The 47,120-nt window shown below is 64.1% G+C and carries 37 protein-coding genes (1 of these 37 running past the window's edge); 11 read left to right on the top strand and 26 right to left on the bottom strand.

Going from position 1 to position 47,120, the window contains the following annotated elements:
* The 9 genes from HWX76_RS33650 to HWX76_RS33610 form a co-directional block, all read right to left on the bottom strand.
* A partial coding sequence (locus HWX76_RS33650) for a DUF3683 domain-containing protein (protein WP_244138061.1) occupies positions 1-1,898 on the bottom strand: 1,898 nt, incomplete at its 3' end.
* 81 nt (positions 1,899-1,979) lie between these two features.
* Positions 1,980-2,228: a hypothetical protein gene (locus tag HWX76_RS33645; protein WP_050018218.1), complete on the bottom strand. Its 249-nt coding sequence runs from the start codon at positions 2,226-2,228 to the stop codon at positions 1,980-1,982.
* Positions 2,229-2,240: 12 nt separating this feature from the next.
* Positions 2,241-3,017 (bottom strand): LuxR C-terminal-related transcriptional regulator, encoded by a 777-nt coding sequence (locus tag HWX76_RS33640; RefSeq protein WP_235356336.1) that lies wholly within the window; start codon positions 3,015-3,017, stop codon positions 2,241-2,243.
* A gap of 1,030 nt (positions 3,018-4,047) precedes the next feature.
* Positions 4,048-5,379 carry an MATE family efflux transporter gene (locus tag HWX76_RS33635; protein WP_244138060.1) on the bottom strand — a complete coding sequence of 444 codons (1,332 nt, stop codon included), beginning with the start codon at positions 5,377-5,379 and terminating at the stop codon, positions 4,048-4,050.
* Positions 5,380-5,420: 41 nt separating this feature from the next.
* Positions 5,421-6,443: a cysteine synthase family protein gene (locus HWX76_RS33630; RefSeq protein WP_124655195.1), complete on the bottom strand. Its 1,023-nt coding sequence runs from the start codon at positions 6,441-6,443 to the stop codon at positions 5,421-5,423.
* An 18-nt stretch (positions 6,444-6,461) separates the two neighbouring features.
* Entirely contained in the window at positions 6,462-7,769 is a 1,308-nt protein-coding gene (locus HWX76_RS33625; RefSeq protein WP_235356334.1) for an alanine racemase, read from the bottom strand.
* Between the two features lie 68 nt (positions 7,770-7,837).
* Entirely contained in the window at positions 7,838-8,794 is a 957-nt protein-coding gene (locus HWX76_RS33620) for an ornithine cyclodeaminase family protein (RefSeq protein WP_244138059.1), read from the bottom strand.
* A 1,162-nt stretch (positions 8,795-9,956) separates the two neighbouring features.
* A complete protein-coding gene (locus tag HWX76_RS33615) occupies positions 9,957-10,499 on the bottom strand; it encodes a hypothetical protein (protein WP_124557703.1) in 543 nt (180 codons plus the stop codon).
* 373 nt (positions 10,500-10,872) lie between these two features.
* On the bottom strand, positions 10,873-12,858 hold the full coding sequence (locus HWX76_RS33610) for a gamma-glutamyltransferase family protein (RefSeq protein WP_124640363.1): 1,986 nt from the start codon (positions 12,856-12,858) through the stop codon (positions 10,873-10,875).
* Between the two features lie 632 nt (positions 12,859-13,490).
* On the opposite strand from HWX76_RS33610, the gene HWX76_RS33605 reads away from it, so the two are divergent.
* Entirely contained in the window at positions 13,491-14,423 is a 933-nt protein-coding gene (locus HWX76_RS33605) for a tyrosine-type recombinase/integrase (RefSeq protein WP_124632002.1), read from the top strand.
* A 38-nt stretch (positions 14,424-14,461) separates the two neighbouring features.
* On the opposite strand, the gene HWX76_RS33600 is transcribed toward HWX76_RS33605, so the two are convergent.
* The 3 genes from HWX76_RS33600 to HWX76_RS33590 form a co-directional block, all read right to left on the bottom strand.
* Positions 14,462-14,941 (bottom strand): RES family NAD+ phosphorylase, encoded by a 480-nt coding sequence (locus HWX76_RS33600; RefSeq protein WP_124557706.1) that lies wholly within the window; start codon positions 14,939-14,941, stop codon positions 14,462-14,464.
* Positions 14,938-15,393, bottom strand: a complete 456-nt coding sequence (locus HWX76_RS33595; RefSeq protein ID WP_050018210.1) for an antitoxin Xre/MbcA/ParS toxin-binding domain-containing protein — start codon at positions 15,391-15,393, stop codon at positions 14,938-14,940. Before HWX76_RS33595 ends, HWX76_RS33600 begins: the two co-directional genes overlap by 4 nt.
* Before the next feature lie 299 nt (positions 15,394-15,692).
* Positions 15,693-16,334, bottom strand: a complete 642-nt coding sequence (locus tag HWX76_RS33590) for an HD domain-containing protein (RefSeq protein WP_089490167.1) — start codon at positions 16,332-16,334, stop codon at positions 15,693-15,695.
* Between the two features lie 173 nt (positions 16,335-16,507).
* Here HWX76_RS33590 and HWX76_RS33585 point away from each other — a divergent pair, with 173 nt between their 5' ends.
* From HWX76_RS33585 to HWX76_RS33575, 3 genes are all read left to right on the top strand, one after another.
* Complete coding sequence (locus HWX76_RS33585; RefSeq protein WP_124632004.1) at positions 16,508-17,473, top strand: GlxA family transcriptional regulator; 966 nt, start codon at positions 16,508-16,510, stop codon at positions 17,471-17,473.
* A 292-nt stretch (positions 17,474-17,765) separates the two neighbouring features.
* On the top strand, positions 17,766-18,077 hold the full coding sequence (locus HWX76_RS33580; RefSeq protein ID WP_050018207.1) for a DUF4148 domain-containing protein: 312 nt from the start codon (positions 17,766-17,768) through the stop codon (positions 18,075-18,077).
* Between the two features lie 278 nt (positions 18,078-18,355).
* On the top strand, positions 18,356-19,069 hold the full coding sequence (locus HWX76_RS33575) for a dienelactone hydrolase family protein (RefSeq protein WP_124557709.1): 714 nt from the start codon (positions 18,356-18,358) through the stop codon (positions 19,067-19,069).
* Between the two features lie 131 nt (positions 19,070-19,200).
* Here HWX76_RS33575 and HWX76_RS33570 read toward each other — a convergent pair whose 3' ends face one another.
* From HWX76_RS33570 to HWX76_RS33555, 4 genes are all read right to left on the bottom strand, one after another.
* Positions 19,201-20,703, bottom strand: a complete 1,503-nt coding sequence (locus tag HWX76_RS33570; RefSeq protein WP_176016959.1) for an efflux transporter outer membrane subunit — start codon at positions 20,701-20,703, stop codon at positions 19,201-19,203.
* A gap of 2 nt (positions 20,704-20,705) precedes the next feature.
* Positions 20,706-23,897 carry an efflux RND transporter permease subunit gene (locus HWX76_RS33565; RefSeq protein WP_124632017.1) on the bottom strand — a complete coding sequence of 1,064 codons (3,192 nt, stop codon included), beginning with the start codon at positions 23,895-23,897 and terminating at the stop codon, positions 20,706-20,708.
* A 15-nt stretch (positions 23,898-23,912) separates the two neighbouring features.
* Positions 23,913-25,163, bottom strand: coding sequence for an efflux RND transporter periplasmic adaptor subunit (locus HWX76_RS33560; protein ID WP_176016958.1), 1,251 nt, complete (start codon positions 25,161-25,163; stop codon positions 23,913-23,915).
* Between the two features lie 224 nt (positions 25,164-25,387).
* Complete coding sequence (locus HWX76_RS33555) at positions 25,388-26,269, bottom strand: LysR family transcriptional regulator (protein ID WP_050015694.1); 882 nt, start codon at positions 26,267-26,269, stop codon at positions 25,388-25,390.
* Positions 26,270-26,990: 721 nt separating this feature from the next.
* Here HWX76_RS33555 and HWX76_RS33550 point away from each other — a divergent pair.
* The gene (locus tag HWX76_RS33550; RefSeq protein WP_244138058.1) at positions 26,991-27,845 is read left to right on the top strand and encodes an AraC family transcriptional regulator; all 855 of its coding nucleotides are present in this window, start codon (positions 26,991-26,993) and stop codon (positions 27,843-27,845) included.
* A gap of 169 nt (positions 27,846-28,014) precedes the next feature.
* Here HWX76_RS33550 and HWX76_RS33545 read toward each other — a convergent pair whose 3' ends face one another.
* A complete protein-coding gene (locus tag HWX76_RS33545; protein WP_124637404.1) occupies positions 28,015-28,965 on the bottom strand; it encodes a LysR family transcriptional regulator in 951 nt (316 codons plus the stop codon).
* 298 nt (positions 28,966-29,263) lie between these two features.
* Positions 29,264-30,562: an adenylosuccinate synthase gene (locus tag HWX76_RS33540; protein WP_050015689.1), complete on the bottom strand. Its 1,299-nt coding sequence runs from the start codon at positions 30,560-30,562 to the stop codon at positions 29,264-29,266.
* A 140-nt stretch (positions 30,563-30,702) separates the two neighbouring features.
* Between HWX76_RS33540 and gcvA the strand changes: the two genes are divergently transcribed.
* On the top strand, positions 30,703-31,608 hold the full coding sequence (gene gcvA / locus HWX76_RS33535) for a transcriptional regulator GcvA (RefSeq protein ID WP_089490163.1): 906 nt from the start codon (positions 30,703-30,705) through the stop codon (positions 31,606-31,608).
* Positions 31,609-31,762: 154 nt separating this feature from the next.
* Here gcvA and HWX76_RS33530 read toward each other — a convergent pair whose 3' ends face one another.
* A complete protein-coding gene (locus HWX76_RS33530) occupies positions 31,763-32,071 on the bottom strand; it encodes a hypothetical protein (RefSeq protein ID WP_050015708.1) in 309 nt (102 codons plus the stop codon).
* A gap of 2,345 nt (positions 32,072-34,416) precedes the next feature.
* Here HWX76_RS33530 and HWX76_RS33525 point away from each other — a divergent pair.
* Complete coding sequence (locus HWX76_RS33525; protein WP_050015685.1) at positions 34,417-35,733, top strand: replication initiation protein; 1,317 nt, start codon at positions 34,417-34,419, stop codon at positions 35,731-35,733.
* A gap of 95 nt (positions 35,734-35,828) precedes the next feature.
* Here the strand turns inward: HWX76_RS33525 and HWX76_RS33520 are convergent, their stop codons facing one another.
* From HWX76_RS33520 to HWX76_RS33505, 4 genes are all read right to left on the bottom strand, one after another.
* Positions 35,829-36,860, bottom strand: a complete 1,032-nt coding sequence (locus HWX76_RS33520; RefSeq protein WP_050015683.1) for a ParB/RepB/Spo0J family partition protein — start codon at positions 36,858-36,860, stop codon at positions 35,829-35,831.
* Positions 36,853-37,548, bottom strand: coding sequence for a ParA family protein (locus HWX76_RS33515; protein ID WP_006497839.1), 696 nt, complete (start codon positions 37,546-37,548; stop codon positions 36,853-36,855). Before HWX76_RS33515 ends, HWX76_RS33520 begins: the two co-directional genes overlap by 8 nt.
* Before the next feature lie 1,633 nt (positions 37,549-39,181).
* Entirely contained in the window at positions 39,182-40,198 is a 1,017-nt protein-coding gene (locus HWX76_RS33510) for an AraC family transcriptional regulator (RefSeq protein ID WP_050015681.1), read from the bottom strand.
* A 127-nt stretch (positions 40,199-40,325) separates the two neighbouring features.
* On the bottom strand, positions 40,326-41,450 hold the full coding sequence (locus HWX76_RS33505; protein WP_176016956.1) for an MBL fold metallo-hydrolase: 1,125 nt from the start codon (positions 41,448-41,450) through the stop codon (positions 40,326-40,328).
* 84 nt (positions 41,451-41,534) lie between these two features.
* Between HWX76_RS33505 and HWX76_RS33500 the strand changes: the two genes are divergently transcribed.
* Positions 41,535-42,188, top strand: coding sequence for a TetR/AcrR family transcriptional regulator (locus HWX76_RS33500; protein ID WP_089490161.1), 654 nt, complete (start codon positions 41,535-41,537; stop codon positions 42,186-42,188).
* A 174-nt stretch (positions 42,189-42,362) separates the two neighbouring features.
* Entirely contained in the window at positions 42,363-42,854 is a 492-nt protein-coding gene (locus tag HWX76_RS33495) for an NAD(P)H-dependent oxidoreductase (RefSeq protein WP_124651827.1), read from the top strand.
* A 107-nt stretch (positions 42,855-42,961) separates the two neighbouring features.
* Here HWX76_RS33495 and HWX76_RS33490 read toward each other — a convergent pair whose 3' ends face one another.
* A complete protein-coding gene (locus HWX76_RS33490; RefSeq protein WP_050015673.1) occupies positions 42,962-43,546 on the bottom strand; it encodes a DUF2889 domain-containing protein in 585 nt (194 codons plus the stop codon).
* Between the two features lie 649 nt (positions 43,547-44,195).
* On the opposite strand from HWX76_RS33490, the gene HWX76_RS33485 reads away from it, so the two are divergent.
* Both HWX76_RS33485 and HWX76_RS33480 read left to right on the top strand, forming a co-directional pair.
* Complete coding sequence (locus HWX76_RS33485; protein ID WP_176016955.1) at positions 44,196-44,870, top strand: ProQ/FinO family protein; 675 nt, start codon at positions 44,196-44,198, stop codon at positions 44,868-44,870.
* Positions 44,871-45,340: 470 nt separating this feature from the next.
* Positions 45,341-46,402, top strand: coding sequence for a DMT family transporter (locus HWX76_RS33480; RefSeq protein WP_089490158.1), 1,062 nt, complete (start codon positions 45,341-45,343; stop codon positions 46,400-46,402).
* 118 nt (positions 46,403-46,520) lie between these two features.
* On the opposite strand, the gene HWX76_RS33475 is transcribed toward HWX76_RS33480, so the two are convergent.
* Together HWX76_RS33475 and HWX76_RS33470 are read right to left on the bottom strand one after the other, a co-directional pair.
* Positions 46,521-46,946, bottom strand: coding sequence for a TOBE domain-containing protein (locus HWX76_RS33475; protein WP_050015667.1), 426 nt, complete (start codon positions 46,944-46,946; stop codon positions 46,521-46,523).
* Between the two features lie 167 nt (positions 46,947-47,113).
* Positions 47,114-47,120, bottom strand: partial view of an efflux transporter outer membrane subunit gene (locus HWX76_RS33470; RefSeq protein WP_176016954.1) — the final stretch only. The gene runs 1,490 nt beyond the window's last position; the window shows 7 of its 1,497 coding nt (coding positions 1,491-1,497); its start codon lies off the right edge, out of view; it ends in the stop codon at positions 47,114-47,116.

Here is a 47,120-nt window from a genome sequence, read left to right as displayed (position 1 = left end):
CGCACGCGCTTGAGCAGCTCCAGCGCCTGCTGCACGCGGTCTTCCAGCAGCTCGGCGCTCGGGATCTCGTTCGCGTCGTCGGTCTTGCCGAGCGGCAGGTTGCCGCCCTTGAAGAACGCCTCGAGCGCGTCGACCAGCTGCAGCTTGTTCTTCAGCGACAGCTCGATGTTGATCCGCTCGATGCCGTCGGTGTACTCGCCCATCCGGTTCAGCGGGATCACGACGTCCTCGTTGATCTTGAACGCGTTCGTGTGCTTCGCGATCGCGGCCGTGCGGCTGCGGTCGAGCCAGAAGCGCTTGCGCGCCTCCGCGCTGACCGCGACGAAGCCTTCGCCGCTCTTGCCGTTCGCCATCCGGATCACTTCGGACGTCGCCTGCGCGACCGCATCGGCGTCGTCGCCGACGATGTCGCCGATCAGCACCATCTTCGGGAACGCGTTGCGCTTGCTCTTGGTCGCGTAGCCGACCGCGCGCAGGTAGCGCTCGTCGAGGTGCTCGAGGCCCGCGAGGATCGCGCCGCCCTGCTTCGACGTCTCGAACAGGTAGTCCTTGATCTCGACGATGCTCGGGATCGCCTCGCGCGCCTGGCCGAAGAATTCGAGGCAGACGGTGCGCGTATGCGCGGGCATCTTGTGCAGCACCCAGCGCGCGGACGTGATGAGCCCGTCGCAGCCTTCCTTCTGCACGCCCGGCAGGCCGGCGAGGAACTTGTCGGTCACGTCCTTGCCGAGCCCTTCCTTGCGNCCCTCGATCTCGAGCATCTCGGTCTTGAGCAGCTTCTCGCCGGGCGCGTATGCGCCGTCGAACCACTTCAGCTCGAAGCGCGCGACCGCGATGTCGTGGATCTTGCCCTGGTTGTGCTCGTGGCGCGTGACTTCGAGCCAGTTGCCGTCCGGGTCGACCATTCGCCACCACGCGAGGTTGTCCAGCGCGGTGCCCCACAGCACGGCCTTCTTGCCGCCCGCGTTCATCGCGACGTTGCCGCCGATGCACGACGCGTCGAGCGAGGTCGGATCGACCGCGAACACGTAGCCGGCCGCTTCGGCCGCCTCGGTCACGCGGCGCGTGACGACGCCCGCGCCGGAGAAGATCGTCGGCACCTTGTGCGCGACGCCCGGCAGCTCGGTCAGTTCGACCGCGCCGAGCTGTTCGAGCTTCTCGGTGTTGATCACCGCGGAGAACGGCGTGAGCGGCACCGCGCCGCCCGTGTAGCCGGTGCCGCCGCCGCGCGGGATCACGGTCAGGCCGAGCTCGAAGCACGCCTTGATCAGCGCGGCGATCTCGGCTTCGGTGTCCGGCGTCAGCACGACGAACGGGTATTCGACGCGCCAGTCGGTCGCGTCCGTCACGTGCGACACGCGCGACAGCCCGTCGAAGCGGATGTTGTCCTTCTGCGTGCAGCGGCCGAGCGCCTTGGTCGCGCGGCGGCGCAGCTCGGCCATCTTGTCGAATTCGTCGGCGAATTCGTCGACCGCGCGCTGCGCGGCGGTTTCGAGCATCTCGACGCGCGACGCGCGTTCGCGGCCGGCGTCGTCGTACCATCCGCTCACACTCACCCGACGGCGCCTTGCAATTTCGGACAGCCGATCATGCATCGTGGCGATCAGGAACCGGCGACGCCTTCGGTTATCGAGCAGGTCGTCCTGCAGGTACGGGTTGCGGCGCACGATCCAGAGGTCGCCGAGCACTTCGCAGAGCATCCGTGCCGAGCGGCCCGTGCGGCGCTCGGCGCGCAGTTCGTCGAGCACCGCCCACGCGTCCTCGCCGAGCAGGCGGATCACGATCTCGCGATCGGAAAACGACGTGTAGTTATACGGAATATTGCGCGACGGTTCATGCAATCCTGCTATTGCCCGAATACGCTCCAGCAATTGTACGGTTGGCAGTCGGGCATTCATTGGCGTCTATGAAATGAATGATGAAGCGATCGAGAACCACGCTCGGAAAAGCGGAATCGTATTCGGCAATCAGCAGGGAAACTAAACGGAAATGACGGTCCGGATCAAATCGAATGCGCCTTTCAGCATCATCGCCGTGGCGATACCGACCAACGGAGGCGCAAGCACGCCGGTCACGCACAGCAAGACACGGCCCGGGATCGGCAAGCCCGGTCGCTTCCATGCGATATAAAGTGCTGCCGGCGGCAGAAAGAGAATCGACAAAATATAGGCTTTGTACGTCAACCCGTGACGCGCGACAAATGCCTTGACCTTTTCCTTGAAAGACATTCCCGAACTCTCCTAGATCAATCCCAGACGGCTAACCTTCGCCACCGCTTGCGCTCTATTCGACACACGCAGCTTCTCATAGACGTTCGTCAGATGAAACTTGACCGTTCTTTCAGACATCGAAAGGATCCGGCCGATTTCCCACGCAGTCTTGCCTTCGACGACCCATTTGATTACATCGGATTCCTTTCTCGTGAACTGAATCCTGTTCGCGCTTTCGCAAGCATCCGGCTCGAGACCCGCTGCACACGGTTGCGCGCCTTCCCGGTTCTGCCTCGCAATCTTCTGGGTCAACGCTGCGTGCAAATGCATGGCGATGAGACTGACGAGCAACGCCGAATGCAACGTCGTGTCTTCGCACTTCAGCTGCAAAACGGTCCGAATGGCCGTCGAATCACCGGGTGGAGCGCCGATGCAAGCGACCACACCCCGCCCGCGCATGTATGACGCGACATCGTTGACCTGCGCATCGCGTTGCGGCGCTTCCCCGTCGAGATCGCGCCAGCGAAACGTATGATCCTGACGATCGGACAACGCGAAGCAACTCAGATATCGATCGATATCGATCCCGGGACCAAACAAAGTCACGCCTCGCCGGGTTCCGGCGTCGCTCGCGGCCCCATAGCGATATATCAGCCCGTGAGAAGCCGTATCGCCGCTTCCGCCGTGCAAAATCAAACACTTGTCGAACGGAATCACGCGTCCGATTTTTTCCGCGAGTTGATCGATCCCCTCGGTCAAACCGTTGGGACGAAGAATCTCGCCAATGATGCGAGAAAAGGTCTCCAATTTTCTGGGCCCTTATTGAAAAGACAAGATTCGTATTCGTTGACATGCTCCGGCAGCCGAATATCTGCCAAGGCTTCAAGGCCGTACCGGACGGGCAATCCAACGCCGCTTGCTTTCTACGCGCCAGCACTGCGACAGTATCCGATGGCAACGTCTAGGCCGCCATCGTTCGCGAACCATGTTTTGATAACCAGTACTCACGAGGAATACAAACCAATTACGCAAGACCATTAACATCTGAATTATTTACTTTGCCAATGGCTGAAACAGTTCACTGTACGGGCCACCTGTCTAGATTCCGCGCTCTAAACTTGAAGCTGCGCAAGTATATCGGAGGACAGAAGACAGAAACATTACTTTCCGAAAAAAATATGTAATGAACCTTTCTTTTGTATTACGCGAAAAAATGGCGGTTTTATTGCATAAAAACGATTTTATATCGCATAATATTTCAACAATCCGGCGAAGTGCGGCATTTTGTCACAATTCCGACCCGAGGACGCCAGAAAACTTTACAAATCAGCCGACATCAATTTCACCCCCTCGTATAATGCGAGGCATTATTCACATCCCCCGAATCCACCGCAATCAATTACCGTTTCGATAATTCAAGAAATCCGGCCGATCAAATCATGTCTTTCAAATGCCGTTATATTTGTCGCGCTCTTGCGGCCATCGATCGGCCGAATTAGAAAAATTGGCAGACTACGCAAACTTTCCACCGACGCATCTCGTCGGCATACGATTAGCGCAATCATGAGCAGTGACCGTCACCGCTTGTGCGTCCCCAAAGCGGAATACGCCGTATGAGGCCGGTTACGACGACCATGCCGCGCACCGGGTACGGTTGCGGACAAAGATACGTCGACGTCCATCAACGACAACACCTGCGGGCAGTCGGGGATTCGGCCGGCATTCCGCCGCTGGCGAGACGAGCGGACGTGGCGCGTTCGATGCAATGCCGGCCGGTATTTCAGGAAATTCCGGTGCCCGATGTGCACCGGTGTGCGCATTGGAAGCTTCGTCGCGTTCACGAACGTCCGTCTTGCGTCCGCTTCGTCATCGCGCGAAGGCGGCCCTCGAACTTGTGCAGCAGCATCGATGCCGTGGCCGCAAGCCCGATGGCGAGTCCGCTCCAGATGCCGTAGATGCCGTATCCCAGCATCACACCGGCCGCCCAGGCGATCGGCAGACCAATCAACCAGTATCCGACGATCGATATCCGAAACGAACTCGTTACGTCACCGAGGCCCCGCAAAATGCCGACGCCGATGTTCTGGCTGCAATCGAAGATCTGCAGCAGCGCCGCGATCGTCAGCAGCCCACCGGCGAGGCGCAGGACTTCGGCACTCGCGGCCACGCCGTTATCGAGAAATGGCGCGAGCACGCGGGTGGGCACAACGAGATACGGCAGCGCAACGATCAACATGGTCACGACGCCCAGCGCGAGCCCCGTATAGCCGAGTCGACGCGCACCGCGATAGTCGTGCCGCGCACACGCATGGCTGATGCTGATCGACGAAGCGTGAGACAAACCGACCGAAATCATGAACACGATGTAGATCACCTGATTCACGATCGTCTGGGCAGCCAGCGCATCGGCGCCGAGCGTCCCGATCACGAGCGTGAGGACGGTGAAGAACGCAGCTTCCGATCCATAGGTTGCCGCAATCGGCAAACCCATCCGCCACGTCCGCGCCAACGTATCGGCATCGGCGCGCCAGACGGCAAGCGACAAGTGTTCGGACAGTTCCGGCCGGCGCCTGGCGATCGTCAGAAACGCGATGAAGGAAAGCAGGTACACGCTGCTGGTTGCGCACGCAATACCGATCAGGCCGAGCTTCGGAAAGCCGAACCGGCCGAACATCAACGCGTAGTCGAGCGCCGCATTGACGACGATCGATACGATCGTGATCGCCAATAGCGGCCCGGGCTTGCGCAGTCCGACGGTATATTGTCGAAGCACCTGAAACCACAGACACGGCAATATGCCCGGTGCGGCCGCCGCAAGATAGAACGAGGCTTGCCGCGCAACGTCCGGATCCTGCCCGAGCCAGACAAGCGGCATTTCGATACACAGCATCATCAATGCAAACGCCAGTGCCGCGAGCGTCGACAGCGCAAAGCCGGAGCGCACCAGCCGCATGATGTCGGCATGCGCGTGTTGACCGTTCGCGAACGCGACGAGGTTGCCGGTTCCCGTCACCAGTCCGGTTCCCATCGTCCGGAACTGGTTGAAGATCGTCAGCGCGAGCCCCCCAGCGGCGATCTCGCGCGGGCCAAGCATCCCCATCATGACGATGTCGGTGGTCGTCAGCGCCACCTGGGCGAGCTGCGTAAGGATCAGAGGAGCGGCCAGCACGCCGATTTGCGCGGCATCGAGCCAGACTTGTCGATGAACTTTCATGCGGCGCGGGAAAATATCGATTCGAGTTCCTGATCAATCGACTCGTCGAGCAGATTTCGCGCTCGCATCCAGTCGTCGTCGAACACCGTGTCGAGGTATTTTTCGCCGCCGTCACAGACCAGGGCCACGAGCGTAGCACCCGCCGGCAGCGAATCGAACATCTTCAACGCGTGCCAGATGACGCTGCCCGCCGAGCCGCCGACGAGCAGCGACTTCTTGCGTGCGATATAGCGTGCCGTATTGAAGGCGGCCGCGTCCGTCACTTTGTGGCCTTCGTCGAGCAACGCATAGTCGACCAACGCGCCGATCTCGGCGCCGGGCGGCGTCCCGGTGCCGGACTGATAATACGATCCGCCTTCGCCGCCGAACACGATCGACCCGACGGGCTCGACACCAATGACGCGCGGCGCCGGGCCCGTCGCGAGCAGTTCTCGTGCAGTGCCGAACAGCGAGCCTCCGGTGCCAACCGACCCGACCAGAAAGTCGATTCGGTCGCCGAGGACGTCGCGCAGTTCATGTGCCAGCCCGCGGTAACCGTTACCGTTCGCGGGATTGTTGTGCTGCTCCGTCCAGATGCTGTCCGGATCGTCGGCTGCCATGCGCTTGGCAAGCGCGTCGCGGTCCGCCGTCGCGATCGTGTCGCCGTCGCTCACGCAAACGAGCTTTGCGCCGAATGCTTGCATCGCGCGCAGCTTGTCTTTCGACGCGTGACTGTCCACGATCGCGGTAAACCGATAGCCGCGCTCGGCCGACAACAGCGCCAGCCCCATGCCCGTATTGCCGGACGTCGATTCGATCACGTGTCCGGCCGGCCGCAGACTGCCGTCCTGTTCCGCTTCGTCGAGCATCTGCCTCGCCATCCGGATCTTGGCGCTGCCGGTCGGATTCGTCGATTCGAGTTTAAGCAGGATGCGCGCGCCGTTGGCGCCGCGAATCAATTCGAACAACGGCGTGCGGCCGACAAGATCCGATACCTTCGACACGATCGCAGGGACGGTGATCGTGGCTTGCTCACCCATAAAACGCACATTCATTGGTCAGGCTCCCGGAAGCTGGAAGAGGCGATCGACGCGCCAGCGTGGCCGCGCGCCGTCAAGTGTCAAGACAAGCTTGGGGGGAAGCGGCAGCTCGTGAAATGAAGATTCGTTCGAATCCATCTGATAGCCGGCCGTGTTCGGGTAGATCAGCAGATCGCCGGGTTCCGGGCGCTGCCCGAATGCGATCTTGCGCCAGGTCAGCATGTCCGAATCGAGGCAGCTCGCCCCGCCGACACAGGCGCGATAAGGCATGCCCGTGCGCGGCGATCGCGAAGGCTCGCGCACGACGCTTAGCAGTTCCGGATCGGGCAGGAATTCGCTGGCAAACCATTGCTCCGACACGCTGAAGCTCGTGCCGTTGACGGTCGCGATGCCATAGTCGCCGCAGTCCTTCACGCCTTGCACGGCAAACGCCGTGAACCCTGCCTGATCCAGCAGCGCCCGCCCCGGCTCCAGCATGATCGTCAGGCCGTGCTCGCGAAGCAGTTCGGCGAGCGATGCGGATTCCCCACCAGGCGTACCAGCCAGGATCGCATCGAGCATCTGCGCGCCGCTGCAGGCCGAGTGATATGGATAGAATCCGTCGAATACCTTGTTGGCGTGGTAATCGTCCGCCCGGTGCGCACGCTGGAATGCGTGCCAGTCGCGCTCGCTCGCGTACGACATCGCGAAGCCGCCACCGATGTTGATCGTGTGCGGCGCAAGACCGAGTTCGCGCGCAGCCAAGCACGCACGCATCGCGATCGCGGCCTGATTGCAGCGCTCCGTCGCGCTGTAACCGGACAGATGGAACGAGAACCCTTCAAGGACGAGCGACGCCCGCGTCGCGGCACAGGTCGATAGCGCAACGCGAAGTGCGTCGGCACTCAAACCGAATCGGCTATCGTTGCGTGCCGCCGGCGCCATCCGCAACAGAATGCGTGCAACCCGCTTCGCCTGTTCCGAGATCGCGATCAGCCGATTCAGTTCTTCGTCGCTGTCGATGGCGATCAACGCATCGTGCAAAACCGCGAGCCGCAGCAGCGCACGCGACTTCGACGGGCCGGATACACCGATATCGGCTCCGCACACCCCCGCAGCCAACGCTTCCGAGAACTCGCCCGTGCTTGCGACGTCGACGCCGATCCCGGATGCTGCCGCCGCATGCGCAAAGCATCGCGCCTTGTTCGCCTTCTTCGCGTAGTAAATGCGCCCGGACACCTGGCGATCGTCCAGTACGCGCCGAAATTCGGCGACATTGTGCGCGAAACGTTCGGGAAACAGGAAATGAACGGGCGCGTCGAAGCCATGGACAAGATCGTGGATCATCGCCTGATGCTCGTCCACGAAATCCCGCAGTAGCGGATCCCACAACGCCGGCAGTCGCGGAATATCCGTCACCATAGCTCGACTTCCCGGCCGAGCCCTTTCGTCAGCGCGGCGTCGGCCAGCACGCGCCCCAGCGCGATGTCGGTCACGATCATGCCGCTGTTGAACGCGTAAACGATATCGGCATCGTTGCGCCGCGCAGGCTTGCGGCCAAGCAGTATGTCCGGAAGCTCCGCATCGACGGCAGGCAGTTTTCCGGCTTCGTCCGCGAGATCGGCACCGGTCACCTGCATTTGGGCCTCGCTCGTCGCGATGCGGTAATCGGCGCCATGCAGCGCGTCGGCGTGAATGCCGTATCCGACCAGAAGCGCGAGCGCACCCGGCTTCAACGCCGCGTGCCGCACGCTCTCCGATACGCCGACGCCGGCCACCCCGAGCACGATGTCCGCTGCGTTCGCGGAGGCGGCGAGATCCTTCGATACTTCGATGTCACGGCCCGGATGAAAGCGCTTCAACGTCTTGCGGACAGCATCGATTCCCGACTCATAGTGGCCGTGTACGATCACGCGCTCGATGTCCGGCAATGCGGTCAGCAGGAACGGCGCCGCCATCCGCCCCTGCGTCCCCGTGCCGACGACGAGCGCCGTTCGAGCCCGCGGCGCGGCCGCACGCGCGATCAGGGCGGACACCGCCGGCGTGCGCAGCGATCCGACAAGGCTGCCGTCCATCAATGCGACAGGCATGCCGGTTTCGTCGTCGAACAGCAACAACGTCGTGTAGTACTTCTGCAGTTCGCGGTTGTGTTCCGGATCGAACTTATACGACGTCTTGAAACCGACCGTTCTGCGTCCACCGTCTCGACCCAGCATCGAGTACGCGACAGAATGCTTGTCCGCGGGCTGGCTCATCAGCTTGCGCGGATTGTCGGATTCGCCGGTACCGAGGCCAAGGTATGCCCGTTCGACGGCATCGAGCACCATCGACGGGTCGTAGTCGAGCTCGTCGATCGTGCGCTTGCCAAGCACAAGGAGTCTCGAGGGTTGCGTTGCGAGCCGCGGTCGAACGTCCGCGTCGGGTTCAGCGCCATCAGCCATCGTGGATATCATCGTATTCACTTGTGTCTCACCGGATTTCACGTATCGAACGGGCCTGCCGCGCACGTCGTGCAGGTTGACTTGAAGATTGACGTGCCGCGACCGGCACCGACGCGCCAGATCGCACATGCTTGTTCGGCTGCGTTGCCGCTGCGAATCGCGCGCTCGACATGAGGGCGGATGCGCCGGGAGGCTGGCGGCACGTTCAATTACTGCGGGTGCTTCATGCCTGCAGCGTATTGATCATGGAATCTTTCCTTCCGAAATGCAGATCACGGAGCAAAATATTGGATCGGCAATCATTTCGTTTTTCATTACATACAATTCCATCATTATGCAATCCGAATCAAATTGATTAAAAAAGCCACATTAATATCATCGAGAACCACAATATGGCTCGCGATTGACGTCGATCAGATAATCAGCATTTCGATAACGAAAATGCCGTGTGCCGCCTGATATTCACCAGGCGCGGGCTGACGAGTTCAGCAATTTCGACGGGATTCCCTCACGTCGGCATAGCTGCCTGGCAGGCGCATTCATGTCGCGACAACGCGCGCACATGATGAGGCGCAGCGAACCGTGTCACGACCATCTGGGCGTTCCGTCACCGTCGATGGTTGCGAGCGGTAGAGAAAATACAAATCGCTCGTATTTATAAACTAGCTTCCACTTTCCTTGCAAATACTTTATTTCATTATTGCGAATGCATTTACGGCGGCCGTCATTGAATCATGAAAGTGAAATTGAGGCCGCTAGCCGCTCGATGGCGGTATAGAAAAGCAAAATCGGTTTGTTGAGGGAGAAAAAATGCCCTGCATCGGGGGCTGCCGAAACGTTCGGGGGAGATATGTCGTTACGGTGCCGGGCTTTCCGCGGTAGGCGGTTTGGGGAACCGCTTGCGGGCCGCATTGCGTGCCAGTTCAGTCGACCAGCCGCTTATTATTCTTCGCAATCCAAATCAATATCGATGCATCGTTTCCCCGCGTTTCGACATGAGGCTCCGTGCGCGACGTATCGCGTTCCTCAATAGAAAAACCCGGCCCGCAACGAAGCGGGCCGGGCCGGGCCGTGACGGGATGCGTGCTGCTTGTTACAGCGCGCCGCCTTGCGCCGACGCCGAGCCCTTCACGCCGACCGACGCGCCGCCCTGCACCGAATTCGTCGCGCCTTCGAGCGCTTCGCCGGCCTTCGCCTTCGCGCCGCCCGCGACGTCGCCTGCGGTCGACACCGCGCCTTGGGCATGGCTCTTCGCCGAGGCGGCGACGTGCTTCACGTGCGACTTCGTCGTGTGCACGGCCGATGCCGCCGCATCCTTCGTCGCGCCGGCCGCCGAACCGACCGCCTGCGTCGCGCCGCCCACCGCCGTCCCGGCTGCCGAGCCCACGCCGCCGACCGTCTGGCCGACGCCGTTCAGCGCGCCGCCGACGACATTGCCCGCGCCCGAACCCGAGCCTGCCGCATTCGCACCGGCGCCAGCCTGCACACCGACGCCGCCGCCGAGCAGCGGCGTCTGGACCTGCGCGCCGACGCCTGCGGAACCCTGGGCGCCGGTCTGGGCCGTCTGTGCAAATGCAGCCGACGTCGCCATCGCCGTCAGAGCGGCACCCAGCAGAATCGTACGAATCTTGTTCATGGTCATTCTCCCCAAAGACGTTGTTGCTGCGGGCCGCGTTCGTGCGGCTGGTCGCATGCCTTGCCGCGACATGCGGCAGGTGGAGCCAATGTAGCGGCGCCGGCGAGCAAAACGACTGAATTGCGGGGACTGTTACTTCCGTTGCAAATGCTGACGATTGACTCACACTGTTTGACAATCGGAGGTTTGTGGCGGGGTGGCCGCTGCATTTGACGACGGACGGCCGCGGCCCGGGCCGGCAGACGTGCTTCATTCAGACGCCTTCATCTGCATTCCGAATTATTGGGGATTGCGCGGCCGTCGATGCGACCTCGTCATGATGCACGGCCCCGGCCGCCAGCAAGCGAACCGGGGCCGTGCGCACGCTGCGCGGTTACGGCCGGAACGTATCGCCCAGCACGACGCCTTCGCGACGCGGATCGGTGCCGCCCTGCAACGCCGGCGACTGGCCGACCGTCACGCGCATCACCGTATTGACGCCGCTCGCCTGCGCGGACGTCGACACCTTGTGCCCCAGCGCGAGCAGCCCCGTGATCAGTGGATCGTTCGCACCGTTGTTCGCCGCGTTGACGTTCGGATGCTCGCCGCCGATCGTGGTCGTCGGGCTGTTGCTCGCGCCGAAGTCGACGAGCCCCGCCGACTGCTGCGCGTCGAGCCCCCAGTCGAGCGCGCCGACCAGGGTCTTGACCACGTATTGCGGAATCGTGCCGCCGCCCGGCGAACCGGTCGCCATCACGAAGTCGCCGCGCGAGCCGTCGGCGGCCCGCCCGAACACGATCGTCGGCGCCATCGAGCTGCGCGGCCGCTTGCCTGGCTGCAGGCGGTTCGCCACCGGATTGCCGGACGCGTCGAGCGGGTTCGCGGAAAAGTCGGTCAACTGGTTGTTCAGCAGGAAACCGTTGGTCATGTGGAACGAGCCCATGCTCGACTCGACCGTCGTCGTCGCGCTGAGCACGTTGCCGTCGCCGTCCACGATCGTGAACTGGTTCGTGCCGTGCTCGATCAGCGTCGTGTCGACGCCGAGCGGCACCGCACCGAGATTGCCGGGCTGCGCGGTGCCCATGCTTTTGGTCGTGTCGATCAGCGCCGCGCGCGATTTCAGGTACGGCTTGTTCAGCAGCGTGTCCCACGTGCCGCCCGGCAGCGGCACGAAGTCGGTGTCGGCCACGTACTTGTCGCGGTCGGCATACGCGAGCCGTTCGGCTTCGGTGATGAGGTGGACGCCCGCGACGGTCGGCTTGCCGCCTTCGAGATCGATCGCCGTCGGCTTCAACGATTTCAAGTCGTAATTCTCGAGAATGCCGAGCGCGGATGCGACCGCGATGCCGCCCGACGACGGCGGCGGCATCCCGCAGACCCAGTAGCTGCGATAAGTCGTGCACACCGGTTCGCGGCGCTTCGCCTGATACGCGGCCAGATCGGCGACGGTCGTCTTGCCCGGCGTGAGCGTCGAGCCGTCCGCGCCCTTCGTCACCGCGATCTTCGCGACGATGTCCTGCGCGATCTGCCCCGTGTACAGCGCATTCGCGCCCGACCGCGCCATCAGCGACAGCGTGCGCGCGTAGGCCGGATTCTTCAGTACGGTGCCGAGCGGCTTCGGCGAACCGTCGGCGTTCAGGAAATACGCGGCGGCTTCGGGGTCGCGCTTCAGGTTCGCGGCGTTCGCCGCGATCGCGTCGGCCAGCCGGCCGCCGATCGGGAAACCGTTGGTCGCGAGCGTGATCGCGTCGCCAAACAGGCTCTGCCACGGCAAGCGGCCATGATCCTGTTGCAGCGCCTCGATGAGCCGCGGCACGCCGATCGTGCCGATCGAGCGGCCGCTCGCACGCGCGTTCGGCAGCGGCAACGAATGGTCGGTGGCGTCATCGACATAGCGCAGATAGTTCTCCGTCGCGGCGGCCGGCGCGGTTTCGCGGCCGTCGTACGCCTGCAGCGTCTTGCCGCGCGCATCGTAGTAGAGCAGCACGCCGCCCGACCCGAGGCCCGTGGCCTCCGGCACCGTCAGGCCGAGCACGGCTTGCACGGCGACCGCCGCGTCGGCGGCCGTGCCGCCCTTCTTCAGCACCGCGCACCCGGCCGCGCTCGCGTACGCGTTCGACGTGGCCACCAGGTACGTTTTCGCATAGACGGGCTTCATCCCGGTGCGATAGCCCGACGACGCTTCCGGCAGCGACGGGTCGCCCGGCTGGTTCGAACCCACCACGACCGTCGCGCCGCTGTTGTCGACCGCGAGACAACTCGTATCGGTGGAAGGTGCGGTCGTGCGGCCCGCGTCGTTCTCGACGTCGCCGCCGCATGCGGTCAACAACGCAGCCGCGAGCAACGCGGACGCATACGGAAAAATCGCTGTTCTGTTCATTGTCTGCCGATGTGCTGGTCGTTGCGATGGACATCCCGTCGCCAGCGACCCCCTCGGTGCGCAGGCGATGCGTCCGATAGTCCCATGAACAGAATTTTTTTCGCAATCGGGAAATGACGTCATGCAACCGGACGTTGTGTGCGCAACGTCACCGAACCGGCATGCGGTTTCATCTGCTGCATTGCAGCGCATGGGCGTATCGTAACGTCGGTACCTTTTCCCCCGGCGACGCGTGCCGGCCCCGTGCTCCATCGCGCCGATCGCCTCGGAAAAGAATGCGAGACACATCGTCATCGCGACCGTCGCGCTCGTGTCCGCCCGCTGGTAGATGCAACTGAACGAGCGCGCGACGCATGACGGCAGCGGCGCGCCGCTTGATGACGCCTGCGGTTCGATCGACAATCGCCGCCCCCTCCTGCGCGGGCACTCGATCCAGCCGGCGCGTGCGTCTTCTCGACGCCGCATTTCGCCCGCCCATTCATTTCGGAATCCGTGATGATTATTTGTCTCTTCCTGGACAGCCATGCATAGACGACACCCGGGCCGCGGCCTGACGCGCCGGCTTCGTCGCGCGCCGGCGACCGGCCATCGGGACGATTGCCGGCGTCGCCGCGTCCGGCTATAAAGCGGGGATGGACACGAATCGCTGGATTCACGACCCCGTCGGCGCGTTTCGCGCCTGGCAGGAAACCGCCGCGACCGGCGCCGGCCGACGGCCGTTCGCGCCGCGTTCGATCGTCCAGCATGTCGCGATGTTCGAGCGATTCCTGCGTCACCTGAGCGCACGGCACGTGTCGCTCGTGACGTTCGGGCCCGACCACGTCGCGTCCTTCCTCGCGGAACTCGACCGCACCTGCGCGCCCGGCACGTCGACACGCGTGCGCTATGCGAAGCTGATCGACCGGCTCGGCCGGCATCTGGTCGATGCCGGTGTGCGGACGATTCATCCGGCCGGCCGATCGACGCACCATCTCGCATGGCCGGACGGCGAGCCCGAGCCGTGCTACCTGCCGCCCGACGCCGACGCGGCGCTGCAGCGCCATGTGCAGCCTCGGGCGGACGACACGCCCGCCGACTGCCGGAATCGCGCGATCGTCGCGCTGCTGCTCGCGAGCGGCATCACGTCGGCCGAGATTCGCGCGGCGACAGGCGACGCACTCGATCTCGACGCGCGGCCAGCGGCGTTGTCGGTGCCGCGCGATCGCGCGCGGCCGGCGCGCCGGATCGCGCTCGCCGCATTCGCGCTGGCGCCGCTCGCCGCCTGGCGTACGCGCTCGGACGTGCCGCCGTCGGCGCGGCTGTTTCCCGCGCCGCGCGGGGGCGCAATGAACGACATGTTCCTGCTGCTCGTCGTGCGCGATGCGCTGAACGTGATCGGCTTTCACGCAGCGGACATGAGCCCGCGCGTGCTGCGCAATACATATGCGCGCCGCCAGTTGCTCGCCGGCCATGCGCATGCCGATGTCACGGCGATGCTCGGTCTCGCTAGCCCGCGAACGGTCACGCGCATTCGGCAAACGCTGCCGCCCGATGCGGCCGCGGATCGCGCTGCCCACGAGCGGTGATCGCGCGCCGCCGGCGCGAACCGCGTTCCCCCGCTGCGCTATTCGCCCGGCTTCGGCTGGACCAGCCGCAGAATCCGCGTGTCGTACGGCGACTGCATCACTTCCGCGATGCGGATGTCGGAGGCGGCCGGATGCAGCGGGTTCAACAGGAAGTTATGGGCGTGCGGCACGACGACGCTTGGCACGCGCAGCAGCGCGCTCGGCTGCGTGTCCAGCCACTCGGTGCCCGCGCTGCGGGTCCAGTCGACGTTCGTGCGCCAGTCGTCCGGCGCATCGCCTTCCGCGATTTCGGCGACGTCCACCGAATCGGGCACCTCGATACGCAGCAACTGATATCCGCTCGGCAATTGCGCGACGGTGGCGATTTCGAAATGAACCAGCGTCTCGAGCAACGCAAGCGCCGGATGTTCGGCGAGATACACGACGGGCTGCCCGGCGAAATGCCAGCGCCCGCCGGCCCGCAACCCGCCGATGCCTTTCAGATCGGCGTAATTGCTGATCCGCCACAGCGTCGTCAAGCGAAGTACCCCTCGTCGATCTGCGTGAGGGCCTCTTCGACGAGCCGCGCGCCATGCTCGGTGCTCGCCATATCGAGCGACGTGCGGCCGCCGAAGCGCTGGAGCCCGTTGCGCAGCCACGCCATCGCCTTGTCCTGGTCGCCGAACGTGGCCGCCGCCTGCGCGACGATGCGCGCGAGACGGATCGCCTTGTCCGACTCTTCCGGCGACAGGCGCTCGTGCGCCTGCCGACGATGACTCAGCGTGCGGCGCGGAATGATGAACGCCAGCTCGTCCGATTTCAGCCCGCGCTCCGACAACCGGTCGATCACCGACACGTCGACGCGCGCGCTCGCCAGCTCGGCCAGATCGGCGCCCGACCGGACGCGGATCGCCAGCAGCTGCTCGAGAATCGTGAATTCGGCCTGACGCGGATGCGCGACGCCCGAAGGATGAAAAGCGATGGTGCTCATGACCTCTCTCCGGCAATTTGCCCAATCATTATAGGCGTTTTGCCGAATACTTGCGGGTGGTGGAGCGGCAGGCTTTACCTCGTTGGGCTGGCAGACCGGTATTCGGGGTACGCGAATCGGAGATTCGCCTCGGGGACGTGGCACGGAAATTCAGTATATAAAGTTCCTGTTCGCGATGATCTGAAGTTGTCACGTAACAATTTCGAACGGTAATACGCGAGTTGCGGGAATCCCCGCTTTCCCTGTGTACACGCCGGCGGACGATCACCGTCGGCTGATGCGCAACCGACCGTCCAAGGTCAACCGGCCCATGCGGACGACCGGATCACGCTGCAGAAATTGCCCGCATGGAAATGCGGCTCCTTGTCCGCGAGCACGTCGGCCTTCACGTTGCCGAACGTCGTGCCGGGCTTGTGCTTGATGCCGTCATAGAACGCCTGAATGATGTCTTCCTTGAAATGCGGCGTGCGCGGATGCGCGCGCACGACCGCTTCCCGCTCGATGTCACTGTATTCCGGGTAAGCGAGGCCCAGTACGTCCATCTCGACGCCCGCCGTGACCAGCGCGACGACCGGATGCATGTGCTGCGGAATACCGGGCGTGGTATGCAGTGCGATCGAGGTCCACACGACATCGATGTCCTGCTGCGAGATTCCCTTTGCCTTCAGAAAATCGCGGGCGGCATTGGCGCCGTCCACTTCGAAGCGCTCGCATGCGCTGCTGTACCGGTGCGTCAGTCCCATATCGTGGAACATGCAGCCGCAATAGAGCAGCTCGGGGTCGTACTCGAGCCCGCGGCGCCGGCCCGCCAGCGCCGCGAAATAGAACACGCGGCTCGAGTGATGGAACAGCAGTTCGGATTCGGTATCGCGCACGAGTTCGGTGATCTCGCGCGTCAGTCGAGTATCGGGAAGGGTGATGCCGGCAACGTTCACAGTCATGATCGACCTCCATGGAAGACACGCTCGATTCTCCGCAGCCCGACAGGTGTCCGAAATAGGCTTGTTACGACGAATCCTGCCATTTCGCGCGACGAACGGACACGGTGCCTGCATGGTGAAAGAAGCGCCCCTATACTGCTGCGCATCACGTTCGATACGACACGCAACCGATCATGCCGAAGGTCGTGGGTATTTTTGCCGTTCCGGGCGTTCAACTGCTCGACGTCTCCGCGCCGCTCGACGTGTTCGCGCAAGCGAACGTCGAATGCGGGAAGCCGTTCTATGTGTCGCGGATCATCGCGAGCGGGGCCGGTGCGATCCGCAGCTCGTCCGGCGCACGGTTGCTGCCCGACTGGATCGCCCCCGACATCCCCGAGCGCATCGACACGCTGCTGGTCGCCGGCGCGCCGAACGCCGGCCAGATCGCGCTGCGCACCGACGTCCTCGCTTGGTTGCGCGCGGCGGCCGTGCACAGCAGACGCTACGGGTCGATCTGCACCGGGGCATTCATCCTCGCCGCCACCGGGCTGCTGAAAGGACGTCACCTGACCACGCACTGGGCCGCCGCCGATGCACTCGGCGAAGCCTATCCGTCGCTCGTCGTCGACGCCGACGCGCTGTACGTGCGCGACGGCAAGCTGCGCACCGGCGCCGGCGTCACGGCCGGGCTCGATCTCGCGCTCGCGCTGGTCGAAGAAGATCTCGGCCGCGAGATCGCACGGCGCGTCGCCGCGCAACTGGTGATGTTTTTCAAGCGCCCGGGCGGACAGCTCCAGTTCAGCCGCAAGGGCGAAGCCCGCCCCGCCGGACGTTCGGTGCTGCAGGAAGTGCAGCGCTGGGTCGCGGCCCATCCGGATCTCGAACATTCGGTGGCCGAGATGGCCAAACATGCAGGCATGAGCCCGCGCCATTTCGCGCGGCTGTTCCGCGCGGAAGTCGGCATGACGCCGGCCGCATGGGTCGAGGCGACCCGCATCTCTGCCGCCCGCCAGTTGCTCGAGAACGGCCATGACACGCCGAAGCAGGTCGCCGCGAAATGCGGCTTCGCAAACGTCGATACGCTCAGGCGAGCGTTCACCCGGCATGTCGGCGTCACGCCGGCCGAATATCGGAAACGGCAGGTGATCCTGGCTGCGTGAGGCGGAACGAGCGGCGCCGAATGAATGACGCCGGCGGCCTCGCGAAAATACTTCGGAATGCGATTCAATGGTTTGACCCGCTTCTTCCGCGCCGATCGACCCGCCGCTCCTTACCCACGCTCCAGCTCCCCGGCAATCTTCAGATGAAATTGCGTACCGCACGAATCGTTTACCCAGTTGCAATAATGATTCGCTCCAACGCGTATTTCCGACCGGGAACGCGCTCGTTACGATGCAATCAACCGCTGAACGCAACGAGCGAAGCGCGAAATCAACAGAACCGGAGGTCACCATGAAGTCGTTCATCACCGCTGTCGTCGCCGCAACCGCGTTGTCCGCGTCGTACGGCGCATTCGCGCAATCGAACCCGTCGGGTCAGCTCACGCGTGCCCAGGTGCGTGCGGAACTCGTCCAGCTCGAACAGGCCGGCTACAAGCCCGAAGTCTCCGATCAGTATTACCCGCGTGCGCTGCAGGCCGCGCAGGCCCGCGTGACGAACGCCGACGTAGCCGGCTACGGTGCGCAAGCGGCCGCCGGTGCGCGTGCAGGCCGCACGATCGCAGTCAAGCAGGAAGGCCGCAACTCGATCTACTTCGGTCAGTAAGCCGGATACCCGCCGGCGTATTGCCGGCGTATTCCGGATACGCCCCGCCGTACACGCGACACCCCGCTCCCGTTCATCGGGGCGGGGTGTTCGTTTTCCGGTCGTCCGCTCCCTTCGCGGCTCGCGTGCCGTGCGGCGCCGTTCACGCAAGCGTCCGGTGTTTGCGCATAGAATGGCCGCGTGGTCGGCGTCGGCCAGCACGAACGCGGGCGGTATCACGACACCCGCTGGCCGGCCCGATGTCGCACTCGGCGCATTTTTCGAAAAGGAGCGGTTTCATGTCTCAAACATCCGGTTCCACGATCACGTTTCGCCGCCCGGACGGCCAGGAACTGCAAGGCTATCTCGCCACGCCGGCACGCACCGAAGGCGCGCCCGCGGTCGTCGTCATCCAGGAATGGTGGGGGCTGAACGACCAGATCCGCGGCGTCGCGGATCGCCTCGCGCGCTGCGGTTACTTCGCGCTCGTGCCCGACCTGTATCGCGGCAAGTCGACGGTCGAGGAGGAGGAAGCGCACCACCTGATGACCGGCCTCGATTTCGGCGACGCCGCGTCGCAGGACATTCCCGGCGCGGTCGCATACCTGAAGACGCTGTCGCCGCGGGTCGCGGTGACGGGCTACTGCATGGGTGGCGCCCTCACGCTGCTGTCGCTGCAGTACGCCGACGCAGATGCCGGCGTCATGTGGTACGGCCTCCCGCCGCTCGATTACATCGATCCGGCCAAGCTCAAGGTACCGCTGATGGGTCATTGGGCGACGCAGGATGCGTTCTTCACGATCGACCAGGTCGACGCACTGGAAAAGAAGCTGACCGATGCGAACGTCGGCTTCGAATTCCATCGCTATCTCGCGCACCATGCGTTCGCGAACGAAACGGCCGTCGGCCCCGGCCGCATCGCCGGCACGCAGTTCGATCCGGTGTGGTCGGAAACGGCGTGGGACCGCACGCTCACGTTCTTTGGCCGAACGCTCTGGACGAAGCACGCGTAACGTAATGCCGCTTCCCGCGCGGCGACGGTACAAAGGAAAACGCCACGGATTTGCGTCCGTGGCGTTTTCGTTTTCACACTCCTTCGGTTCGGTGGACAGGCGCGGCTTTCCGCTCCTGCCATGTGCCATGCTTACCCGGTCGTTGCCGTCTGATCGTCGACCGGCGCATCCGGCGCGCGCGGCGCTTCGCCGGCGCGCTGGATCCACCCGCCGCCGAGTGCGCGGTACAGATCGACCAGGTTCGTCCAGCGCGCCAGGCGCGCGCTGATCAGCGACTGCTGCGCGGAGTACAGATCCGTCTGCGCGGTCAGCACCGACAGATAGCTGTCCACACCGTTCTTGTAACGCAGGTCCGACAGATCGAAGCGACGCTGCTGCGCGTGCTCGTTGCGCTCCAATGCCGCGATCTGCTGATCGTACGTGCCGCGTGCGGCAAGCCCGTCCGACACTTCGCGGAACGCCGACTGGATCGCCTTCTCGTAGTTCGCGATCTCGATGCGCTTCTGCACATGCGCGAGATTCAGGTTCGCGATGTTCTGACCGCCTTCGAAGATCGGCATCGTGATCTGCGGCGCGAACGACCACGCCGCCGTGCCGGCCTTGAACAGGCCGCCCAGCGTCGGGCTGCCGGTGCCGAACGCGCCCGTCAGCGAGATCTTCGGGAAGAACGCCGCGCGCGCCGCGCCGATGTTCGCGTTCGCGGCCAGCAGCGTCTGCTCGGCCTGCATCACGTCAGGACGACGCGTCAGCAGATCCGACGGCAACCCGGCCGGCACGTCCGTCAGCAGGTTCTGCGCGTCGAGCGGCATGCCCGCCGGCAGATCGTCCGGCAGCGGCTCGCCGATCAGCAGCACCAGCGCGTTCAGCGCCTGTGCGCGCGCACGCGCCTGCGCCTGCTGGTTCGCGAGCGCCGTCTCGACTACCGTCTGCGCCTGACGCAGCTCGAGCTCGGAGCCCGTGCCGTTGTCGAATTGCAGCTTGGTCAGGTCGTACGACGCCTGAGCAGTCTTCAGCGTGTCCTCCGTGACCTTCAGCAGGTCATCGGTCGACAGCAGCGTCAGGTACTGATCCGCCACCTGCGACACCAGCGAGATCTCCGACGCCTGCCGTGCGTACGACGTCGACAGGTACTGCGCGAGCGCCTGGTCCTTCAGGCTCTGCACGCGACCGAACAGGTCGAGCTCCCACGACGCCGACAGGCCGACGTTGTAGGTGCGCGAAATCAGCGGCTGGCCCGTCTGCGATACACCTGCCGGGAAACGCTGGATGCTGCCCGTGCCCGTACCGTCGAGCGTCGGGAACAAGCCCGCACGCGTGATCTGGTACTGCGCACGCGCGGCCTCGATATTGAGCACCGACACGCGCAGGTCGCGGTTGTTTTTCAGCGCGATCTCGATCAGCCGCTGCAGGCGTGGATCGACGAAGAATTCGCGCCAGCCGATGGCAGTCGCCGCCTGGCCGTTCGCGCTGCGCGCGCCGGCCGCGCCCGGCTGCGTCGCGTAGACGCCGCCGGCTGGGTACGCCTGCGCGACGGGCGCGTCGGGCCGCGTGTAATGCGGCGCCATCGTGCAGCCCGCGGCAAACAGCGCGGCAGCCAGTGCGGCCGCGGTGGCAGTCAAAACATGTTTTTGCATCGTTACTGCCCCTTCGAATCGTGTGCGTCGTCGCGACCGCGCTGCAGGTCGCCCTGCACGAGACGCCATGCGTCGTCGACGTTTTCCGTTTCGCCGCTGAAGATCGCACGAACCCGCACGAAGAACATCGGGATCATGAAAATGGCGAGGAACGTCGCGGTGACCATCCCGCCGATCACGCCCGTGCCGATCGCGTGCTGGCTCGCCGAGCCCGCGCCGTTGCTGATCGCGAGCGGCAGCACGCCGAGCATGAACGCGAGCGACGTCATCAGGATCGGACGCAGCCGCAGGCGCGCCGCCTCGATCGCCGCGCGCACCGGCCCCATGTTCCCGCCCGCCTGCAGTTCGCGTGCGAACTCGACGATCAGGATCGCGTTCTTCGCGGACAAACCGACGGTCGTCAGCAGGCCGACCTGGAAGAACACGTCGTTCTCGAGGCCGCGCAGCATCGTCGCGAGCAGTGCGCCGACCACGCCGAGCGGCACGACCATGATCACCGAGAACGGGATCGACCAGCTTTCATACAGCGCCGCGAGACACAGGAACACGACGAGAATCGAGATCGCGTACAGGATCGGCGCCTGCGAGCCGGACTGGATTTCCTGGAACGACAGCCCCGTCCACGAATAGCCGATGCCTTCCGGCAGCCTGCTCGCGAGCGCTTCCATCGCGGCCATCGCCTGCCCCGTCGACTTGCCTTCCGCGGCCTGCCCCTGGATCTCGATCGACGACACGCCGTTGTAACGCTCGAGCTTCGGCGACCCGTAGATCCAGTGGCCGGTCGAGAACGCGCTGAACGGCACCATCCCGCCCGCGCTGTTGCGCACGTACCAGATGTTCATGTCTTCGGGCGTCATCCGGAACGGCGCGTCCGACTGTACGTACACCTTCTTGATCCGGCCGTCGGTATCGAGGAAGTTGTTCACGTACTGCGACGCCCACGCGATCGAAAACGTCTGGTCGATCGCCGCGGCCGTCACGCCGAGCGCGTTCGCCTTCTCGCGATCGATGTCGACCTTGTACTGCGGCGTATCGTTCAGGCCGTTCGGACGCACGAGCGCCAGCGCCGGATCCTTCGCTGCCATCCCGAGCAACTGGCCGCGCGCGGCCATCAGCGCTTCGTGACCGAGGCCGGCGTTGTCCGTCAGCTCGAAGTCGAAGCCCGCAGCGGTACCGAGTTCGGGAATCGACGGCGGGTTGAACGGAATCACCATCCCGTCCTTATACGTCGAATAGTGCGCGAAGGTCCGGCCGATCAGCGCCTGCACCTTCTGGTCCGAACGCTGGCGCTGCTCGTACGGTTTCAGCTTCACGAACACGAGGCCCGCATTCTGGCCGCGGCCCGCGAAGCTGAAGCCGTTGACCGTGAACACCGAGTCGACCACCTCCTTCTCGGCGGTGGTCAGGTACGTGTTGATGTTGTCGAGCGTCTTGCCGGTCGTTTCCTGCGTGGAGCCGGACGGCGTCTGCACGATCATGAACATGTAGCCCTGGTCTTCATCGGGCAGGAACGACTTCGGCAGCCGCGCGAACATCACGCCGACCGCGAGGAACACGGCCAGGTAGATCACGAGCCAGCGGCCGGAGCGCTTGATCACATGGTTCACGCCGCTCGTATAGCGATCGCGGCTGCGATCGAACGTCCGGTTAAACCACCCGAAGAAGCCCTTCTTCTCTTCGTGATGCCCCTTCTCGATCGGCTTCAGGATCGTCGCGCACAGTGCCGGCGTCAGGATCAACGCGACGAGCACCGACAACACCATCGCCGACACGATCGTCAGCGAGAACTGACGATAGATCGCGCCGACCGAGCCGCCCGAGAACGCCACCGGCACGAACACCGCCGACAGCACGAGCGCGACGCCGACGAGTGCGCCGGTGATCTGGCTCATCGCCTTGCGGGTCGCCTCCTTCGGCGACAGCCCTTCTTCGGCCATCACGCGCTCGACGTTCTCGACCACCACGATCGCATCGTCGACCAGCAGGCCGATCGCGAGCACGAGCCCGAACATCGACAACGTGTTGATCGAGAAGCCGGCGAGACCCATGATCGCGAACGTGCCGAGCAGCACGACCGGCACCGCGATCGTCGGGATGATCGTCGCCCGCAGGTTCTGCAGGAACAGGTACATCACGAGGAACACGAGCACGATGCCCTCGATCAGCGTCTTGACCACTTCCTCGATCGACAGGCGCACGAACGGCGTCGTGTCGTACGGGTAGTGCACGACGAGGCCATGCGGGAAGTACTTCGACAGCTCGTCGATCTTGGCCCGCAGCGCGTTCGCGGTCGCCAGCGCGTTCGCGCCGGTCGCGAGCTGGATGCCGAGGCCGGCCGTCGGTTGCCCCATGTACTTCGTGTCGAACGTGTAGTTCTCCGAACCGAGCGCCGCGCGGCCGACGTCCTTCAAGCGAACCTGCGAGCCGTCCTGGTTGACCTTCAGCAGGATGTTGCCGAACTGCTCGGGCGTGCGCAGCAGCGTCGATTCGGTGATCGTCGCCTGCAGCACGGTGCCTGGCTTCGCCGGCGTGCCGCCGATCTGGCCGCCCGCGATCTGCACGTTCTGCTGCGTGATCGCGGCCGTCACGTCGGTCGGCGTGAGGCTGTAGTTGGTCAGCTTGACGGGGTCGAGCCAGATCCGCATCGAGAACTGCGAACCGAGCAGCAGCGTCTGGCCGACGCCGTTCACGCGGCTCAGCGGATCGAGCACGTGCGAGGCCACGTAGTTCGTCAGGTCCTCCTTCGACATCCGGCCGTCCTCGGAGTTGAACGCGAACCACATCAGCCAGTTGCTGCTCGACTTCGTGACCTGCATGCCGAGCTGCTGCACGACCTGCGGCAGGTTCGGCGTCGCGAGCGACAGCTTGTTCTGCACCTGCACCTGCGCGACGTCCGGATTCGTGCCCGGCGAGAAGGTCAGCGTGATCGTCGCGTTGCCCGAGTCATCGCTCGTCGACGACATGTAAAGGAAGTTGTCGAGCCCGCTCATCTGCTGCTCGATCACCTGCGTCACCGTGTCTTCCACCGTCTTCGCGGAAGCGCCCGGGTAGTTCGCCTGGATCTGGATCGTCGGCGGTGCGATCGTCGGATACTGCGCGATCGGCATCTTGAAGATCGATGCGACGCCGGCCAGCATCAGCACGATCGCGATCACCCACGCGAAGATCGGGCGATCGATAAAGAACTTGGCCATGAAACGGACTCCCTGTTATTGCGCGCTCGACGCGGCGGCCGAACTCGCTGCGGCACTGGCCGCGGTAGTTGCCGCGGTAGTCGCCGGCGCGGCGCTTGCCGAGGTGGCGGATGCGGCATCCGGCGCCGGGGCGAGCTGCGCGGCGACGGTCTTCACCGTCGCGCCCGGGCGCACCTTGTCGACGCCTTGCACGATCACGTGATCTCCTGCCTGCAGACCGCCTTCGACGACCCAGTTCTGGCCGTACGTGCCGGTCGTCGTCAACGGACGCATCTCGACCTTGTTGGCCGCGGTCACGACCAGTGCGATCGCCTGCCCCTTCTGGTCGTGCGTGACGCCGATCTGCGGCACCAGGAACGCGTTCTCGTTCACGCCTTCCTCGATCCGTGCGCGCACGAACATCCCCGGCAGCAGCACGCGGCCGGGGTTCGGGAACACCGCGCGGATCGTCACCGAGCCGGTGGTCTGGTCGACCGTCACGTCCGAGAACTGCAGCTTGCCGGCTTCCGAATAGGTCTTGCCGTCTTCGAGGATCAGCGACACCTTCGCCGCGCCCGGGCCGCTCGTCTTCAGGCGGCCGCTCTGCACGTCCTGACGCAGCTTCAGCCCTTCGAGGCTCGACTGCGTGAGGTCGACGTACACCGGATCGAGCTGCTGCACGGTCGACATCAGCGTCGCCTGGCTCGCCTGCACGTATGCGCCCGGCGTCACCTGCGAGATGCCGACGCGGCCGCTGATCGGCGACACGACATCCGTATAGCCGAGATTGATCTGCGCGGTGTCGACCGCCGCCTTGCCGGCCGCGACGTCCGCCGCGGCCTGGCCTTGCGTGGCGACCGCGTTGTCGTAGTCCTGCTTGCTGACCGCGTTCGCGGCGACCAGCACCTTGTAGCGCGCGACCAGCGCGTTCTGCGTGACGAGGTTCGCCTGCGCCTTCGCGAGCGTCGCCTTCGCGCTGTTCAGCGCGGCGATGTACGGCGCCGGATCGATCTTGTAGAGACGCTGACCGGCCTTGACGTCGGTGCCTTCGGTGAATTCGCGGCGCAGCACGATGCCGTCGACCCGCGCGCGGACCTGCGCGACGAGGAATGCACTGGTGCGGCCCGGCAGCTCGGTCACCGCGGGCACGGCTTGCGGCTGGACGGTGACGACGCCGACTTCCGGCGTTGGCGGCGGCGGCGCCGATTCTTTTTTCCCGCACGCGGCCAGGAAAACGGCAGCCGTTGCGGCAGTGATTAAGCGGTATGGAACCCGTTCGACGCGCATGGAGCGACCTCTCACAATTAGACGACCTTCAATGGGAATCACCAGATCTCCTCATGGCCCTGACGCGCGGCGAACCTGAAGGGTCCTGTCCGCCGCGGATGCGGACACGTGTTGCGGGTGTGCGTTGCACCCGGCGGAGCGTTCGTTCGCCGAACTGCTTCCGAAAAAGAACGGCGAGCCCGCTGCCTCGGCGGGATCGCGTTGCCATGGGTTCTGCCAGACTGCTAGCGCGCGGGTCGGAATGCAGCGCCGGCGAATTCGATGAACGCGCGCGCGGCGGCCGGCAGACGTGCGGCACGCGCATGCGCAAGCTTCAACGTGACGGGCGCGAGCAGATGGAGCGGGGCCACGCGCACCAGCGTGCCGGCCGCCAGATCGGCGTCGACGAGATACGCGGGCAGCACCGCCGCGCCCATGCCGGCCACGGCCAGCCGCCGTGCCATCTCGAGATGGCCGACGCCCGTATTGCCGGGCGCGACGCCGGATCGAATCCCGGCCGCGTGGTCGTCGTCGGCCGCCGGCAACTCGAGCCGCACGGTCGCGATGTCCGGCCAGTCGCCGGACGCAGCCGCGCCGCCGTGCGCGGCGACATAATCGGGCGCCGCGACGCGCACGGATTCGTACGCGGCCAGCGTATGCAATGCGTGCGCGCCGGACACTGGCATCCCGTCGGTCAGGAACGCGACGTCGATGTCTTCGGTAGTCAGGTCGACGTGGGCATCGGTCAGCGTCACGGTCGGCCGCACGTCCGGAAACCGGTGCACGAAACGATCGAGCAGCGCGCTCAGCTGGCTGAGCCCGAACGCGACCGGCGCGGCCACGCGCAATACGCCTTCCGGCTTGCTGCCCATCGCGACGAAACGGCCGTCGATCTCGTCGATCGCACCGAGAATCCGCTCGACGCGCGCGAGATACAGCTCGCCGATTTCCGTCAGCGACTGGTGGCTCGTGCTGCGTTGAAGCAGGCGCGCGCCGAGGCGCGTCTCGAGCGCATCGACCAGTCGGCTGGCCATCGCCGTCGACACGCGCAACCGCGTCGCCGCCCGGCGAAACCCGCCTTCCCTTGCCACCGTCACGAATGCCCGAATCGATTGAAGTTGGTCCATTTGTCCGGATTTCCCTGCGCGGACGACTGCCCGTCCATCTGCACCCGACGCCGCGCCACAGCCGGCCCGCATCGGCCCGGCCAATGCGGCGGCCCCGACACCGGCTCCGCCGGGTCGGTCGACACGCTCGCGACGAGCACGCGTCGGCTTGCAACGGACGCAAGCCGGCCTCGGCAAGCCCGATGCACGATCGTTCAATAGCAGTCCTGAGTCTTTCCCGGCGATTCGCGGCGGCAACGCGCGCGGCAAGGCCGGCGGCGTCCGCGCATCACGCGGACGGTGTTGCCCGTATCGTCCGGGCACGCTGAATCGCATTTCCTTCAGCAGGTGCAATGGTAGGGAAACCGCCGGAAAATGGCTTGCCCGATCCTGCGATTGTTTTGCCTTAATTTCCGAATTTGTGCGTCGCACACCCTGCCACGACAGGCGACGCGGCCGCCGATCATGCAGGTCCGGATGATCGGGCTAATTTCGGACAGTTTTAGGCAATCCCGCGCACGCAACTGGCCGTACGATGTGACCGCCATGCCTGCACGCCGGCAGCGAATCGCAGCGCACGCACGGCATCGCCCGCTCCGCCAACCGCTCACGCAACATGGAAATCGACGCCCGAACGCCGACCCAACCGCGCCATCCACCGGATCACGATGCCCGGTCGCCAGCCCGATCGCCCGCTGCCCGGCTGGCGGCGCTGATCGCCGTGTACGCGCCGCACGACGGCATGTTCGACCTTCCGCTGCGCGGCATGCGTGTCGCGCGCGCGTCCGCGCTGCCGCCGCAGTGGAACCACGGCGTGCACCACGCGTGCCTGAGCATCGTCGGGCAAGGCGCGAAGTCGATGCGGGTCGGCGACGATACCTACACGATCGACGAATCGCGGATGCTGGTCGCCACCGCCGACCTCCCCGTGACCGGACGCGTGACGCGCGCGAACCCCGCCGAGCCGTTCCTTTACGCGCAACTCGCACTCGATCCGCACCGCATCGCGGCGCTCACGCCCGTCGTCTTTCCGCGCGGGCTGCCGAAAGCCGTCGACTACCGCGCGCTCGACACGCTCGACGCGACGCCCGAAATCGTCGACGCCGTCGCGCGGCTGATGCAACTGATCGCACAACCGGACGACCTCGACCTCCTCGCACCGCTGATCGTCGACGAAATCCTCATCCGGCTGCTGCGCGGCCCGTCGGGCGCGCGCATCGCGCAGATCGGCGACGCCGGTTCGACGACCCAGCGCATCTCGCGCGCCGTCGCATGGATTCGCGATCACTATCTCGATCCGATGGCGGTCGACGCGCTCGCGCGACAGGTGGAGATGAGCCCGTCGACCTTCCACCATCATTTCCGTGCGGTCACGTCGATGAGTCCGTTGCAATGCCAGAAGGTGCTGCGGCTGCAGGAGGCGCGCCGCCTGATGTGCCTGTCGGCGATGGATGCGCGGCAGGCGTGCCGCAGCGTCGGCTACGTGAGCGCGTCGCAGTTCAGCCGCGAATACGCGCGGCTGTTCGGCGACGCACCGGGCCGCGACGTCGCGCGACTGCGCGGCGAAGCGGTGCCGCTGTCGCGCGTCGCACCATGAACGCGTATCGCAAGAAAACGCTTTCATAAGGACGTGCCGGGGACACGGGCATCATTGTCCAACCGGTCCGCGCACATGCATGCGTCGCCTGCCTTTAACGCAGGACTGCGAATTATTTCAGTTGACCCGAAAGACAGTGCGCGGTACTCACGTATCGATCATGCGTGAATCAGGCATGACGGGACGCACAGCAAGCGTTCAATGCTGCCTCGTCCGCGGCCAGCATCTCGGGCACGCATTCCCGCAGGAAATCGACGAACGTGCGGATCTTCGCATCGAGATACTGACGCGACGCATACAGCGTATAGACCGTCAGCTTCTGCAACCGGTAATCGGGCAGCACGCGCACCAGCGCGCCGCTCGCGAGCGCGGGCAGCGCAGCCGACATCGGCAGCGGGCCGATCCCGAGCCCCGCGCGCAGCGCGGCGCCGAGCGCATCGGCGATATTCACCTGGAAATCGGGCACCGACAGTTCGAACGTTTCGCGGCCGTTCGGGCCGTCGAGATGCCAGCGGTCGCGCGGAAACAGCGACGTGACGAGCCGCAGGCACGCATGCCCGGCGAGATCGCTCACCGCGCGCGGCGTGCCGCGCGCCTTCAGGTAGGCAGGCGACGCGCACAGCACGCTGCCCACGTCGCCGAGCCGCTGCGATACCAGCCCGGAATCGGGCAGCTCCGTCGTGCTCAACTGCAGCGACACGTCGTAGCCTTCGTCGATGATGTCAGGCACGTGCTGCGACAGCGTCAGCTCGACCGCGACCGACGGATAGCGTTCGCGGTAGCGCACGACCGCGGGCACCACGTAGGACTGGCCGAAACTCGTCGTCGCGTGGACGTGCAGCCGTCCGGACGGCTTCACCTGTGCATCGGCCGCCTCGGCTTCCGCTTCGTCGATATAGCCGAGGATGCGCTGGCAGCGGTCGAGATAGCGCTGCCCGGCGTCGGTCAGTGCGATGCGGCGCGTGCTGCGGTTCAGCAGGCGCGTGCGCAGATGCGTTTCGAGTTGCGCGACCGAACGCGACGCGTAGGCCGTCGTGATGTCCAGGCGCTGGGCCGCGCTCGTGAAGCTGCCCTCTTCCGCGACCCGGACGAAAATGCGCATCATCTGTAACGTGTCCATCGACCTGTCCCCGCGATTGTCACGTCGCGCCGTCGTGCGGCCAGAGTGCCGGCAGCGCCGGCACACGCCGGTCTGGCGCGAATTGTGCGGAACAGTACAGCAGCGGTGCAGGCGTGTCCAGTTCGCCGTAGGCGGCACGATCCGGATGCCGAATCGTGCTGCGAAGCCGCTCACCGAGCGGCATCCGGGCCGGGCGGACATGCGTATGGAGGGACCGACAGGCCAACCGCAGCGATCGGAAAAAGCTACCCGCCGACCACGATCGCGCTCTCGATCGACACCCTGTGCATCCCGCGCATTACGCGGCGGCCACCGCATCGAACGGATTGCGCAACACGATCGTGTCGTCGCGCTCCGCGCCCGTCGTGATCATCGACACCGGCGCGCCCGCCACGGCTTCGATGCGCGCGATGAAAGCCTGCGCGGCCCGCGGCAGCGCCGCACGCTCGCGCACGCCCTGCACGGAGCCTTGCCAGCCTTCGAACCGTTCGTAGAGCGGCTTCGCGCGCGACTGCGCATCGAGGCTCGCGGGCAAATGATCGACGCGCACGCCGTCGAATTCGTAACCGATGCACAGCGCGATCGACTCGAAACCATCGAGCACGTCGAGCTTGGTCAGCGCCAGCGACTCGATGCCCGAGATCCTGACGGCCTGACGCAGTTGCGCGGCATCGAGCCATCCGCAGCGTCGCGGCCGGCCCGTGTTGACGCCGAACTCCTGTCCGCGCGCACGCAGCGTTTCGCCGGTCGCGTCAGTCAGCTCGGTGAGGAACGGGCCGCCGCCGACCCGCGTCGCATACGCCTTCGTCACGCCCAGCACGTGGCCGAGCTTCGCTGCCCCGAGCCCGGTGCCGGCCGCCGCGGCCGATGCCACGGTGCCCGACGACGTCACGAACGGATAGGTGCCCCAGTCGATGTCCAGCATCACGGCCTGAGAGCCCTCGAACAGGATGCGCTCGCCGCGATCGGTCGCGTCGTTGAGGTCGGCCCAGACCGGACGCACGAACGGCAGGATCTTCGGCGCAAGCGCAACCAGCGTCGCCAGCATCGCGTCGCGATCGTACTCGTCGAACCCCAGGCCGCGGAACCACGCGTTGTGATGGTCGACGAGCACGTCGAGTTTGGCGGCGAGCCCGCCCGGTTCGGCGAGATCGCCGACGCGCAGCCCGCGACGCCCGACCTTGTCCTCATAGGCCGGCCCGATTCCGCGCAGCGTGGTGCCGATGGGTTCGCGGCGCAAACGCTCCTGCGCCTCGTCGATCGCGCGGTGAATCGGCAGCACCAGCGTCGCGTTCTCGGCGATCGACAGGTTGTCCGGCGTCACCGACAGCCCGAGTTCGGCCATCCGCCCGATTTCCGCGAGCAGCGCTTCCGGATCGAGCGCCACGCCGTTGCCGATCACGCCGCGCTTGCCGCGCACGATGCCGCTCGGCAGCAGCGCCAGCTTGTACGTGTTGCCGCCGACGACCAGCGTGTGGCCCGCGTTGTGGCCGCCGTTGTAGCGTGCGACGACATCGGCCTGCGCCGCCAGCCAGTCCACGACGCGCCCCTTGCCCTCGTCGCCCCATTGGGCGCCCACCACCACCACGTTCGGCATGCTCCGTACTCCATGTGAGAAATTCAGACACTCGGTCGGCCCGGTTGGCCGTTTGTGTGCCATATTGGCGGAGCCGAATCACCCGATCAAACGATTAAACCTGAACCATCGTGTGAGTAAATTTCACGCGAAACGATGCAATGGCCCGACGACTCCCTCCGTTGAATTCGCTGCGCGCGTTCGAAGCCGCCGCGCGGCTCGGCAGCTTCACGCTGGCCGCCGACGAGCTGTGCGTCACGCACGGCGCGATCAGCCGGCACGTGCAACAACTGGAAGCGTGGCTCGGGCGGCCGCTGTTCGAACGCCACAACCGGCGCGTCGAACTGACCGCGGCAGGCCGCGCGTACCTCGCCGAGGTCGGCGCTTCGTTCGACCGGATCGCACTTGCCACCGCGCAGCATTTCGGCCACGCGCAGCAGCGCGTGCTGCGCGTCAGCGCGCCCGCGACGTTCTCGCTGCGCTGGCTCGTCCCGAAGCTGTCGTCGTTCCAGGTCGGGCATCCGGCCATCGAGGTGCGGCTGTCGACGTCGAACGAGCCGATCGACAAGCTGCGCGACAAGGTCGACCTGATCGTTCGCGGCGGCCCGCAGGCCATCGACGGGTACGTTGCGGAGGAATTCCTGTCCGAAGTCCGGCTGCCGGTGTGTGCGCCGAAGTTGCTGGAGGGCCGGTCGCTCGAGACGCCTGCCGATCTCGCCGGCTTCACGCTGCTGCACGCGGCAACCTATCCGGGCATGTGGCCGGAATGGCTCGCGGCGGCCGGGCACCCGAACCTCGTCCCGCGGCACTCGCTCACGCTCGAGCATTTCTACCTGACGCTGCAAGGCGCGCTCGACGGGCTCGGCGTCGCGATGGGCCCGATCGCGCTGGTCGCCGACGACATCGCCGAAGGCCGGCTCGTGCAGCCGTTCAGCGAACCGGCGCTGCCGCCGTGGCGCTACTTTACATATGTGGCGTCCGCGCGAGCGGACGACGACGCCGTACGCGCGTTCAAGGACTGGCTAAAGGCAACGGGAAGCGCGACTGCGTCGGGCGAGCGGCGCTGAGCGCCCGCGCCTGTGTGTCGTGCATCTTCACGACATGCAGGATTCCGAATCGAATTGAATAAACGTATGGAGCATGTTTGCTTTCGTGCATCGCGCGATCGCGACACACGCGGCAAGCCGCGGATCGGCCCCGTGGCTTGCCGCCGGACGACGCTTACTGGCTTGCGGCGCCGGCCTTCTTTTCCGCGTTCTGCAGGTTCTGCGGATAGTTCGGATCATTGGCCGCCGGCTTGTAACCGGCGTCTTCGAGTTTCTTCAGCTCGGCGGTGTTCTTCGCACGCGCAGCCTTGCGCTCGGCTTTGCGTTTGGCCCTGGCCGCCTTGCGCGCTTCGCTCTTCGCGGCCTTGGCGTCCTGTGCAGCCGGCGCGCTTGCGGTTTCCTGTGCAAAGGCCGGAACGGCCGAGCCGAACAGGAAAGCGGCTGCGGTAGCAGCCAGCGTGAGTTTTCTGATCTGGATTCGCATCGCTGAACTCTCTTTTTTGATGACCATCACGGTTTGAAAAACCATCGAGATACCGCCCCTGCCCTGACCAGTCGTCATGTCGCGGTCAGGACTTGAGCATCATAACCGTGTCGCAAAAATTGTGGCGTCAACGTGCTGACGGAATTGGGGATACACGTATGGGAGACAACGCGGTTGGTGCGCTCGAGGTCGGCCGCCGCGGTACTCGACGCGGTGCGAGGCGCCGACGCGTGTTTCACTGGTGGCGATATCGATACGCTCATGCGCTCATGCGCGACGTGAGGATCGTCGTGCTTGCACGATCACCGCAGCAGCAGTCGATCCATGCGTCACGTTATCGTTCGATGCGGCTCGAGCGACGGTTCCTCCCATAAACGACCACGATTCGTTTCTTCGGCGGTCAGGAGGGTTACGTTGCGTCGTTGCGGCGTGCCGTGATCTGTTCGGTACCGCTTGCCGCACTGTGATGCAGAAGGTTGTCTGTGTGTGGAGGCAAAGCGGGTTGTCGATCCGTAGGTCTGACAAAAAAGGCGGGGCAGCGCAAGCGGTGAAGACGTCGGCCCGATGGACTGCACGAATGCGCTGAAACTGATCATGAGCGAGCAGCGCTCGTCGGATGGATATGCCCATGGCCGTGAAGCCTATCCGTCTGTGCAACCGTGCTTGCCGACGCTGAAGCGCCACACAAGGATGCCGATCGTTTCCCGTTTGCTCCCATCGACGGTTCCTTATGTGGATGAGGGCTGGGATCTACACAGCTTGCTTATACCTGTGCCGCCGCCTATCGGTGAGCTTTTACGGGACTCTGCTTTTTCGGAAGGTGAGCATATTCGGGAGCATCGGGAATTCGATTGCGGTGAGCTCCGGCACCGACAGCACCTTCACGTTGGTTCGCAACGATGTCGACGGACACAGCATGGCTTGCCGGGCGGCACTCCAAAGGTAGAAAAACTGACCGGACGTGGGATGGAAACAGCCGGGATCGGATTCCGTCGGGCACAGTCCACAGGCTAAATTTGGCGAGCGGCATCACAGGCGATCGACAAAAACTTGTCCATAGACGGGGCAGCGCGAGTACAAAAAACCATTCACGGGCAGTCCAGGATGATTTCGAACTGCTGTGGACGAAGCGACGCGATTCGCTGCGCTCGTCAGTCATGGTGCCGAGGGTGCCATGGGGCACATTTTTGGGTCCCATAAACGGGAACCTCTACGCCGAAACTACGCATTTCCTCCCATAAGTTTCTACGTTTCGGCGTTTGTGAGTGGGTACTCACCTCTTCGGGAGGCCTTGTCAGGCCTGGAGCCTTCCTGGAACGGTGTGTCAAACAGAGCCGAGTCGGCCTGGATCGCAGGATCTGAACGCCTTGCGTCCCACAGACGACTCCCATTGGTAGCGGTTTATGGGGTTCGTCTTTCTGTGCAAGCACACGTGTGTTTACATCTTTGGTAAACCACGTTTACTTCTTTAACTACTTTTAGACGGCTCACAGCCTTGTCTGGCAAGGGTTTGAGGGGTGTTCGGTACCCATTTATGGGAGCACAGGTGGAAGGGTTTGGGGTTTCAGGTCTGTGGATTTGGGGGTTGGGGTACCGTGTTGTGGGGAATCCGGGTTGTGGATATGGGGCGAACGTATCCGGTTATGGGAAATCGACCGTCAATCGCGCTCGGTAGTCGTCTATGGGAACACAGGAAGGTAGCCTTTTATGGGGGGCTTTTCTCGGTTGGTAGTCCGATGCGTGCACAGTGATTTTCTTCGGGTAGCCGGTTATGGGAAATCTGAAAGGTACCTATTTATGGGAGTCGGTCTCAGTCAATTTGCTGCCCTTTGCTCGGGGACGCCGTGAAGCTTTCCCATAGACAGGGCTAAGGCCACGGACAGGTTACCGTCTATGGGGAAAACGAATGGTTGCCGTTTATGGGAGCGATTTCCACCTTCAATCCGGAAAGCAGCTGCGTCGACCCCGGTGACAGGTAGCCTCCTATGGGAAACGACAAAGGTAGCCCGTTATGGGAGAAAAAGGCGGCTGTGTTGCGGGGCACCACGAATCTTCCCGGCGATCTCGATTCCGTCCGTTTGCCCCCATGGATGGGTACCTTCGTATGGCAATTCTTGTGCCGGGTTGCCCTGTCGAGCCAGGAAAGGTAGCGGCTTTTGGGAGGTATTTTGATCAAAAGGTAGACGGATATGGGGCTCTGAACAAATCGTGAAACACGGATTTCTCATTACGTGTCAGATAGTTAGCTCATATAGTGAAAGTGATGCTTGAGCAAGGGCGTTGCTCCGTGGCGCGAAAAGGTATAAAGTCCGCTCTCAATAAGGCAACCTTACCCGGACACCACGATGCCGCGCAAGCCCGCAAGCAAAGGCTCAGACAAACAGGTTTCGCTGTTTCAGACACCCGAGCCGCCCGACTTGCTGCGCAAGGCGGTCCAGGCGATTCATATCGCACCGAAGTCGGGAAAGATCGGTCTGCAGCAGCGCAAGATGTTCAGCTCGTTGATCAAGAACGCACTTCGGCAGGAGGCGTTCGAACCGGGCCGGACGAGCTTCTCGATCTCGATCGCGTCGCTGTCGCACGAGAGCGGGCTGAACAGCAACAACACGAAGTACGTGAAGGATACGGTCAACTCGCTGATCAGTACCGTCGTCAACTGGGACTACCTGGCCGCGGACCGTTCGACGGTCTGGAAAGCATCGGGCCTGCTCGCCGGCGCGGAGCTCGAGCAATCGGTGCTGAAGTACAGCTTCTCCGACCAGATTCGCAGCGAACTGCTCAATCCCGAGATCTACGCGCTGATCGATATGCGGATCGCTCGCGAGTTCCGGCGATCGCACTCGCTCGCGCTGTGGGAAAACACGGTGCGCTACGAAGGGATCGGCATCACCGCGAAGATTCCGCTGCCGAAATTCCGTGACCTCATTCTCGGCCAGGACAAGGCGTCGCAGTCGTACAAGGAATACAAGCTGTTCAAGAGCAAGGTCCTGGTGCCGTGCATTCAGGAGGTGAACGAAGTATCGGATCACACGCTCGAGCTGATCGAACACAAATCCGGCCGCAGCGTGGAAGCCGTGCAGTTCAAGGTGACACGCAAGCAGAGCACCGATACGGTCGAAGACGGCGACGTCAAGAACGAAGCGCTGGTCGAGGAGGTCGCGAAGTTCGGCATTCCGCGTTCGGAGGCGCGCCGGCTGATCACGCAATACGGCGTGCAGCGCATCAAGGCGGCGATCGCCTATACGCTCAATCGGACCACGAAGAAAAATGCGGCGCCGGTCGACAACGTCGCCGCGTATTTCCGCAAGGCGCTGACGCACGGTTACACGCTGGCCGACGGGCAGGGAACCGAAGCGGCCGCACCGGCGAAGGAATCCGCGCAGAGCAAGCAGGAACAGATTCGCGACAAGTATCTGGCGGCGAAGGTCGAGGAAGCCGGCGCGTATTTCCGCGAGCTGGAGATCGACGACCAGACCAGGCTGATCGAGCGTTACAACGAGACGGTGGCGGGTTCGAAGGACCTGACGCTGTCGCCGAAGAAGAAGGCGAGCAAGCTCGCGCAGACCAGCTTCTTCCGCTGGCTGGCGCTCGATACGTGGGGCGAGCCGACCTCGGATGACCTGCTGGAATTCCTGCTGAAAAGCAGTCTCGCGGGCAACTGAAAGAGGCCTCGCCGTCGTGCGCGCCGTGCGCCGGACCCTGTTGTGGTCCGGCTGCGCGGCGCAGCGCGAAGGCGAGGCCTTTTGCCGGTGGCGCGTTACTTTGGCGTTGCCGCCGCCAGATCGGCGACGTACGCGTCGATGACGGTCTTGAGCTTGTCGGCAAGCGCTTCCTGGTGGGATGCGTCGACGCCCTTGAGCTGCAGATCCAGACGTCCGTCCGGATAAGTCTTCAACTGACCGATTGCGCGCGATTCGAGTGCGAAGTCATGACGGACGCTATAGCGCGTCCGTCCGGGCTTCTTGGCGCCGTCGCTTTGCGCACGCAGGAAATTCTCGAGATCGCGGACGGATTTTTTCCGGTCGATCACGGCCGTCAGCAGCCGGTCGGCCGTCGGCTCGCCCAGGCGTTCGAAGATCAGCTTCAGAAAGTACGCGGCCTGCAGACCGACCACGTCGTTCGCACTCGCCATCCGCTCCAGCAGCGTGTTCGGCAGCGCGTTCAGCGACAGCGTCTTGCTGATCGATGCCTTGTCCTTGCCGATTTTCTCCGCCAGCGTGTTCTGGTCGGCAAAGACCTTCTCGTCGAGCAGACGTTTCCACGCGACCGCATCGTCGAAGATCGTCTGGCGTTCGTGATCGTGGTTCGCGCGGTACGCGATCGTATAGAGCTGCTCGGGCGTGTGATCGGTGCGGAACGTCGCATTGATCGTCTCGTCGCCGTTGATGCTCGTCGCACGCAGCCGGCGTTGCCCGTCGATCACGACGAGCTTGCCGGGAAATTCGGGGAGCCGCGTGACCTTGATCGGCTCGATCTGCCCTTCCCGTTTCAACGTCAGTGCGAGTTCGTGCAGGCTCGACTCCGAGTAGAACACGCGCGGGTTGAACGGGTTCGGAATGCAGTCCTTGACCAGTACTTTCTGCGGCGCGCCCAGATCGGGCGCACCGGCGGGCGCGGTTGCGGCCGGCGCACTGGTGGGCGCCGCTTCGACGACGGCAGCCGGTGCGGCCGCCGGCTCGGGCAGCCGCGTTTCGAGTGCCGCGTTTTCCTGCGCGAGTCCGCGCAACAGGCCGGCTGCCAGATGCAGGTTGCCGGTCGGCTTCTTGTCTTTCGAGGTGTCCTTAGCCATGGGCGGCTCCGGTAGCGCGCGTCGACGCGATGTATTGGGCCATTTCCGTGACCAGTTTTTCGATTTCCGCGCGGGCTTCCTTCAGGCCCTTCAGGTATCGATTATGGTGATGGATCGTGGTGCCGAGCGCGAACGTCTGACGATAGACCTCGCGTTGCGCGATCTGGCTGTCGAGCAGATGCTCCCCTATTTCTTCAGCTCGTAAAATTTTTAAAATTTCTTCACGCATTTTAGTTTTTCCATTGACGCTATTCAGCATTAATGCGGAAGAAAGTTGAGGATTTCGAACGGCGCGCATCGACTCGATCATGCGGATCATTGCAACCGTGCTGTACAGATCGGCCGGCGACGGCGAAAGCGGCACCAGGCAGAAGTCCGCCACTTCGAGGACGGATGCAATACGTGGATCTTCGAGGTTGCCGGGGCAGTCGACGACGATCACGTCGAAGTTCGCGTCCTGTTTCTTGATTTCGCCGCCGATGCCGCGGCCGGCAGGCGCCAGCGACAGGACCGTCATCGGGAGCGTGTTCTCGCCACTTGTGACCCACCGGACGGAAGTGCCTTGAGGGTCGGCATCGATCAGCGCGACCTTATTGCCGCCGGCTTCGAATGCCGCCGCGATGTTGACGGAGATGGTTGTCTTTCCAGTTCCACCTTTTTGATTACTGACGGCGATCTTGAAAGCCATTGAATTCCTCCTAGGAGTTTTACGTAATATAGGCAGTTATTCATAGGTTGTCTACAAAAGTGTTCAATGCTATGGATGTTTTATTGGTCGTTGTGGTTGTTACGTGACAAGTAGGCCGAATAGCTAAGCGTTATTCGAGAGTAGCGATTCGATAAAAAACCATCGATCTCGGTTGCAAAAGAACGAACGACAAATGTGAGGGAAGCCGACGGTCTTTGGGGTCCATAACGAGATCTTGTGGAGAGACTTGGCGTTTTGGCGTGCGTAGATCTCATTCGAAATTCGATACGAATCCATGTCGGTGATGATGTTGGTCACGGGGAAACAAATGGTTGTCACGTGACAAGTCGCTGGATCTCCGATTTCTCTTGGGCCGTACGTCGTGAGGAACTGTTCCATACGCGGCGTCTCGGATTCCGCAGGAACGTCAGAAAGTTCCTTACTTCAATTGTCGATGCGCGCGGCGCGTGACCATATACCTCTCGTCGGTAACGAGGTGAGTTGTCACGTGACAAATGAATTCCGACGCATCTCCTAACGGGCACTCCGCGATCATCAGGGAGTCGTCGTGGTTGGCGTGTGCTCGTGGCGTACAGGGCTTATTGCTAAGGAGGAACGGCATCGTCGACAGTTTTCGGTCTCGGCTCGTCACTGAATCGCTAGCGAGTTGTCACGTGACAACAGGAGCCGGTGTCTGGAAGACTCGTGCGGCAGGCGGGCTGTATATGAAGGGAAGAGTCCCGCGCGAGGGTTGCAAACGAGCGTCTCGGTAGCGTGGTCGGGACATCATCGGGCCGTTATTCCGCTATCGTCGCATGGACGCTCACGTGTCGAAGCTATGCGTCAGAACAACTGCTGAGGTGCGCCCCCACGACGATATCGTGGCGACTATGATGTGTCCCCATTTACGCGGTGGAGCGAAATTAGTGTTGCTGCTCGTGTCGGCTAACAGGGGAGGCTGTCTCGTGGCAAGTATCAATTCACCGTGCCCTGGAGAGGTTCGACGTGCGCGAGATCGCCGCGTATACCGGCCGCAATGGGTGATGAATCCATGTGCCAGGGACATGTGCCAACCCAAACGGATCGGGTCGTGAAACATTCGCCGAAAATCGATGCTCGCCGGAAATCCTTGTGTGGCAATGGCTTGCGCCACATTCTTCATCCTGTTTCACGCGAAATGAGCGCGAAAAAGCTTGGAAATGGGGGCGTATGCTATTTCAGTGCGACGGCGTTGGGGAACGGCCCAATCGCAGGTAGATTCGTCTTGATCGATACGTGATTTGTAGTTTATGAGACGTTTTGTGGCGGGGCGCAGCTAGAGGTTGTCGACGTGTCGGAGGATCACTCCACCACTGCGTGGCATCGAGCCGCCAATTCGGCATCAAGTGGGCTTGGTATTTAGCGCCGGTTGTCACGTGACAACGCATGTGCCGAGCCCCAGATTCGTGAAATCGCGAAATATGGAACGGAGAAGCTGAGGCCGGGGAGTCGTCGAGCAGGACTCTGGAGCGCCGCCGGTACAACATGATCTTACAGAGTGGCGCGCGTCCCCTTAAACTGCATGCGACAAATCCAGCCCCGTACTTTGCGAATCCCATCGAAGCCCGTACATCGCTACCGTCCGCGCTCGCGATCAATAACTCGCCACGATCGACAGAGCGACGTCCGCGCCACCTCGCAGGCTATCGATATCCCGTCGCGGAGAATTACCGAACAGCCGACTATATTCCCGATTGAACTGCGTTGGGCTCGCATACCCGACCCTGAACGCCGCCGACGCTGCATCGAGCCGCTCCGCCAGCATCAGCCGACGCGCCTCGTTGAGTCGTATCCATTTCTGATACTGCAACGGACTCATGCCGGTGAGCTGACGGAAGTGATGATGGAAGGTCGAACTGCTCATCTGAACTTGCGCCGCGAGATCATCGACGCGCAACGATTCGTCGTAGTGAGCGCGCAACCACCGGATCGCGCGCGACACGCGGTTGCACTGACTGCCGGTGGACGCAATCTGGCGCAGGCGCGCGCCCTGGTCGCTCGTCAGCAGCCGATAGTAGATTTCCCGCTCGATATACGGTGCGAGAACGGCAATCGCGTTCGGGTCGTCCAGCAGCGCGAGTAGCCGGTTCAGCGCGTCGTACAGCGGTTCGGTCATGTCGCCGACGACGAGTCCGCGGCCAGCCGGCGCATCGTCGTGATCCGGCGCGACTTGCATCATCAGTTCGGCCATGACGCGGAAATCGAGCTTGAGGCCGAGCCCGAGAAACGGTTTGTCGGGACTGGCCTCGATGATTTGCGTCGAACCGGGCAGATCGAGCGACGTGATCAGAAAGCGGTCGGCGTCATAGATATACGCATCCCCGCTCTGTATGACCCGCTTCGCGCCCTGAACGACGAGGCCGAAGCTCGGCTCGACCATGCATTCCATCGGCAGCGTCGGCGCTTCCCTTCGATGAAAGCTCAGATTGGGAATGGCCGTGTTGAGGTGATCGACACCTTCGGTCCATCTCGCGACGCGCTCTGCGAGCGCCTGCCGCAATTCGTTCTCGCGGCTGCGGCGGGTCGAACGGTGGCCTGCCTGGTCGAATGCCGTGATGGCGACATCATCGTCTCGTTGGCCGGGCATGTATCGGACGGGTACCGGATGCATGACTTCTCTACTCAGGTAATCGGGTCGACAGGCAGCCGTCGACGTGCAGGGGAGGCGGGCAACGCATTCACCACCCGGAATCGCGGCACGGTCATCTTCCCGGCAGGCACGCGCAGCGACTGGCGGACTACTTCGTCGCCTGCGATGCGCAAAGCTGCCAGCGTCGCGATTTCGCCGCCGGCGCTGCCGCGCGCTCGTCGACCGCGCGCCACCAGCGCGCGCCACGATGCGGCGCGTCGAGATCGAGGTGTTCGCCCATTCTCGGTGTTGACAGTTCGATGCCGCGTACGAGCGCCAACGCCGTGACACGCTCGAACGGCTCCTGCCAGCGATGCATGGCGAGGTCGAACGTGCCGTTGTGGATCGGGACTAGCCAGCGTCCGCGCAAATCGATGTGCGCCTGCACGGTTTCTTCCGGCTGCATGTGCACGTACGGCCATTGCGCATCATAGGCGCCTGTTTCGATCAGCGTGACGTCGAACGGCCCGAGGCGCTCGCCGATCTCCCGGAAGCCATCGAAATAACCCGTATCGCCGCTGAAGAATACGCGGAGGTCGTCGTCGACGATCACCCACGACGCCCACAGCGTACTGTTACCGTCGAACAGGCTACGCCCGGAGAAATGCTGGGCGGGCGTAGCCGTCAGCGTCAGCCCGGCCACGTCCGCGCTTTGCCACCAGTCGAGCTGGCGAACCTTGTCCGCGTCGACGCCCCATTCGATCAACCGATCGCCGACACCCAGCGTCGTCACGAACATGCCGGTGGTGGCGGCAAGCGCGAGCACCGTGTCGCGATCGAGGTGATCGTAATGATCGTGCGACAGGATCACGCCGCGCAGCGGCGGAAGATCTTCCAACGCGATCGGCGGCGCATGAAAGCGCTTGGGGCCGATGCGCCGAAACGGCGACGCGCGCTCGGCGAACACCGGATCGGTCAGCCAGAATTCGCCGCGCAGCTTCAGCAACAGCGTCGAATGGCCGAGCCGGTACAGGCTGCGATCGGGCGCCGCGTCGAGTTCCGCGCGGGTCAGCGAATCGACGGGGAGGGCGCCGGCCGGCACGGTATGACGCGGCTTGTTGACCAGCATGTTCCATGCGATGCCCAGCGTCTTGCCCAATCCTTCGGCGGGCCGCGGCGCGACATTGGCAAAGCGCTCGCCGTTGTGCTGCGGCGAACCGCCGGACAGCGTCCGGCCGCGGCGGGCCGCCGCAAAGCCCAGAATGCGGTGAATCAAAACGAGAGGCGATGCCATGTCCGGTTCGTCCGAAGAATAAAGTACACTAAACAGTGTAGTTTATTTTTGAGATAAGTAAACTGCCCGGTGTAAAATTTCTGTATGGATACCAGCACTTCCCCTCAGCGCCTGACCGACCGAAAGCGCGCAGCCATCGTCGATGCGGCGATCGAGGAATTTCTCGCGGCCGGCTACGATGCGACGAGCATGGATCGTATCGCCGCGCGCGCCGATGTGTCGAAACGCACGGTCTATAACCACTTTCCGAGCAAGGAGACGCTATTCGCCGCGATCCTGAACAAGCTGTGGGATGCGACCCGGGCCGGCAACTTGCCGACCTATCGCGCCGACGTGCCGCTGCGCGAGCAACTGCTCGCGCTGCTCGAGCGCAAATTGCGGTTGATGAACGACGAAGCGTTTCTCGCGCTGGCGCGCGTCGCGATCGGCGCGGCCATCCATTCGCCGGAACGCGCGCGCGACATGGTCGAACGTCTCGGCGAGCGTGAGGAAGACGTCACGGTCTGGGTGCGTGCGGCCGCGGCGGCCGGCCGGCTGGCGGTCACCGATCCGGTGTTCGCCGCGCATCAGTTGCATGGCGCGATGAAGGCATTCGCGTTCTGGCCGCAGATCACGATGGGCCAGCCGCCGCTGACGGCGCAGGAGCAGCAGAAAGTGGCGGAATCGGCCGCCGACATGTTCCTCGCGTACTACGCGCGACACGACGACGGCGCCGCATCGCATCGCACGCAGGGCTGAACGCGTATCCGCAAGCATCTGGAAGCGCGGGCCGGTCGAAATCGCTGCGATGCGCGAAACTGGCCGATCCGGAGAAAACGAACGCACGATCGCACCGACCCCGTGCCGACCGACCCTCCGGCCCAAACCCGGCGATACGTCCGCGCACCCGAAACCGACTGCGAGCAACGACCCATGAAAACGCTGTTGATCGTCTATCACACGATGACCGGAGGCACGCAGCAGATGGCCGAAGCGGCTGCCGGTGCGGCTCGCGAGCAGCCCGGCGTCGACGTCAGGCTGCAGCGCGCGGACGCGACGAGCGCCGACGACGTGCTGGCAGCCGACGCGTACCTGTTCGCGACGCCGGAGAATTTAGCGGCGATGTCCGGGCTGATGAAGGATTTCTTCGATCGCTGCTACTACGCGGCGCTCGATCGCGTGAACGGTCGTCCGTATGCGGCGATGATCTGCGCGGGCAGCGACGGACAGAACGCATTGCGGCAGATCGACCGGATTGCGACCGGATGGCGGCTGAAGAACGTCGCACCCGGGCTGATCGTCTGCACACATGCGCAGACGCCGGAGCGTATTCTCGCGACGAAGACGATCGACGAAGACGCGCTCGCGCGCTGTGCCGAACTGGGTGCGGGGCTTGCCGCGGGGCTGGCACTGGGCGTGTTCTGAGGACGGATACGGCAGCGCCGATCTGCCGAATCGACACAGGCGGGATCTGCAGTCGTTCGCGCAATACCGGTTTCGCAAACAACGCCGGACCGCCGCGTGCCGGGGCTTCAGCCGCCCTTCGCAGTGCCCGAAGGCCGGTGATGTTCGGGCCAAAGACGTTTGACGAGATCGCGCGATGCGCCGTACGCGTAGCAACTGTCGATCTTGAGCGGCTTGCCTTCGCTGTCGCGGTAATCGAGCGACGATCGCCGCATGCCGACCATCGTCTGATAGGCCGTCGTCGCGATCGGGCCGAGCAATTCCTTCAGGTGCGTGCACGTATCGCAAGACGGCAGGCGCTTGCGCACCTCGCTGTTCCAGCCCGCGCCGATGGTCAATCCGACGAGCGCCTGCAGCGAGTCGCCGCCGCCCGGACATTGCGCATACGGATGCGAACGGATGAACGTGGATACGGCGCGCACGACCATGTCGACGTCGAAGACGAGCGTCACGCCAAGCTCGTGGAGCGGCGTCAGCGCCGCGACCGTCCGCGCACCGCCGGGCGGCGTGAAATCGCTGGTCTTGCGGTCCGCGAGGCAGGCCGTTACTTCGAACAGGCCGTCGCTGCGCCGATAGCCGCGCATGTCGATCTGCCGATGGTGGATCTCGTCGCGCGTGATGCCGTCGTGCGGGGTGTCGTCTTGGGAAACCATGCATCCGCTCCGTCTCTTGAAACCGGGTCTTTTCGCAGGCAACGGGATCGCGCACGGCCGATCGGGCGTACGGTGAAAAGCCGGCGGGACGTGCTGCCAACGAAGTCGATTCGGCCATACTACGCACTTTCCGATATTTTCGTCCGCGACGCGTTCGATGCGGACGCAACCAATCGGCCGCCGATGCCGGCGCAAGCGAGGGTCGGGCGGGCGTGTCGGGCGACGTCGGGGGCCATGCAATGCAACGCTTTGCGGACGCGGAACGACGCTGTTCGACGGCTGTCGCGCGGAAGATCGCATATTCAGTCGATTGTCCGCCCGGCCCGATTTCCGGCCGGGCCGCGAATGGCGTGACATCCGGAAACGTATCCATATAATGCGCAACACGACCACGCGGACGCATTTTCGGCGCCGCGGCTCGGGCAAATGCGGACCGGCGAGTCAACCGACCGTCCCGCGTACCGGTATACTTCCACTCCTGCCTTGTCCGGCATCGAGGCCGGGTGCCTGAAAACAGAGTGGCGTGCGCGATGCGGCCCCGTAGTGTTCCGCACCGGCGGCAGGCCGGCCGCACGCATGGCGGCGATGCTTTTGCGCCGCGCGGCATGGCCGCACGAACCACACCTTATATTCCTGGTGGATTGAATTTATGGGTTTTGAACAACTTGCCGAATTGCGGGCGCAGCTCGCAGCGAAGGCCAAGCAGGAGCGCAACGCGAAGCGGCCGGCGGCGCCGACGGACGCCGGCGCGAAGCCGAAGTCCGGCGACCAGCCGTCCCGCGGCGCCAAGCCGGGCGCCGGCGCGAAGGCGCAGCAGCGAGCGAAGCCTGCTCCGACGAAGCCGTCGGCGCCGGTCGATCCGGTCATCGTCGCGATCGGCAAACTGCAGCGGAAGTTTCCGCGCGCGTTCCCGAAGAATCCGGCCCCTAAAGTGCCGCTCAAGGTTGGCATCTGGGACGATCTCGCCCGCGAAGCGCAGGCCGTGGGCCTCAGCGAAGCGGAACTGCGCGAGGCAATGTCGACGTGGTGCCGCGGCAACCGCTACTGGTCCTGCCTCGTCGAAGACGCGGTGCGCGTCGACCTGCAGGGTAACGAAGCCGGGCGCGTGACGCACGACGACGCGGCGCGTGCGCGCCGTCTGAAGGCTCGTCGCCCCGGCGGCAAGGGCGCGGCACAATCGGCCAAGGGTGCGCCGCAGCAGCCGAAGGCCGAGCAGCAGGCCGAGGTCGCTGCTGCACTGCAACCGGCGCAAGCCGAAGCCGAAGCGAAGGTGCAGACCGGCGCCGCACCGCCGGTCGAACAGCAAGCGGCCGGCAACGAGTAATCCACATCGCGCGCCGCGTACCCGCTGCAAGCCGCGGCGGCGCATGACACGACAGACCGACCGGCGTCGACAGACGCAGGTCGGGACTGCCTCTACCGGCACTGAACCTGCCGGTCCATCTCCTCCCCGTCGAACAGACAACGCGACCGGACGACTCACATTCGTCGATCGGGCTCGACACGCGCGAGAGCTTGATTGTTCCGCTTACGTTCAGATAATTCGTATCTCTGAGTAATTGGCGAGCCTACCGCATAATTCGCGTTACGAAATGATGAAGCGAAACGCGTCGATCGACGCGTGAGCGATCCCGCCTGCTCGTCGCGATAAAAATTGCGCGCGATAATCACGACTGGATCATCAGCCCGCGGGCAAGCCGATTGCCGCGATACAACCGTCATTCGAAAAATAAGGCAGGCCTGGCTCGACCCAAAGCCACGCCCAGCGCCGTTAACGCCAACTCAACCCGGACCATGAACCCGAGACGTTCCGCGATTTTCGTCGCGCTCGCCGCTGCCGCGCTGTTCGGCGCCGCGACACCGCTCGCCAAGGCGCTGATCGGCGCGATGTCGCCGTTCATGGTTGCTGGCCTCTTCTATCTCGGCAGTGGCGTCGGACTCGGCATCGGGATGCTGCTGCGCGGCTGGCACGGCCGTCACGCACCGGCCGCGGACGCCGCGCCGTTGCAGCGCGCCGATCTGCCGTGGCTGGCCGGGGCGATCGCGGCGGGCGGCGTGGCTGGCCCCGCTCTGTTGATGCTCGGCCTATCGAGCACGCCGGCGGCGACGAGCGCGCTGCTGCTCAATCTCGAGGGCGTGCTGACGGCCGTGATTGCGTGGGTCGTGTTTCGCGAGAACGTGGATACGCAGATATTTCTCGGCATGGTGGCGATCGTCGCCGGCGGCACGCTGTTGTCGTGGACGCCGGGCCGGGCCGGCGTGCCGGTCGGCGCGCTGCTGATCGTCGGCGCATGCCTGTGCTGGGCGATCGACAACAACCTGACCCGCAAGGTGGCCGCGAACGATGCGATGGTGATCGCGGGCGTGAAAGGGCTGATCGCGGGGCCGGTGAACATCGGCATCGCGCTGGCGACCGGCGCGACGCTACCTGCGATACCGGTCATGGCCGAGGCGATGCTGACGGGGCTCGGCGGCTACGGGATCAGCCTCGTGTTGTTCGTCGTCGCGCTGCGTCATCTGGGCAGCGCGCGCACCGGCGCGTACTTTTCGATTGCCCCGCTGTTCGGAGTCGTGCTGTCGCTGCTGATCTGGCCCGCGTTGCCGCCCGCGACGTTCTGGATCGCGGCCGCGCTGATGGCGCTCGGCATCTGGCTGCACGTGCGCGAACGGCACGAACACACGCATGCGCACGAGCGGCTCGAGCATACGCATCGGCATCGGCACGACGACCATCACCAGCACGCGCACGACTTCCCGTATGACGGCGATGAACCGCACACGCATCCGCACGTGCATCTGCCGATCACGCACAGTCACGCGCATTTTCCGGATATTCATCACCGGCATCGACACTGACCGCGTCGTGAGCGACGGGCGCTGCGCATTGCAAGGTGGCCGTTTATGGGAACGCTAACAGCCGATCGTTGGTTCCGGAATGCTGGTTGCCCGCACATTGCGTGCGATCGTCACGCGATCACTCGACGCCGACGATCACGCTCGATGCCTTGAAGACCGCGGATGCGGCGGCGCCGCTCGCGAGCCCGAGACGATCGACGCTGTCGTTGGTGACGATCGCGACGATTTCCGCACCGCTCGCCGCCTTGATCACGACCTCCGAATTGACCGCGCCCTTCGCGACCGACGCGACGGTGCCCGCGACGCAGTTGCGAGCCGACACCTTGCTGCTGTCGACGTCGACCATCACGATGACCGACGACGCCTTGACGAGCGCGAACGCGTTCGTGCCGGCCGCGAGGCCCAGCGACGCCGCGCTGCCATGGGTGATCACGGCGACGATCTCGAGGCCGTCCTGCGTGCGCAGCGTGATTTCGTCGTTGACGGCACCGGGCTTGACGGCGCTGATCTCGCCGGCGAATTGGTTGCGGGCGCTCGTTCGCATGATGACTCTCCGGGTGGTTGCCGCGGCAGAGCCGGCTGCGGCAAAAGGTGATTGGAAATGCATCGGCCAGTGTACCGTCAACGCCGGCCCTGCGAGTGCCATCGCGCGAATCAGTCCAACCCGTTGCCGCGGGGCGTGTCGTCACGCATGCGATATAGCCGATGTCGCTACGGC

Source organism: Burkholderia sp. BCC0398, assembly GCF_902833245.1.
Taxonomy (GTDB): Bacteria; Pseudomonadota; Gammaproteobacteria; order Burkholderiales; family Burkholderiaceae; genus Burkholderia; species Burkholderia sola.
The sequence above is the reverse complement of the archived record's forward strand: the minus strand, read 5'-3'. Positions and strand labels throughout refer to the sequence as shown.

Bases quoted from the DNA above. Each gene is read 5' to 3' on its own strand.
- HWX76_RS33475 (WP_050015667.1), bottom strand. From the start codon at position 46,946: ATGCGAACGAGCGCCCGCAACCAATTCGCCGGCGAGATCAGCGCCGTC.
- HWX76_RS33645 (WP_050018218.1), bottom strand. From the start codon at position 2,228: ATGTCTTTCAAGGAAAAGGTCAAGGCATTTGTCGCGCGTCACGGGTTG.
- HWX76_RS33565 (WP_124632017.1), bottom strand. From the start codon at position 23,897: ATGGCCAAGTTCTTTATCGATCGCCCGATCTTCGCGTGGGTGATCGCG.
- HWX76_RS33585 (WP_124632004.1), top strand. From the start codon at position 16,508: ATGCCGAAGGTCGTGGGTATTTTTGCCGTTCCGGGCGTTCAACTGCTC.
- HWX76_RS33495 (WP_124651827.1), top strand. From the start codon at position 42,363: ATGAAAACGCTGTTGATCGTCTATCACACGATGACCGGAGGCACGCAG.
- HWX76_RS33510 (WP_050015681.1), bottom strand. From the start codon at position 40,198: ATGCATCCGGTACCCGTCCGATACATGCCCGGCCAACGAGACGATGAT.
- HWX76_RS33515 (WP_006497839.1), bottom strand. From the start codon at position 37,548: ATGGCTTTCAAGATCGCCGTCAGTAATCAAAAAGGTGGAACTGGAAAG.
- HWX76_RS33480 (WP_089490158.1), top strand. From the start codon at position 45,341: ATGAACCCGAGACGTTCCGCGATTTTCGTCGCGCTCGCCGCTGCCGCG.
- HWX76_RS33625 (WP_235356334.1), bottom strand. From the start codon at position 7,769: ATGATCCACGATCTTGTCCATGGCTTCGACGCGCCCGTTCATTTCCTG.
- HWX76_RS33595 (WP_050018210.1), bottom strand. From the start codon at position 15,393: ATGAGCACCATCGCTTTTCATCCTTCGGGCGTCGCGCATCCGCGTCAG.
- HWX76_RS33525 (WP_050015685.1), top strand. From the start codon at position 34,417: ATGCCGCGCAAGCCCGCAAGCAAAGGCTCAGACAAACAGGTTTCGCTG.
- HWX76_RS33530 (WP_050015708.1), bottom strand. From the start codon at position 32,071: ATGCGAATCCAGATCAGAAAACTCACGCTGGCTGCTACCGCAGCCGCT.
- HWX76_RS33500 (WP_089490161.1), top strand. From the start codon at position 41,535: ATGGATACCAGCACTTCCCCTCAGCGCCTGACCGACCGAAAGCGCGCA.
- HWX76_RS33520 (WP_050015683.1), bottom strand. From the start codon at position 36,860: ATGGCTAAGGACACCTCGAAAGACAAGAAGCCGACCGGCAACCTGCAT.
- HWX76_RS33490 (WP_050015673.1), bottom strand. From the start codon at position 43,546: ATGGTTTCCCAAGACGACACCCCGCACGACGGCATCACGCGCGACGAG.
- gcvA (WP_089490163.1), top strand. From the start codon at position 30,703: ATGGCCCGACGACTCCCTCCGTTGAATTCGCTGCGCGCGTTCGAAGCC.
- HWX76_RS33580 (WP_050018207.1), top strand. From the start codon at position 17,766: ATGAAGTCGTTCATCACCGCTGTCGTCGCCGCAACCGCGTTGTCCGCG.
- HWX76_RS33545 (WP_124637404.1), bottom strand. From the start codon at position 28,965: ATGGACACGTTACAGATGATGCGCATTTTCGTCCGGGTCGCGGAAGAG.
- HWX76_RS33590 (WP_089490167.1), bottom strand. From the start codon at position 16,334: ATGACTGTGAACGTTGCCGGCATCACCCTTCCCGATACTCGACTGACG.
- HWX76_RS33570 (WP_176016959.1), bottom strand. From the start codon at position 20,703: ATGCAAAAACATGTTTTGACTGCCACCGCGGCCGCACTGGCTGCCGCG.
- HWX76_RS33615 (WP_124557703.1), bottom strand. From the start codon at position 10,499: ATGAACAAGATTCGTACGATTCTGCTGGGTGCCGCTCTGACGGCGATG.
- HWX76_RS33485 (WP_176016955.1), top strand. From the start codon at position 44,196: ATGGGTTTTGAACAACTTGCCGAATTGCGGGCGCAGCTCGCAGCGAAG.
- HWX76_RS33575 (WP_124557709.1), top strand. From the start codon at position 18,356: ATGTCTCAAACATCCGGTTCCACGATCACGTTTCGCCGCCCGGACGGC.
- HWX76_RS33505 (WP_176016956.1), bottom strand. From the start codon at position 41,450: ATGGCATCGCCTCTCGTTTTGATTCACCGCATTCTGGGCTTTGCGGCG.
- HWX76_RS33555 (WP_050015694.1), bottom strand. From the start codon at position 26,269: ATGGACCAACTTCAATCGATTCGGGCATTCGTGACGGTGGCAAGGGAA.
- HWX76_RS33550 (WP_244138058.1), top strand. From the start codon at position 26,991: ATGTTCGACCTTCCGCTGCGCGGCATGCGTGTCGCGCGCGCGTCCGCG.
- HWX76_RS33605 (WP_124632002.1), top strand. From the start codon at position 13,491: ATGGACACGAATCGCTGGATTCACGACCCCGTCGGCGCGTTTCGCGCC.
- HWX76_RS33610 (WP_124640363.1), bottom strand. From the start codon at position 12,858: ATGAACAGAACAGCGATTTTTCCGTATGCGTCCGCGTTGCTCGCGGCT.
- HWX76_RS33630 (WP_124655195.1), bottom strand. From the start codon at position 6,443: ATGGGTGAGCAAGCCACGATCACCGTCCCTGCGATCGTGTCGAAGGTA.
- HWX76_RS33540 (WP_050015689.1), bottom strand. From the start codon at position 30,562: ATGCCGAACGTGGTGGTGGTGGGCGCCCAATGGGGCGACGAGGGCAAG.
- HWX76_RS33560 (WP_176016958.1), bottom strand. From the start codon at position 25,163: ATGCGCGTCGAACGGGTTCCATACCGCTTAATCACTGCCGCAACGGCT.